Here is a 57,671-nt window from a genome sequence, read left to right as displayed (position 1 = left end):
GCGCACATGGGAGGTAAAATCCAGACCTGATCTGGTGTAAAGACCTGAATGCTGCCTTGAGAGGCATAAAGTAATTGTGCTCTCAAGTGAGCATGCGCATAAGTAATTTCTTTATAGCGATGTTCTGAAGATAGACCTATGATGAGTTCAGACTGTTTTGTTGAAATTGGCATGATAAAGTGTCACTTTCACAATGATTATTGGAAGATAACTGCATAATAGACATTTTACAATGATGTTTCATTAGAAATATTGGAGTTTGAGGATGACGTCTTCAATACAGTTGAAAGACAAAATCGGAGATGAGCGAAATTCATCTAGTCAACCGCAGAAAATGATTATCCAGATTGTAGGTGCAGTTGCGATTGCACATTTGCTTAATGATCTGATACAAGCCGTATTACCTGCGATTTATCCAATGCTCAAAGCAAATTTTGCTTTAAGCTTTGCCCAGGTTGGACTCATTTCCTTTGTCTATCAAATTACAGGTTCATTGCTACAACCGTGGATCGGACTGTATACAGATAAATATCCTAAACCTTACCTGCTTCCTATTGGGGCAGCCGTCACGCTATGCGGTGTTCTGTTATTGGCATTTTCACCAAGCTTTATGGTTCTGCTGCTTGCCTCTGCATTAATTGGCGTGGGTTCTGCAACATTTCATCCTGAAGCTTCACGAGTTGCCCGTCTCGCTTCAGGTGGACGTTTTGGTACAGCTCAATCGACATTTCAGGTCGGTGGAAATACTGGAACGGCTATTGGACCTTTACTGGCGGCTTTAATTATTGTGCCTTTTGGTCAGCACGCTGTGGCTTGGCTGGTGGCATTTAGCTTACTTGCGATCTGGATTTTATCTAAAGTAAGTCAATGGTCGATTGAGCATGCCAAAACTCAAATGGCCTCAAAAATCAGTGTTGGAATGCACAAGCTGCATGGCCGTGAATTGATCATGGCTATAGGCACAATATGTGTTTTGATGTTTGCCAAATTTACCTATATTGCCAGTATTAGTAATTACTTTACCTTTTATCTCATTCATAAATTTCATGTCAGTTTGGCCACTGCACAATTACATCTGTTTGCGTTTTTAGCCGCAGTTGCGGTAGGAACCTTTGCAGGTGGACCAATCGGTGACAAAATCGGACGAAAAGCTGTCATTTGGGTATCTTTTGTCGGGATGGCACCATTTGCCTTGCTGATGCCTTATGCTGACTTATTCTGGACCACAGTACTTTCGATCATTGCAGGCTTAGTTTTATCATCTGCATTTGCTGCTATGGTGGTGTATGCACAAGAGGCTGTGCCAGGACGTGTGGGAATGATTTCAGGTTTAATGTTTGGCTTAATGTTCGGTGTGAGTGGGATTGCTGCGGCAGGACTGGGTTATTTGGCAGATATTAATGGAATTGAATGGGTATTCAAGTTGTGTTCATTTTTGCCATTGTTAGGTGTGGCAGCAGTTTTTCTACCTAAAAACAGAGCTGTATCCAAGCTATAAGTCGAATAAATATAAATTGATGCCCATTTTGACTAAATCATATTTGGGCATCAATGAGACAGGACGTGAGCCTGCTTGGTTCAATTCAAACTTGACCATAATATCTTTAATAAACAGTTAAGATCTCTGAATACACAGGTCTAAAATCCCGAACAATGCTTGTAGATAGTCAAAATTTATTTCTCTTGTACTATTTGAGTTTTAATCCAATACTTTTGATAAGCATCTTTGCTTCTACATAAGCCTGCTTGGTCTTGCAATGTTCTCTGTACAGAATTTATAGAATCCCTAAAAGCAATGGCCCAGACAAGCCTGTTGATTGCTATTTTCCAGTATTGAATAAGATTAATGTATAATCCAGAAATTATGTAACAAACTAGGTAGTCACTATGAAATCTGAATTTTACCAAGGAAAAATCAAGCAATATGATGCCACAAAGGGATTTGGATTTATTGGGGGCTTAGAGCAAGATGTTTTTTTTCATATTTCAGACTTTCCCCTTGAAGAGGGTGAGCCAAAGCGCAATGAGCGCGTAAAATTTATGGTGGTTGAAAATAACGGTAAGTTTAAAGCAGTTAAAATCCAGCGTGTCGTTGATCAGTCTGCAAAAGCCAAAAAATCAAGAGCAGTAGAAAATAATACTTCGATTACGTCTGCCTTACTCTCAAATTTTAAAAAATAAATGACCTAAAAAATCCCTCTTGAAAGAGGGATTTTTTTGTTTAGCTTATCGAATCATCCAAATTCGGTGCTAACCAACGCTTCGCTTCATCCATTGTCCAGCCTTTACGTTTCGCATAATCCTCAAGCTGATCTTGAGAAATCTTACCCACATTAAAGTATTCGGATTGCGGCAAGCTGTAATAAAAGCCGCTGACACTGGATGGTGGCCACATAGCAAAACTGCTAGTAAGGAAAGTACCAATTTTGTCAGTTGAACCTAGCCAGTCAAACAGCACTGCTTTTTCAGAATGTTCTGGACAAGCTGGATAACCAGGTGCAGGGCGAATCCCGACATACTTCTCTTTGATCAAGGCTTCATTATCCAAGGCTTCATCAGGTTGATAACCCCAATAGTCCTTACGAATCAACTCATGCAAATGTTCGGCAAAGGCTTCGGCAAAACGGTCACCTAATGACTGAACCAGAATTGCAGAATAATCATCGCCTTTGGCTTTATATTCATTTGCCAGTTCTTCTGCACCAAAGATCGATACAGTAAAACCACCAAGATAATCGGTATGCTCTTGAGAGGTGCTAATAAAGTCCGCTAAAGATAAATTTGGCTTGCCTGTGACTTTGTCAGATTGCTGACGCAAATGTTCAAAAGTATGCGTGATATTGCCTTGCATGTCGTAGACAGAAACCGTGTCATCTCCAGTGCGTTTGGCAGGGTATAACGCAAATACAGCACGAGCATCAAAGCGTTTATTTTCAATAATGTCTTTCAGCATCGCCTGAGCTTGATTATATAAATCTGTTGCTGCTTCACCCACGATTTCATCGGTCAGAATTTTTGGAAATTTACCTGTCAAACTCCACGAGATAAAAAATGGTGTCCAGTCAAAATATGGAACCAGTTTCTCAAGTGGGTAGTTGGTAATGACTTGCTCACCCAGCAGATTTGGCTTTGGTGGAACGTAAGCATTCCAGTCGATATTAAAGCCATTTTTAACGGCTTCTTGATAGCTCAGTTTGGCTGCTTTAGGTTGCTTATTGGCTAAACGCTCACGAATTTTGGCATATTCAGCACGATGCTCGGCAATAAAATTACCGCGCATTTCTTTCGACAATAGCGTGGTTGCAACCCCTACAGCACGCGAAGCATCGGCCACATAAATGACTGCATCATTTTGGTACTGAGGATCAATTTTTACAGCAGTATGTGCTTTCGATGTGGTAGCACCACCAATCAATAGCGGAATATTAAAGCCTTTACGCTGCATTTCTTTGGCAACAAACACCATCTCATCTAGGCTAGGCGTAATTAGACCAGACAGGCCAATGATGTCACATTTCTCATCAATTGCGGTTTGCAAGATTTTTTCCGCAGGCACCATCACGCCAAGGTCAACGATGTCATAACCATTACAACCCAAGACCACACCCACGATATTTTTACCAATATCGTGTACGTCACCTTTTACAGTTGCCATCAATACTTTACCTTTAGACTGGCTTCCTGTTTTTTCAGCTTCGATGTACGGGTTCAGCCATGCCACGGCTTGCTTCATCACACGTGCAGATTTCACCACTTGCGGCAGGAACATTTTACCTGAACCGAACAGGTCGCCCACCACGTTCATGCCATCCATTAATGCACCTTCAATCACATCAAGTGGACGTTTAGCTTTTAAACGGGCTTCTTCGGTATCTTCATCGATATAAGTAGTGATGCCTTTGACCAACGCATATTCAAGACGTTTTTCAACTGATTCATTACGCCATTCAAGGTTTTCAGCTTCGCGTTGTGCGCCACTATGACCACGGAACTTTTCTGCAACTTCAAGCAATTTCTCTGTGGCGTTTTGACCTGATTCACCTTGGTTTTGGTTTAGAACAACATCTTCAACCGCATCTTTGAGTTCTTTTGGAATATCGTCATAAATTGCCATTTGTCCAGCATTCACGATCCCCATGGTCATACCTTGTTTGATGGCATGATAAAGGAATACCGAGTGAATCGCTTCACGCACAGGCTCATTACCACGGAATGAGAACGAAACGTTCGATACACCACCTGAAATCATCGCATGCGGTAAGTTCTGTTTGATCCAGCCCGTCGCCTCAATAAAATCAACACCATAGTTATTATGTTCTTCGATCCCTGTTGCCACGGCAAACACGTTCGGGTCAAAAATAATATCTTCAGCAGGGAAGCCGACTTCATTCACCAAAACATCATAAGAGCGCTTACAGATTTCACGCTTACGTGCAGCGGTATCGGCCTGACCAGTTTCATCAAATGCCATGACGATAATCGCAGCACCGTATTGGCGACACAAACGTGCTTTTTCAACAAACTCGTCATAGCCTTCTTTTAAGGAAATTGAGTTAACAACAGGCTTACCTTGTACACATTTCAAGCCCGCTTCAATAATTTCCCATTTCGATGAGTCAATCATGATGGGTACACGAGAAATATCAGGTTCAGAAGCAACCAGATTCAAGAAATGCACCATCGCATTTTGCGAATCGAGCATGCCTTCATCCATATTGATGTCGATGATTTGCGCACCAGCTTCCACTTGTTGCTGTGCAACTTCCAGGGCTTCGGCAAATTTTTCTTCACGGATTAAACGCAAGAATTTTTTTGAACCCGTCACGTTGGTACGTTCACCAACATTCACGAATAATGAATCATCGTAAATATTAAACGGTTCTAAACCACTCAGACGGCAAGCGGGTTTTGTTTCAGGAATCTGACGTGGCTGAATGTCTTTGACTGCATTATAGATGGCGCGAATATGATCTGGTGTGGTACCACAGCAACCACCTGTGATATTGATCAAACCACTCATCGCAAATTCTTTTAAAAATGCGGCGGTCTGTTCTGGGGTTTCATCATATTCGCCAAAGGCATTGGGTAAACCTGCGTTTGGATGGGCTGAAACAAAAGTATCTGCCACATCGCTAATGGTTTTGACGTGCGGACGCATGGCATCTGCACCCAAAGCACAGTTAAAACCAATCGAGAGCAAATCGCCATGACGCACAGAGTTCCAGAATGCTTCTGCTGTTTGCCCTGTTAAAGTACGACCTGATGCATCAGTAATCGTTCCTGAGATCATCAATGGTAGTTCATGACCAAGCTGCTTAAAGACTTCTTTAACTGCAAAAATCGCCGCTTTGCAGTTTAGGGTATCAAATACAGTTTCGATTAATAGAATATCTGCCCCACCTTCAATCAGGGCATGGGTGGCTTCGATATAGTTTTCTTTTAATTCGTCAAAGGTAATGTTTCGGAACGCTGGGTCATTTACATTCGGTGAAATCGAACAAGTACGTGAAGTTGGCCCAAGTACACCTGCAACAAAACGTGGTTTATCTGGTGTAGAGTATTTGTCACATGCCGCACGAGCCAAACGCGCAGCTTCACGGTTAATCTCGGGTACCAGATCTTCCATGTGATAGTCCGACATTGAAACGCGGGTGCCGTTAAAGCTGTTAGTTTCGATAATATCGGCGCCAGCGTCTAAATAGGCTTCATGAATGCCTTGGATAATCTGTGGCTGTGTTAACACCAACAGATCATTATTGCCTTTTAAGTCTGATGCCCAATCTGCAAAACGCTCACCACGATAATCGTCTTCTTCTAATTTGTGGCGTTGAATCATGGTGCCCATCGCACCGTCAATGATTAAAATGCGTTCGGCGAGAAGCGCTTTAAGGGTGGTGAGCGTGGACATAGATAATCCTGGCGAATTTGAAAAATGCGCGTTATTGTAACAGAAACTCGCTATTTTGCTGCTCATTTAAACATGAACGAGGTATACATGTTTAATTGTACAGGATTAAAGATGATTTAAAAAAGATGATTGAAATTTCATCAAAATGACATATTCAGCTTTCAAAATGAAAATGTAAATGTCGCAAATGAAACAATTGTCATTTTTTTCAACAATTATGACAGTTTCAAAAATACTTTTAATAAAAAGGGTGGTTTTGATTTAAGATTATGTTTTTATTGTATAAAAAATATTAATTTGAGTGTGAGGCAAGCATGGTAAATAGAAAAATGAAGTCAAATGGATAAAAATTGACTTCATAAAAGGGCTGTTTGTCATATAATTGTCATAATTTAATTTAAGAATAAGGGGATTTTATTAATCCTCTTGAACCGTCTGCATGAATTCAAATCTACCCCCTGTTTCGGATTCAAAGCTTGTGGAACCTTCCCTTGCAAAATCGACGAATGTACATGTACCTACACCGAAATTTTTTATGCCGGTGTTTTTTACAATTATTATTGCAACCCTGATTTACATTGGATTTCAGGTGAATGCTGATTTGGCGCACGTACCGCCTTTAAATTTATACTCTGTTATTTTACTTTCTACTGCATTATTGATTGCATTAGGTTTTGAGTTTGTTAATGGCTTTCATGACACAGCAAATGCCGTTGCAACGGTGATTTATACCAATGCATTGCCTGCACCTGTAGCCGTGATGTGGGCAGGTTTCTGTAATTTTCTGGGTGTTATGGTGGCTAGCGGCGCCGTAGCATACGGAATCATTGCATTATTGCCCGTCGAACTGATTATGAATGTCAGTAGTGGCGCTGGCTTTGCCATGGTTTTTGCACTTTTAATTGCCGCGATTATCTGGAACTTAGGAACATGGTTTCTTGGTATTCCAGCTTCAAGTTCTCACACCCTGATTGGTTCAATTTTGGGTGTAGGTATCATGAACCATATTTTGAATGCATCTTCTGGAAGCAGTGGCATCGATATGGATCAAGTCATTAAAGTGGGTAAAGCATTATTATTTTCTCCTTTAATTGGTTTTGCTTTTGCAGCAGTCTTATTCCTTTTGGTCAAGAAAGTTTTTAGACGTCAACTTGAACTTTTTCAGCCACCTGAAGGCAATAAACCGCCGCCACCCATCATTCGTGCGATTCTGATTTTTACCTGTACTGGTGTAAGTTTTGCTCACGGTTCTAATGACGGCCAAAAGGGTATGGGTCTGATCATGCTCATTTTGATTGGATTGGTACCACTCGCGTATTCATTGAATAAAAATCTTGATGCACAATATTTAAAGTCTTTTGAGCAACTTTCGAGCGAAACTGCAATCGTTTTGCATGCAAATCAGGCTGAGATGAAAGATGAAAAAGCGCGTGAAATTCTGACCAAATATATTCAGACCAAACAGCAAACGCCAGAAGTTGTTCCTGCTTTGGCAAGTATTACAGATCATCTTGGTCAGCGCGTTGCAACGTATGGTGATTTAAAAGATATTCCAGAAGTTGCAGTGAGTGAAATCCGCAATGATATGTATTTAAGTACAACCACTTTTAAACGTCTGGATAAAGCTGAAGCGCTTCCAGCAATGACACCTCAACAAGAAGGTGTTGTAAAAGAATACCGTAGTAATCTGGATGGTTTCTTACAATACATTCCAAACTGGGTGAAGGTTGCTGTAGCATTAGCTTTAGGTCTTGGCACCATGGTGGGCTGGAAGCGTATTGTGGTGACTGTAGGTGAGCGTATTGGTAAAAACCATATGACTTACGGTCAGGGAATGTCTGCTGAATTAGTTGCAATGAGTACCATTGCTGCTGCCGATGGTTTGGGCATGCCAGTATCAACGACGCATGTATTAAATAGTGCAGTTGCTGGTACCATGGTTGCCAATAAATCAGGTCTAAACTTTAATACAGTTAAAACCATTATTTCGGCATGGATTTTTACCTTGCCAGCCACGATCTGTTTGTCAGGTGGCTTATATTGGTTATTTTTACAGTTTGTAAATTAAATTTGAAAATGCAGAAGAGGCCACTAAAGAGTGGCCTTTTTTTTATCTCTGGTTTATTTTAACGGTTTATTATTTATTTTGTATTTGGGCTGTGCATGATTTTTGCCCTGTATTAAAGGTTTTTATCTATTTATGACTACATTAAATATTCAAGCCATACAACAAGATTCATTAATCAAGTCGCTAAAAAATTACGAAGAAATTTTTTGGTTTCAGCCAGAACCCACGCCGATTGAGCAGGGATTAAAACGTACCAGTCTTACTCTTGCCGATATTCAGGATGCCGAAGCACGTTTAACACGATTTGCACCTTATCTGGAAAAAGTATTTCCTGAACTGAGAAGTACACAGGGCAAAATTGAGTCTGAGATTGTATCTATCCCAACAATGCAACATGACTGTAGCAAACGCTTTGCAATCGAACCAAATGGAACATGGTGGCTGAAAAAAGATAGTCATTTACCTATTTCTGGTTCAATTAAGGCGCGTGGTGGAATCTATGAGGTACTGGCTCATGCTGAAAAGTTGGCACTTAAAGCGGGTTTAGTTACATTGCAAGATAACTATTCACAACTCGATAGTGATCAGGCACGTCAATTTTTCTCAAATTATCAAATTGCAGTAGGATCAACTGGAAATTTGGGGTTATCGATTGGAATTATGAGTGCCAAACTAGGCTTTCGAGTGAGTGTGCATATGTCAGCAGATGCACGTCAGTGGAAAAAAGACAAGCTACGTTCACTGGGTGTCAATGTGGTTGAATATGCCAGTGATTATGGTGTTGCAGTAGAGCAGGGACGCAAAGCTGCAGAGTCAGATCCAAACTGCTTTTTCATTGATGATGAGAACTCGACCACTTTATTTTTAGGCTATGCTGTTGCTGGCTTACGTTTAAAACAGCAATTAATCGATCAGAATATTCAAGTTGATGCTGAGCATCCTTTATTTGTTTATTTACCTTGTGGAGTAGGCGGTGGCCCTGGTGGTGTGAGTTTTGGACTTAAACATGCCCTTGGTGAGCATGTACACTGTATTTTTGCCGAACCGACTCACTCACCTTGCATGCTGCTCGGGGTTTATACGGGTTTACATGATCAGATTTGTGTAGCAGATATTGGATTGGATAATGCTACCGCTGCCGATGGGCTTGCGGTGGGACGTGCTTCAGGTTTTGTTGGACGGGCTATGCAAGATCTGATTGATGGTTACTACACTATTTCAGATCAACACTTATTTGAGTTTATTCGCTTAATGGATCAAACCCAATCCATCCAACTTGAACCTTCTGCTGTGGCAGGGGTGTTGGGCATTTATCATGTCAATACAAATAAATCCTATCAACAGGCTTATCATTTAAATGCGATACAACTAAAAAATGCAACACATTTAATTTGGGCAACGGGTGGCGGTATGGTTCCGCCCAATGAAATGCAAAAATATTTAAAGCAGTGTGAATAATAAAAAGCCTGTGTAGCATACAGGCTTCTTAAAACTTATTTCTTAAACAGCGATGATAACTTCTCAAGAGGTAACTTGTCTGTTGCAAATCCATAGAGTGCTGCAAAAGGTAATGCTGTTCTGGCTACATAGGCCACACGCCATAATCCACCATGATTAGCACCTTCCATCATCAACTCTAATGGATGATCGAGTGGTGTTTCAGGGTTGGCAGCAGAAGCATCATTGCGAAGATCATGAATCCATAGAGCAGCCATAATTGCATTGGTGGTTTCTGGACGAAATGCTTCAACATCAAATAATTCGGCACCATTGAAGGCTGCTTTCAATAAGGGATTTTTGGTGACAGAATGTGTGGTGGTTGAGGGGGCAATATTGATACTCACACGTTGGCCCTGATGATGTGCCAGAGTTGCACGCCATTGTTGAATTCGTTTTGCCAAAGCATAGTTTGGACCTTGCTCGATCACTAAACAATCTGCGATACCATAGTCTTTGCCATTATTAGACCGAATGAGTTGTTGTCCATTGGTTTGAAAGAAATGCTGTAGAGAAAGCGTTTTAACACCTTGAGTCAGCCATTTTTGTACGTTAGAGCGATGTATGAACTTTTCATGACTGGCTTCCACGACTTCTTTCGGAATAGCGTAAACATCTGTTGGTGTGCACATAAACATTAAACTGCTATCAGGTTTCTTTTCGCTGACAATGCTCATAATGGTATCCATCGCCATGGATACACGAACATGCTTTTCACCATCCAGATATGCAATGGCTGCCAAGTCAAGCGATTGGCTAAACTGAGTCAGCCACTGTGCTACTTCTGGAAGTTGAGTCAGTAAATTAACACCCAATTTGTTTTTAAGTTCTGATGTATGTATAGATTCACTTACAATCTCTAGGCTTGGTGCAATTAAGGTTGCATTACCTTTTTGAATCGTATTGAGAATTTTCTCCCAAACCTTAGGATTGGGTAGATCTACCGCCACAATGTTCGCTTTCCATTTTGCCAACCATGTGAGAGGTCCAGCTTCCGAAGCGGCTCCAAATAGAACCGTGGTACGGTCAGAAAGATCAAACCATTCTGGGTGTTGGTTGACCAGTCTTAATGCTTGGGCATGACTTGGTTCAATGATGCCACGCGTTTCCCACGCTTCAATCTGATCCAGTAAGGCTTGTCCTTGAAGATTTTTGCCATGATAAGGCACATACCAAGTTGGAGCTTCGTTACTTTCTCCATGCAATTTGACAGTATGTAGTGGAGTAATGTTTGCAATGTTCATCACGTCTTTAAGCAGATATTTCACACCATCGCGATAAAATACAAAACTGTGGTGGGCTTTATGCAAACCTTGCTTGGCTATGGTAATCGCATGATTTGGACTACGTATACCATGTTCAACCAAAGCTTTAAAATATGCTGGATAACGTTTGCGCCAGTTCTTTTCGTTTAAGGATTGTTGAGAGACTTTATGATCTACAATTGACAATGCTTCAGAAATAATCGCTTTACCCGTGTGCGATGTACTGGGTTTTTGTGTTGTTTCATTCAGTGGAAATTGTAAACCGTCGAGTGAATTAGGCATGCAAAAAGTCTCACAATCCAATGTAATCATTTAGAGATATTGTCATTATCTATTCAAAATATCGACTTTGGGTGGCAAGAACTACCAAATTTGAAAGCAATCGTTAAATTTAATTTTAATAATGTGAAACAATTTATATTTTATGGTAACTCTGTAAACTTTGCACAAACAGAAAGAGCCTTACAGGCTCTTTAGTTGTCTAGTGACTTAAAAAGGTAATTGAGTCAGTTTATTTAAGAAATGTTGAATCAAACGAGGTTCCAATATAATAGTCATCACCACACCATAAGCCGCACCCCACAAATGGGCGCTGTGGTTAACGTTACTGTTACCGCGCTTACCAGACCAGATGCTATAAGCAACATAAAGCACCGCAAAAATGATTGCAGGAACTGGGATAAAAAAGACAAAAATTAATTTCCATGGTTCAAATAAAATATAGGCAAATAAAACTGCCGAAACTGCACCTGATGCACCTAGGCTTGCCCAGTGTGTGTCATTCTTATGTTGGAAATAGCTCGGTAAAATGGCAAAAATGAGGCCACCTAAATAAAATAGAACAAACCCGAGATCATAGAAAAACTGACGATAAAAGCTCTCGATAATACTGCCAAAAAAGAACAGGGTAATCATATTAAAGAGGAGGTGAGTCCCATCGGCATGAATAAAACCATGTGTAATAAAACGGTCATATTGCCCACGCTGCATAGCAGGCGGCCAAAAAATTAGACGATTCATAATATTCTGGTTGGAAAAGGCCAGTAATGACACGACGACCGTGATAATGATTAAAGTAATAGTATGGTTAATAGGTAAATGCAGCATAAGCACAATAATAAAAAGGATTCTTTGACTGTCATGATGCCATTAAATCGGCATAAAAAAATAGAATTTAAAACAAATCCGACAATTTTAGTTGATTTTTTTTAATTCCACCGCATCTTCAGTTAAGATAAGCACTTCAGCTTGAGGATTATTGTTATGTCGACTGAGAACACCAGCACTGCGGTAGCAGAAGAAATTCCAAATCTTTTAATTACACCATCTGCACAAGAGTATTTGGGTGATTTATTGGAAAAACAAAATACTCCAGGAATTGGCGTTCGTATCTTCGTTGAAAACCCAGGAACGCCACGTGCTGAGTGCTGTATGGCTTATAGTGCACCAGATGAAGTAAATCCAGCCGATTACAAACAGGAATATTCTGATTTTCCTGCCTACATCGATGCACCTTCAATTCCTTATTTGCTTGATGCAGTGATTGATTACAACAAAGACCGTTTTGGTGGTCAGCTTACTTTTCGTGCACCAAACTCGAAAGTACCACGTGTAGGGCCTGATGCTTCAATTGAAGAACGAATCACTTATATACTTCAGTCTGAAATCAATCCAGGCCTGGCAGGGCATGGCGGTAACTGTGCTTTAGTTGAAGTTCAAGATGATCCAGAAAATGGTTTAACGGCTGTGCTTAAGTTTGGTGGCGGCTGTCAGGGCTGTTCAGCGATTGATGTAACTTTAAAGCAAGGCGTTGAAACCACATTACGTCAACAGATTCCTGAACTTCAGCGTGTAGTAGATCAGACTGACCATACACAGGCTGAAGGTGCTTACTTTAAGTAAGTCAATTTAGTTTTAAAAAAAGCCTCTTTATTAAGAGGCTTTTTTTATTAGAAGATATTGATAATAATTCTCAATATTATTTGTAATTTAATTTATTTTTGTTAGAATTGCCACGAAATTTAAGATTCATTTAATATTTGTAACAAAGGGGAAATGAATGTATAAGCCGCTATTTCGTACAGTTTTATCAATAGCAATATTAAGTAGTATGTTTTCAGTCGCTTATGCAGAAGAAACTGAGCAAAAAGATACCCAAAAATTAGAAAAAATTATACTCACGGCGGAAGAACAGATTAAGCAATCCTTGGGAGTATCTGTGATCACTGCTGAAGATTTAGAACGTATTCCAGTGGTCAATGATATTTCAGAATATTTGCGAAAAATGCCTGGCGTAAATTTAACTGGAAATAGTTCAACGGGACAACGTGGGAATAATCGTCAGATTGATATTCGAGGTATGGGACCAGAAAATACTTTAATTTTAATTGATGGTAAACCTGTCACTTCACGTAACTCTGTACGTTATGGTTGGAGAGGAGAGCGAGATACTCGAGGCGATTCAAATTGGGTACCAGCCGATGCAATCGAATCTATTGAGGTAATTCGGGGGCCAGCCGCTGCACGTTATGGTAATGGTGCAATGGGTGGAGTTGTAAATATAAAAACCAAGAAAGTTACCAATGAAGCTCATGGCACATTAGAGTTGTATACGAATCAGCCTGAAAATAGTAAAGAAGGCGATACAAACCGTGTCAGTCTGAACTTAAGCGGTCCACTGATTAAAGATATCCTCTCTTACCGAATCTATGGCAATTTTAATAAAACAAAAAACGATGCCGTAGATATTAATCCTCTTATTCCAAGTTCAGGGTATCGGGCCGCAGGACGTGAAGGCTTTGAAAATAAAGATCTAAATGCACGTTTTGCATGGCAGTCAACAGATAACCAAACGATCTTGTTTGATTTAGGATCGAGTCGCCAAGGCAACTTATATGCGGGTGATTCTCAAAATAGTAATCTGGACCCTACTGCAAATGCGATTTTATCGGAATTAATTGACAAGGAAACCAATACAATCTGGAAAGATAGTTACGCGATTACGCATGAAGGAAAATGGCAATGGGGAGACAGCCGCGTTATTGCACAATTTGATCGAACTAAAAATAAACGTTTTGCCGAAGGTACAGCAGGTGCAGCAGAAGGGCGAATCAATAATTTGGATAATCGTACAACTTCAACGCTTGATACTATTCGTTTAAATGGTGAAGTTAATATTCCATTAGATATCTATGTGCCCCAGAATTTGACGCTAGGTACAGAATGGGTGGAGGATCACTTTAAAGATCCAGGTAATACAACTCAAGGTACAGGTTCATATGCAGATTCATTGACCAGTGGAGATCGTAGCAAAATGAACTCTCGCATCGCTTCTGCCTATATTGAAGATAACTTGAAAATCACAGATTCTACAGATTTTGTAATGGGTCTAAGATTCGATGATCATAGTAAATCAGGATCAAATTGGAGTCCCAGTTTAAATATTACGCAACGTTTAGGTGACTATTTCACTTTAAAAGGTGGAATTGCTAGAGCTTATAAGGCACCGAACCTTTATCAAAATGCTTCAGGCTATCTACTTGCAACCAATGGTAATGGTTGTCCAATTGGTTTAACTCAATGCGTATTACAGGGCAATGACAATTTAAAACCAGAGACATCAGTAAATAAAGAAATAGGGATTCAGTTTCAAAAAGACATCGTCAATGCAAGCTTAGCCTGGTTCCGTAATGATTATAAAGATAAAATCAGTTCTGGTAATGAAGTTACTCAGCAAGTAACAATTGGGGGCATCACATATAACGTTTTACAGTGGACCAATATTCCAAAGGCGCTCGTTCAAGGGGTAGAAGGAAATATTAGTCTGGATTGGGGTAATATTAGCTGGACGAATAATCTGACATATATGGTAGATTCTGTTGATAAACAGACTGGTAACCCGCTGTCTGTTATTCCAAAATATACGATTAACTCGATTCTGAATTATCAAATTACGGATAAAACAGATGTGAACTTTGTCTATACAATGTATGGCCGTCAAAAACCACGTCAATATGTAGAAACAAATCTAGAGAATAGCCGGGGTATTGCTACTCAAAGCATCAGGAGTTATAGCATTGCGGGAATTAACCTAGGTTATAAATTTACTGATCATATGAGTGGTCGAGTAGGTATTAGCAATATTTTTGATGAAGATAAATTACGTGATCTTTCGGTCAGCCAAACTTATAATGAACCTGGTCGTGCGTATTATGCCAGCTTAAAATATCAGTTTTAAGTACTTTTAAAAAGCCGTTTAACTTCATTAGATATTCCAAATATCGTGAGGTCAAATTACAAAGGCGGCTTTTTGTATTCAAATATATTTATCATATTGCGCTACAAAATTTATTTTAAGTAAAAATAACTTAATAGTATTTTTTATAATCTTAATAATGAGAATTATTTTTAATACTATTTTAATTTTTATTTTTTTGATAAAATTGTAAAAATAAGTTAAACCTAATTTATCGTCGAAAACGAGAGTAAATAATGTCCAAACGGATTACACGTACAGCATTGTCTTTAGCTATTTTAACCAGCATATTTCATGCAACTTATGCTGCAGAAGAAAGTAAAACCCCCAATAATAATGTTGAAAATACCACCAAGTTGCAGACAATAGTGGTTACTGCTGCTGGTTATGAACAAAATGTAAAAGATGCAGCAGCATCGATTAGTGTGATTAGCCGCGATGATATTGAAAAGAAAAATGCAACCAACGTTGCAGATTTACTCACAGATATTCCAGGTGTTGATGTTAGAAATGGAACAGGTAAAACAGGCAATCTTGAAGTAGAAATGCGAGGGATGGGTGCGCAATATACGCTTATTTTGATTGATGGTAAGCGTCAAAATACCAATACTGATATTGCACCAAATGGGTTTGGATCTGGATTACGTTCATTTTTACCACCTTTAGCGAGTATTGAACGTATCGAAGTTATTCGAGGTCCAATGTCTACGATGTATGGATCAGATGCAATGGGTGGAGTGATTAATATCATTACCAAAAAGGTATCGAATGAGTGGCATGGTAATTTGACAGTTTCAGGTAATGTCACTGAAAGTAATAAGGAAGCCAATTCATTAACTACCAGTTTTGCGCTAAATGGTCCTCTGGTCAATGATAAGTTAGGTATACAACTACGTGGCAGTTACATGGATCGGGGAACAGCCGATCGTGTGGATGAAAGTAGTAATTTACGAGATCCTAGACCAAATAAAGCACATAACTATGATGTAGGCGCAAAACTGACTTATAAATTAGATAATAAAAATTCGTTTTGGATCGATGGCTTTACAGCCGATCAAATCTACAAAAATATCAATAATGTTCTTGGGACTAAAGATACTGATACAACAGTTAACTCTTATAGCCAATCTGGTGAGATGGAGTATCTTCGTAATCAAGTGTCGATTGGTCATGATGGTGATTATGATTTTGGTAAATGGTCTACTTATGTATTACAAAATAATACTCAAGTTAAAGGGAGAACATTACCAAGTACTTATATTCCAGTTGAATTACGTGGTGCTGAAAGAAGATTAAAAAATGACGATTTTCTGGCACATACTGATATTACAAGCCAATTAGGGATGCATAAAGTTACTGGTGGCATCGAATACCAAAAATCTGAAACAACAGATACATTACGTAATCAAAATCCAAAATTAGAAACCGAATCTACAGCAATTTTTATAGAAGATGAATGGCGGTTGTTTAATCCTTTAGCCTTTACCTTTGGTGGGCGTTATGAAGATCATTCTGGTTTTGGTGGACATTTTAGTCCACGAGGATATTTGGTTTGGACACCCTCAGATACATTAACGATTAAAGGTGGTGTAAGTACAGGATATAAGGTGCCAACTGCTGCACAATTATATGATGGCGTAACAGGTGTAAGTGTTATTTCTTATAATGGTGTAAGTCTAGGTCAAGGTTCTGGCTTAACGATTGGAACACCTGGATTAAAACCTGAGGAATCGAAAAACTATGAATTAGGTGTTAATTTTGATAATGGTGAGAATTTTGAAGTTAGTGTTACAGGATATTTAAACAAGATTAAAAACCTAATTTCTTCTGATGGATATGTATATAGTTGCACTTTCATTGATTCACCAAATCGCTCAGGTTGTATTACAGTTGCTGGTGCTTCAATTTATCAAGATACTTTTTCTCAATCAATGAATGCGAATTCTGCAGAAACGAAAGGTGTAGAGGTTGCATTAAAGTATAAGATTATTCCAGAGTGGGATATTAAAACTGCATATACATGGGCGGATACCGAAGTAACGTCGGGAACAAATGACGGTTTTGCTTATACTATGTTGCCCAAACATGCTATAAATACTACTTCAACTTGGCATATTAATGATGCCATAGATGTTTACCTGCAGCATGAATATAAATCCAGTCGTAAACGTTTTGCTTCTGTACCAACAGGAACGAATGCGACAGCAAGAAATAATCTTGAAATCTATAATATGACAGATAACAAGTTTAAGGCTTATAACTTATTTAATTTAGGTACAAGCTACCGTTACAGTGATCATATGCGTATAAATTTCGCGGTAAATAATTTGCTTGATAAAGATTTTACCAAAATTATTGGAAAAACAGCGACCTCACAAACAACAGTCTATGAATATATTGCCATGGGCTCAACCAATGATGGAACGTATATTTCTGGACGTAATTATTGGTTGTCATTGTCTTATGACTTTTAAAATCTTTAGGTTCTGTTAAAAAAAAAGATCCGCAATTCAGATATTGCGGATCTTTTTTTTAATATTTACTTTAATATTTGCTGAATTTGCTCTGAATAATAAAATTTTTCCAAATAAAGTCGAGCACGTTCACGTAAATATTTAGATTGAATCATTTCCTGAATAATTGGATTAAGCAGTTGGGTCAACTCATTTTGAATCAAATTTTCATCAATATTCAGGTCGTGTAATAATAAATCAAAAGAACGCTCCTGATTTCGAGCATACCAGGCATAGACGCCATCATGAACTTGTTGTTTCAAATAATCTGTCTGACGAATGTGTTCCCAGATTTCATGACCAAGCTCAACAGTTTTAGGCAAATCATTGACTTCAACATAACGACGCAACACATTTAAAGGTTGAAGCTTAATTTTATGCCAAAGATTAGCTTGAAAATGATAAAGCTTTTCTTCGCTAAAATGCTGATTGAGTACAGTTTCACTCAGCTGACTGAGCTTGATGATATTTTTCTGCAAATAGTTGTTTACCGTATCATCAAGGTTAGAGTCTGTCACAGACTCAAGCACAGACTTGCCCATCTTCATAAAGCGCCCCACACCTGGCACCTTCTTTGCCATAAGTGAATTATCCATATAATCCTGTATGGCATGCTGAATCAGTTGTGTCACCATGGCAGAAAAAGCGGGATTAGTCGTCACTTGCTTAATAAGTGCCTGACGATGTTCGGCTTTACTCGCAACGTATTGTGCAATTTGGTCAATGGTCAATACAGGAATGACATCCTCAATCTTGGTCTGATCATTAATAGGATGAATTAGGGCAAAACGGATATGCTCAGCAATTTGTTCGATTAGGAAAGCGCTGGCAGGAGTGTCTAGAATTTGTTTTTGAATGAGCTGATAAATTTGCTCAAAGGTCCAGATATTTTTTAGTTGCTGTTGTTTGAGCCAATGATAAAACGCATTAAATTCATCATGAATTGTATCAGGCATTGAAAATTCTTGCGCTAAAAATTCAAGGTGTGCTTCGATGAGCTGCTCGATAACAGGATGTTTTTGCATAGTGGTCTGGTCACGCTTGAGTTAGCTTAATACTAAAAGATACAGCAGATATTTGAAATGACTATGAACGTGGAGAATCGCAAATGATTTAACATTGATTGAAGAATACAGAATAAACAAAAAATAATAAAATTTAAAATAAATCATTAAGCTAAACAAAACTGGTGAAAATATTGTCGGCCAACATATTCAAGAGAAGAGTTGAGTTTTTGTCAGTGACTTTCCGATGTGAGCTGATTAAACTAAATCAAACTTTTTGTTGGATGGTAGAATAAATGTTAACGGCACAAGAAGCGTTGGATCGTCTAAAAGCTGGCAACCAAAGATTTGTAAAAGGGGATACTACCCATCCACGGCTTTTGTCGCATCAGGAGCGTGCTGAAATGGCAGAAGCTCAAAATCCTTTTGCGATTATTTTAGGCTGTTCAGACTCGCGTGTACCTGCTGAGCAGGTATTTGACCAAGGACTGGGTGATTTATTTGTCATTCGTGTTGCAGGTAATATCGTTGCGCCATCTCAGGTAGGTAGTGTTGAGTTCGCAGCAGAACGTTATGATTGCGCAGTTGTTGTGGTGCTCGGTCACAGTCATTGTGGTGCAATACAAGCAACTGTAGATACTTTGCTTGACCCAGAAAATCCACCTTCAGATAATTTGATGTCGATTGTGAATCGTGTACGACCATCGGTTGAAATCCTGTTGCAAACCGATCTCAAACATGACCACAAAAAATTATGCATGCATGCGGTACGTTCTAATGTTTTTGCTTCGGTTAATCAATTAAGACATGGATCTGCTGTACTGGAAAGCCTGATTGCAAAAGGCAAAATGATTGTGGTGGGTGCTGAGTACTCACTCGAAACAGGAGAAGTCAATTTTTTTGATTTCTAAGTCCTGATATGCTGTCATGCAATTGGACTAAAGGCGCTTTATAAAGCGCCTTTAATATATGGGTATGCGTTATTTAGCAAGATTGACTGGGCTTTGGCATTTGGATGGATCTGGTCATTTTGCATTAGACTTTTGTGTCCAGCCACACCATCAAGAAAAAATGGCAACAACTTAACCTGATATGTTTGACTCACTACCTTATAATTATTTTCAAATGCCTGACTATAGGCAGTGCCATAATTTGGTGGTATTTTCATTCCAAACACCACGACTTTAGATTTTGCCTTTTGGCTGTGCTGGATTAATTTTTCCAGATTACTTTGAATCATTTGAGGCGGTTGTCCTCTTAATGCATCATTACCACCAAGCTCAATGACCACCACATTAGGTCGATAAGTAGTAAGTAGTTTGGGTAAACGAGCTAAAGCACCACTGGTGGTTTCCCCACTTACACTGGCATTAATGACTTTATGCTGCTTGGGAAATTGTTGATCCAGACGTTTTTGTAATAAAGCGACCCAGCCCTGTTCGGGGTTAATGCCATAACCCGCACTCAGACTGTCGCCTAAGATAAGAATGGTTTTTGCCGAAACTGTAAAAGGTATTACGCTAAATGAACCAATCAAGAACCATTTTGCCCATTTCCCGTCTAAAAACATGTTATACAGTTGCATAGTAGATTGTCGAAGTTTTCACCAAAGGGGATATTTACCATCATGCCACAACCAATGATCGCTGCCCATCAAGTCACACAATCGGTGCAATTTAATAACAAAGTTTTAACGATTTTACATGATATTGATCTCGAGATTTTTGCAGGCGAGCAGGTGGCAATCACAGGACGTTCTGGTTCTGGTAAATCGACTTTGCTGGGGGTTTTGGCGACATTGGATCGTCCAACCTCTGGCGAGTTATGGGTGTGTGGGCAAGCAGTACATACATTAACTGAAGAACAACGTGCTCAGATCAGGCTTGCCAATATCGGATTTGTCTTTCAATCTTTTCAACTCTTACCTCATCTAAGCGCATTGGAAAACGTAATGTTACCAATGCGATTGCAGCCAAATTTTAATTATAAAGTTGCCGAGAAAAAAGCACGTTCATGGCTGTCTCGTGTTGGTTTGGAGCGACAAATTGAACAAACGCCAAAAGTTCTTTCAGGGGGAGAACAGCAACGAGTTGCAATTGCACGTGCCCTGATTGCAGAACCAAAACTCATATTCGCAGATGAACCAACGGGAAATCTGGATGGACAAACCGCCCAAGAAATTGAAAATTTATTATTTGATTTAAATCGTGAGCTGGGCACCACTTTAATATTGGTTACGCACGATCTTAAACTTGCGCAACAATGCCAGCGTCATTTCCATCTGGAAGATGGTCAGTTGAGTCAAGATATCAATCAACTGGAGCAAGTATGAGTTCAATCCTGAAACCATTATTATTGCAAAGTTTTCGTACGGGTGGCTTATATCTACTCATTATTGCGCTATCACTGGCGATCAGTGCGACAACAGCATTGAAGTTTAGTAATGATCAGGTCAAGCAGGCAGTCAGCTTACAGGCAGCAGAAATGTTGGCAGCCGATTTGGTTTTATCTGATCAAGAGCCAATTGCTCAGCAATGGACAGCACAGGCACAGCAAGACGGATTACAGCAGTCCAAAGTCACTTTATTCAGCTCTATGGCGCGCACCGATCAAAATTTTGTGATGGTTAATGTCAAAGCAATAGATCATAAATTTCCGTTAAGAGGGGATTTGAAAATTGATCCTGTACAGCAAACGCTGCGTCGTGGAGAGGTTTGGCTAAGCCCTCGTGCCAGAGATCTACTGAAAGTGAAATTAAATGACTTGGTGTTTATTGCAGATGGTCAATTTAAATTTACAGGGTTGATTCAGCATGATTCCAATCAGGAACTTGGATTTTCGGGTTTTTCACCCACGGTCATGATCAATCAGCAGGATGTGGCAAAAACCAATGCGATTCAGACTGGCAGCCGTATCGAATATCGTCTGTTAATGGCTGGGAATCCAGAACAAACAAAAACGTTTTCGCAGCAATTTAAGCATCTTCAGCAGCCGAATAGTGACAATGAAAGTTCTGAAAATCAGGCGACATTGCGGTTAAGAGACGCGACTCAAAACAACGCTCGTTTGATGAAGCCGATTGAGAATCTGGATACTTTTCTTCAACTCGCCAATATTTTAACCATCTTGCTATGTGGAATTGCAATTGCGCTGACCAGTCAACGCTATGTGCAGCAAAACCAAGATCATATCGCTTTAATCCGTTGTCTTGGCGCGAGCAAATGGCAAATCTTGCGTGCCTATATCGGACTACTGAGTATCGTAAGCCTGATTTCGATTGGTACGGGAACGCTCATTGGAATTGGGCTGGGGTATGGATTATTACAGCTCATGCTCCAGTTAATGCCTCAATTAAATATTGGTTTTTCGGCTATGCATCTGATTGCTGGGCCTTTACCAATCGCTATTTTTACCAGTGTCGTGGTGTTATTTGGTTTTATTTTACCAAGTGTGTGGGAGTTACTAAATACACCGCCAATCCGTGTGATCAGGCAAGAAATACGCTCCAAGCGTTCATTGAGTTTAACGTTTTTGGCAGGTATATCCAGTCTGATTATTTTTAGCTTGATCCTGAGTGAAAATATCCCATTGAGTGGCATGATGCTGGCTGCAATTTTACTGTTGAGTCTGTTGCTCTATGGCATCGTGTGGAGTTTACTTAAATTTCTAAAAACACTCCGAAATCGTTTATCAGCTTATGTACGTTTACCACACCAAACTGCGCTTCAGATTACCGCACTGGCATTGGGAATTAGCTTAATTACAGTATTGAGTGTACTTCGGGTAGATTTACTGGAGCGTTGGCAGCAACAGTTACCTGAAGGAACACCGAACCAGTTTGTTTACGGTTTACCGCCTTTTGAAATGCCACAGCTCAAGCAACAACTTAAGCAAAATGAGTGGAAAAGTACGCCACTCTATCCCAATATTCGTGGTCGCCTGATTGCCAAAAATGATCAGCCTTTTACAGCTGATCAGATTAAACAGAATAATGCCTTGCGCCGTGAGTTAAATCTCACGCAAGCACAAAGTTTTCCTGAAGATAACCAGATCATTACTGGTATTACACGATTTAATCAGGTCAATCAAGTTTCGGTGGAGTCTAAGCTGGCTCAAGAGCTTGGCATCAAGATTGGAGATCAATTGACATTTCAGCTTCCAGAAGGTCCTTTGTCTGCCAGAGTAGTTAATTTAAGAACAGTGGAATGGGAAAGCTTTAGTCCCAATTTTTTCTTTATTTTCTCACCCTCTACCATGGATGAAAATGCAGGAAGTTATCTGGGAAGCTTCTATGTCCCACTTCAAGATAAAACAAAACTAATCGCGGTGATTCAACAATTTTCCAATACAGTATTTATCGATGTCAGCTTAATTTTGGATGAAGTGAAACGTTTGGTTGGAGTATTGGTTCAGATTATTACGATACTGGCAGTCTTGGTGGGGGTGTCAGGAGTATTGGTACTCATTGCTTGTCTGAATTTGCTGATGGATGAGCGTCGACGTGAAGTCGCTTTATTACGCTCATTTGGGATCTCGAAACGCAAACTGAAAAATATGCTCATGTTTGAAGTTGGCTTGATCGGATTACTGTCAGGTGTTGTGGCTTGTTTGTTTGCCGAGGTGATCAGTGCAATTGCAAGTTATAAGATGAATATTGCTATTCAATGGCATATCGAGATCTGGCTGATTCTTCCAGTATTAATGATGTTAATTTGTGCAATGATTGGTCGCTACCGATTAAGTTATTTGTGTGACATTCCACCTTTGCAAAGTTTAAGGGAACTTAACCAGTCATCATAATAAGTATCAGCTTGGATGGCGTTAGCGTCCAAGCTGCTGACTCATTTGTGACAAAATCATTTGCCAAAATGGGGTAATCGGTGGAAGTAAGCTAATGCAATATTGATAAAAAACAACACAAACAAGACTACCGCTCACTAGCCCTATTAAGTTTCCTAGCATTTGCGCCTTCATTTTTTGAAATAAATACCAGATAAATACCAGAAATGCGCCCATGATCATGCCACCGATATGTGCAGAATTATTAATGCCAATGGTCATAAATCCGAATGCCAGATTGATCCCCATCACAATCAACAATGCTTTCTTATCTAAAATAAAGCGCTGTAAAGGTAATGGCGGAAAAAAAGCAAGAATGGTAAGTGCGCCGCCAAGCCCCATCACTGCCCCTGAAGCTCCTGCTGCAATATGTGGGATGAGCGACGACTGACTTCCCGCAATGGAATTGAAATGGTTCAGCAGTTCATAGCTGTCCTGAATACTCATATAACCACTGAGTAAGCTTCCCATTAAACCTGCTAAAAAATATAAGCCTATGAAGTAAAAACGTCCCAATATTTGCTCAGCAAGACTTCCAAAAATATATAAAGCCCACATGTTGAGTGCCAAATGTACAAACCCAAAATGGAAAAACATGCTGGTGATGAGGCGTTGCGGCTGTTCCAGATAGGTAAGGGGTGCAAAATCAGCTCCCCAGCGAATTGCATCCGCAGGTGCCGGATTACTGGCATCTACCCCATGCAAAATTTGCCAGACAAATAAACCTACATTAATAGCAATCAGCATGGCGGTCATCCACCATGCGTGAAGATCAAGTTTACGATTTATCTGCGGAGGTGTAAGTTCAGACATGCTATGCTTTTGTTATACATGGATAAGATTTCGATTAGCTTAGCATGAATTATCAATATTTCTGGAGAAACAAACTGGCATGAAAAGATTTATTGTTCGCGCAGTGTTAATTCTTGTCAGTTTTGTGCTGTTAATACAATTATGGATTTTTTGTAGTCTGGCGTGGTGGAGAACACACCCTGTAGAAACGACCATGTTTATGCGTTTAGATTACTGGTCTGACTCTTCTAAACCCATTCAACAGCAATGGCGAGATTATGACGAAATTAGTGATAATTTTAAAAAGGCTGTGGTGGCAGCCGAAGATGGCAAATTTGTTCATCATCATGGTTTTGACTGGGAAGGAATTCAATACGCTTTAGAAAAGAATGAAAAGTCAGGTGAAGTCGTAAATGGTGGATCTACAATTTCCCAGCAGCTTGCCAAAAACTTGTTTTTATATAATCAACGATCATTGATTCGAAAGGGACAAGAAGCGATAGCCACTTGGATGATGGAGCGCATGTGGTCTAAGCAGCGTATTTTGGAAGTTTATATGAACTCTGTTCAATTTGGTGATCATCTCTATGGGGTAGAAGCAGCTTCACATTACTATTTTCATCGGAGCGCGCAAAACTTAACACGTGATCAGGCTGCATTTCTGGCTGCACTTTTACCCAATCCAAAATATTATCAAGAAAACCGTAATGATCCACGCTTTAAATTTAAGAAGCGCTTTACTCTAAAATATATGCGTTATAGTGAGATTCCGTAAAAAGATAAACTTTGGATAAAAAACATAAAAAAACACGTTTAAGGGGTGTTTTTTTATGTAATTGAAATAATTTTGAAGCATACTAATTACAGAATTTTGCATCATAGGATAGGGTTAGCGCATGAATACTGCGATGACAACACCACCAGTAGAATACACTTATAATGATCGATACATTAATCGTGAACTTTCTATTTTAGATTTCCATTTACGTGTTTTGGAACAAGCGGTTGATCCTTTGCATCCATTATTGGAGCGCATGAATTTTCTATTAATCTTTTCTCGTAATCTGGATGAATTCTTTGAAATTCGTGTGGCAGGCGTTTTGGAGCAATTGGATTTAGGTAATGAGAGCCGCAGTCCAGATGGTTTGACACCGAAACAGGTGCTTGAGCAAATTTCCAAGACGGCACATGCAGCGATTGAGCGTCAATATCGTATTTTAAATGAAGAGATATTGCCAAAATTGCGTGAAGAAGATATTTGCTTTTTACGTCGTGGTGAATTAACACCAGCACAGTCATCTTGGGTGAAAAAATACTTTCAAGAGCAGGTTGCACCTGTATTAACCCCGATTAGTCTGGATCCTGCGCATCCGTTCCCTCGCTTAGTCAATAAAAGTCTCAATTTTGTGATTACGCTTGAAGGTAAAGATGCATTTGGTCGACAGATTGATCTGGCTGTTGTACCTGCACCTCGTTCGTTACCACGTGTGGTTCGTTTACCTGATGAGCTTACGGGTGGAAAAGAGCATCATGTGATGCTGTCTGCAATCATTCATGAACATGTTTCAGATCTGTTTCCGGGCATGACCGCAACGGGGTGCTATCAATTTCGTGTAACACGTAATGCAGATCTTGCATTAAATGAAGATGTAGAAGATTTGGCAAAAGCCTTGAAAGGCGAGTTGAGCTCACGCCGTTTTGGACGTGCTGTACGTCTGGAAGTGACTGAAAACTGTCCAAAACATATTTATGAATATCTGCTTGATGAATTTGATCTTGATGAAGAACAGCTTTATAAGGTTGAAGGGCCTGTCAATCTGGCTCGCTTATTGTCAAACTTCAAGCGTCCGCATTTACGTTACGACTCACATACGCCTGTTATTCCAAAAATCCTGAAAAAATCAGAAAATATTTTTGCGGCAATGCAAAAGCAGGACATCTTGCTGCATCATCCATTTGAATCATTTGCACCTGTCATTAATCTCTTGCGTGAAGCTGCACGTGATCCGCAAGTGCTGGCAATCAAACAAACGCTGTATCGCAGTGGTCCAGATTCCGAGATTGTTCAGATTCTTGCTGAAGCCGCGCGTAATGGTAAAGAAGTGACCGCAGTGATTGAGCTACGTGCCCGTTTTGATGAAGAATCCAATATTGCAGTTGCCAATGTGCTTCAGGAAGCGGGGGCTGTGGTGGTATATGGGATTGTAGGCTATAAAACCCATGCCAAAATGATTATGGTTGTGCGCCGAGAAAACAATAAACTGGTGCGTTATGTACATTTGGGTACGGGTAATTACCATGCAGGAAATGCCAGAATCTATACCGATTATGGTCTGTTAACGACCGACAAAGAACTATGTGAAGATGTGCACCGTATCTTTCAAGAACTGACAGGTATGGGCAAAATGGCAAAACTTAAAAAGTTATTGCATGCGCCATTTACCTTACATGCGCAGTTGCTCAATTTCATTGATGATGAAATTGCCAATGTCAAAGCAGGAAAGCCTGCGCATATTATTGTAAAAGTCAACGCACTCACCGAATTGCAATTGATCAATAAACTATATGAAGCCTCTCAGGCTGGCGTACAAATTGATCTGATTATTCGTTCAATTTGTTGTTTACGTCCAGGTTTGCCAGGGCTTTCAGAAAATATCCGTGTTCGTTCGATTGTGGGGCGCTTTCTTGAGCATACGCGTGTTTATTATTTTAGTAATAATGGTGACGCACGAATTTATTGCTCAAGTGCAGACTGGATGGATCGTAATCTATTCAATCGTGTTGAAGCATGTTTTCCGATTGAAGATTCAGCTTTGAAAAAACGCATTTACCAACAAGGTTTGTTAAATTATTTACAAGATAATCAGCAAGCATGGTTATTGCAAAGTGATGGAACATGGGTAAGAGTGGAATCTACTGAAGGCGAAACCGCACACAATGCGCAGCAAACTTTGCTGTCTATCTTTGCCTAATACCAAAATAATATGACAAAAAAAGGAGTCTTTAAAGACTCCTTTTTTCATTCTGAACATAAAATTTAATCAATGTAGACTTAATGCAAAGTTGCTGTAATTCGTTTTAAGATATCTAAAATCACATCAAATTCACTTTGCAGCGGGGTACTCTTTCTGGTAATCAGGGCAAGTGTACGGCTTGGTGCATTCTCAATTTCTTTAACCAGTAAATCATCATTGAATTTGAGCATATGTGTATTGATTGCAATTTCTGGCAATAGCGTAAAACCGAGATTTGATGATACCATTTCGACCAGTGTGGGCAAAGAGCTGGCTTTTAAACGATTGTCATTTTTGCGTTCACCGATAGGACAAGCACTTAAAGCATGATCTCGTAAGCAGTGGCCTTCTTCGAGCAACATCAGACGAGACAAATCCAGATCATCTAAAGAGTGTGCATTTACCGAATGTTTGTCATGCTTATTGCAGACCAGATACAAATTCTCTTTGGCAATGTCGGCAACTTTCAAACCACGTGTATCGAAAGGCAAAGCCAATACGACCATATCCAAATTACCATGCTCTAGGCGCTCAACGATTTTTTCGCTTTGTGCTTCGTGCAAATGTAGCTGGATCTTGGGAAGTTGTTTGTGTACTTCATCAAGCAACTGGGTCAGGATGAAAGGTGCAATCGTTGGAATAATGCCTAAATGAAGATCACCTGTCAGTGGTTCACTCATTTCCCGACTGAGCCGCATTAAATCTTGCGCATCTGCCAGTAGGACACGGGCGCGAGCTACCACTTGTTCCCCAAGAGGCGTTAAGCGTACATTTTGACGATCGCGTTCGACCAGTACGCCGCCAAGCAAACGTTCCAATTCCATGATACCGCCAGACAATGTCGATTGAGTGACAAATGAACGGCGTGCTGCTTCTGTAAAGTGCAATGTTTCCGACAGCGTAACTAAATATGACAGCTGTCTTAAGGAGGGTAATGCAGCCATAATGTCCTAGTGCTTATGATCTAAAGTGATGAGCAAAGAGATAACTAAGTTGGGGAATAAAATGTGGTGGAATATCATGTCCCATTCCCTGAATTAATTCAAACTTAGCACCTTTAATTGCTTTCGCAACTGCCTTACCATGACTTGGAGGAAGTAAACGGTCTCTCGAACCATGGATCACCAATGTTGGTTGAGAAATCTGTTTGTCCAGTTGTAGTAAGGACCCCGTACATAATATTGCTAAAAACTGTTGAAGTACACCCGCAGGGTGATAACTTCGTTGATACAGTTTACGTGCAGTCTGTATTGCTTCGACCTGATTCACATAACCTGGTGAACCAATGATCTCAAATAATTTTAGACTGTGGTTAATGATACCATCTTCATCGCTTGATTTGGGTTTTCCAATCAAACTAAACAGTTGTTTAGGGAAAGGTGGCGGAAGGAGCGGCTGATTATTACTGGTAAACATCAATGCCAGTTTTTCAACTTTCTCTGGATATTTTGCTGCAATAATCTGCGCAATCATGCCACCCATTGAAGCACCAATCACATTGACTTTTTTAATCCGCATCGCTTCAAGTAAAAGCGAAACGTCTTCTGCCATATCATAAAGTGTGTAAGGTGCACCCTGATTGCCCAATCCCAGCGTAAAACGGCTCATCAGCTTTAAGGTATTTAAGCGTTTGCCTTTGTGGCGAATTTTGGATGACAATCCAATGTCACGATTGTCAAATCGGATCACATAAAAGCCCTGATCAATTAATGATTTACAGAAAAAATCAGGCCAGAATAACATTTGGGCACCCAAACCCATAATCAGAAGAATAGTGGGATGATCGGGATTTCCGCCCACTTCGACGTGTAGCTCTAATCCGTTGCTTAGCTTTACCTTAGTTTCATGCATAAATGAAGTATAAGGTGAAGAGCTAAATTGCAAAGCGCTATTCATTTTATGATCCGTTCCTAAAAAGGACACTCAGATGAATGTCCTTGCTATTTAAACCTTAAAGCTGTGCGGGAATCAAGTCTGGAACCAGTTTGGTGAGTGTCAGGCGCTGTTTACCCGCCGTAGCACCTAATAGTACAAAACCTCTGAGTGTATCGGTATTGTCGATAGCTTTGGCAAGCATACCATCTTCAAATTCTTCTGTTTCCCAGTTTACATCTACATCCACAGGTACAGGAAGTACGGTGAGCGGGGCTGCAGGCGTTTTTACAGCAACTGGCATGGCAGGATAGTGAACATGTGTTGTTTCACCACTCAAGGTTTTCGCGAGGGCGCGGGCCTGCTGCATGATCGGCATCACGTAGGGGAGCAAGGTTCCATTAACTTCAGCACAGTCGCCTATTGCATAGATGTCTTCAAGGTTGGTTTCTAGGAGGCTATTAGTCAAAATACCTCGACTGGTATGCACGCCTGCGTGTTTTGCCAGATCAATGTTTGGTTGTAATCCGATTGCAGATAAAACAATGTCGGCCACTAGCGTCTGACCATTTGCCAGTGTGACAGCATAATCTTGACCATCGTTAATTTTAGATACTTTTTCTACTGTGGTTGAAAGTACAAAGTGAATACCGCTTTCTTCCAGATTTTTCTGAAAAGCATCTGCAATATGCGCAGGTAATAGACGACCCAGTGGGCGAGGAGACAAGTCGATGACTGTCACCTGATGCCCAGTATGCTGTAAATCATTGGCAAATTCACAACCAATAAGACCTGCACCTAGAATGACAACACGCTTATCTTGACGTTTTGCAAGATTTTCACGAAAGGCGCGATAATCGATAAGAGAGTTCACCACATGAATATCATCACTACCATCACCGGCAATGGCTAAACGGGTTGGATTGGCGCCTACAGCCAGAACCAGTTTGGAATAGGGCTGAATCGTTTCCTGACCATTTTTTTCTAATTTTAATTCATGAGTTTCTGGATTAATGGCTTTTACCCAAGTTTCTGACAAAATTTGCAGCTTGAGCTGGGTACTCATTTTTTCTGCATCACCTAATGGAATCTGTTCTGGTGCTTTGTTGCCAGAAAGCGCATTAGATAAGGTTGGTTTTGCATAATTCACTGCATCGTCAGCACAAATCATGACAAGTTCATGTTCAGGATTAAGCTTGCGAAATTCACGAGCAAGGGTATAACCTGCCATTCCTGATCCGATAATGACGATTGGGTGCATTATTATTCTCCGTAGTAAGGTAATAAAAACTAAGATTAAATTAAAAAGACCATGTTTCATGGACATGGTCTTTTGAAATACCGATTAAACTTCGATCATTTCAAAATCAACTTTTGAAACGCCGCAGTCAGGGCAAGTCCAGTCATCAGGAATATCTTCCCATTTTGTCCCTGGTGCAATGCCGTCTTGTGGCCAGCCTTCGGCTTCATCATAAATCCAACCACAAACGATACATTGATACTTTTTCATTTGATTCTCCAACCTGATAAGTTCGCTTCAGCTGCCTTTCAGTAAAACAATTCCATATAATGTAATAACGACTCTGAATATAAACATCATCAGTGCTCATATTTGGCTTCGATTTTTGCGCAGTTCGACATCTAAGTAAAGCGAATAAAAGAGTTTAATCTGTCACATAAAAAGTGAAATGGCTGTTTTAACCAAAAGCAAGGTTAATTGTGTCACTCTATATTTTCTATAAAATTGTTTTGATCTATAAGAATTAAGGCAGTCGTGATTTTGATATTATTTTATAGTATTCAAGCTGGTGATGTTTTTGTGTAATTTTTGATCAAATAAACCTGTTTGAAAAATAACATTAATTTTTAATTTAAATTCTAAACATGCATTTATCGTATCGTATGGCTAAAATATTCACTTTGAATATGATCAATTAAAATATTGAGCTTGGATGGATTTTCAAGACGGTGATGTCCACCTTCGATGCTATCGACAATCATATAGTCTTCAAGCACATTTTGAATATCATACATATTGAGTGATTCATCTCCCAATTCAATGTAGGCAATCTTGGGACTATCTGTATCTAGCTCTTTAGATGTGAGTGATGGATAATCATCTCGAAATAAAGGAGCAAGACTCGGATTGGCCACTATAGCAGCCAGATGATACTGCGACGATAGTTTGAGTGCCCAATAGCCTCCTAGATTATGACCAATCAGTAAATCTGGTTGAATCGTTTCAATCGTATTTTGATAAAAATCTGCAACAGTGTTGTAGCTTAAATTTCGATAATCGATCGTAATACAAAACTTGTTTGTACTTTCAATCGCATGAAACTTTGTGGATTCCCGAGATGAATCCAGACCATGCATAAAAAGTATTTTTAAAGGATGTTTAATCATTATATTGATGCAAACTCACAATAATTTAAATGTTATTTAACGAAATAAGTATCATGAATGACATGATGAATTAAGATTATTCTAATGAGGCAAAAGTAAAAATTAACTTAGCATTTGGTCTAAGTGTTAGGCGATATTTCATTTAAATTGTAAGGGAAAATAACTTTTTTAATGATGAACTGGCAAGAAGACATACGCAATTGTAGTGAGTTCTGTTAAGCTATACGACTTCATTTTTTAATTGACCGAGGCAGAGATGGCGCAACCAAACGTTCAATCGACTTCCGAACCTATTCTTTCCGAAAACGATTTAATTGCACAGCGTCATGCCAAATTAAAACAAATTCAAGACAAAGCCAAAGAAACTGGCAAAAGCGTTTGGCCGAATACCTTTAAACGTGAGCATTATGCTGCTGACCTGCAAGAGCAGTTTAAAGATATTGATAAGGCACAGATTGAAGGTTCAGACAAAACCTATGTAAAAGTTGCTGGTCGTGTCATGCTCAATCGTGGATCATTTATGGTGATCCAGGATATGACGGGTCGTATCCAGCTCTACGTTGACCGTAAAGGCCTACCAGCAGATACTTTAGAAACCATTAAGAGTCTTGACCTTGGCGATATTATTGCTGCGGAAGGTTATATTGGGCGTTCGGGTAAAGGTGATCTATATGTTCACCTTGAAGGTTTTGAGTTATTAACCAAGTCTTTGCGTCCACTACCAGATAAGTTTCATGGTCTGACTGATACAGAGGCGAAATATCGCAAGCGTTATCTTGATTTGATCGTGAACGAAGAAACACGTAAAACGTTTGAGATTCGTGCTCAAGTTGTTGCTGGTATTCGTGCATTTTTGACCAATCAACGTTTTATGGAAGTTGAAACGCCAATGATGCATGTGATTCCAGGTGGTGCATCTGCACAACCATTTGTGACACATCATAATGCTTTGGATATGGAGCTGTATTTACGTATTGCACCAGAACTTTATCTTAAGCGTTTGGTTGTGGGTGGTTTTGAGCGTGTCTTTGAAATCAACCGTAACTTCCGTAATGAAGGGGTTTCAACACGTCATAATCCTGAATTTACCATGATTGAGTTTTATCAGGCATATGCAGATTATAAAGATTTAATGCAACTGACTGAAAATATGCTTGAAAAACTTGCATTAGATATTTTGGGAACAACCGATGTTCCTTATGGCGATGAAGTGTATAGCTTTAAAGGGCCATTCAAAAAAATCTCGATGTTTGATGCGATTTTGGAACATAACCCAGATTTCACCCCTGAAAATGTCAATGATCGTGAGTTTTTAGCCAAATTCACTCAAGACGTGCTTAAAGAGCAAGTTAAACCTGGTTTTGGTTTAGGCAAGTTACAAACGATTGTGTTTGAAGAAACCGTTGAAACTAAATTGCGTCAGCCTACATTTATTACCGAATATCCAGCAGAAACCTCACCGCTGGCACGTCGTAATGATGATAATCCTCACATCACAGACCGTTTCGAATTCTTTATTGGTGGTCGTGAACTTGCAAATGGTTTCTCGGAGCTGAATGATCCGATTGATCAGGCAGAACGTTTTCAGGCTCAAGTTGCCGAAAAAGATGCAGGTGATGATGAAGCCATGCATTATGATGCAGACTTTATTGAAGCACTTGAATACGGTTTACCGCCAACAGCGGGTCAGGGTATCGGGATTGATCGTCTGGTTATGATTTTTGCCAATGCACCAAGTATTCGTGATGTACTGTTATTTCCGCATATGCGTCGTAAAGATGTATAAATAAAAAAGATATAAAAAGAGCTTCTAATTCAGAAGCTCTTTTTTTTGCTGAAAATTATTTTTTAATGGCTTCGTTGTAACGCTCATTAACTTTATTCCAGTTTACTACGCTCCAAAATGCTTTGATGTAATCGGCGCGACGGTTTTGATATTTCAGGTAATAGGCATGTTCCCAAACATCAAGCCCCAGTAAAGGTGTGCCTTTGGTTTCACTCAGATCCATTAAAGGATTGTCTTGATTTGGAGTAGATGTTACAGCCAGTTTGCCATTTGGAGTAACAATCAACCATGCCCAGCCCGATCCAAAACGTCCAGATGCGGCTTCATTAAATTTTTGTTTGAATGCATCGAGAGAACCAAAATCTTGAGTAATTTGTTTTACGAGGGCAGGACTAGGCTGACCTGTTTTGTTGGTTGCCGCCAAGCTTTCCCAGAAGAAAGTATGGTTAAAGTGGCCCCCACCATTATTACGTACTGCTGTGTTGTATTTAGAGATTTGCTTTTGAAGTTGAATTAAATCGGTTTTATCAAGTTCTGGATAAGTTTTAATTTGTGCATTTAGGTTATCTACATAAGCCTTATGATGTTTGCCATAGTGGATTTCCATGGTTTGTTGATCGATTGCAGGTTGTAATGCATTCGTCGCATACGGTAAAGGTGCTTGTTTAAACTCCGCCAGTGCTGACATGCTGATCACTGAGCTAGCAAGTAAAATCAGTGTTGTTTTAAGTGAACGTGTCATTAACTATTATCCCTGAGTATTAAGAATTTTTACTTCTTTATCATATTAGCTGGTTTGTGAGAGAGAATGATTATTGGTTACATTTATATAATAAAGCATTAATGTCTGGTTAAGCTTTAAGGCTTTCATCGAGATTCTTTGGATTTAAACCAATGATGACAATATTGCTTTCCAAGCATTATTGATCCTGAATTGCCTCAAGAATCAGCTTTACATTCAGCCGCTTTCGACATGCTTCAATAAAATTATTGATCTGCTCAGTTTTGTATAACTGAAAATCAAAGCCCTGATACTGTGCACAAATCGCACGTAAATATTGTGTTCTAAACGCATTATGATCAAAGACTTGATGAATAAAAGTGCCTTGAATATTGTCTTTTTGGAAATACAGTGGATACTTCTGGCTTATACCGTGATGCATTTCAAAGCCAGCAATGTTGAGGCCAAAAATTGGGTATTCTGCTTTGTTTAAGATTTTATTCTTTGCAAAGTAAATCTCATCATCGATCAAACCAAGGCCTGTCGCTGTGGTCGGCTCTAAATTTTCGATTCTTTCTGGATCATGAAGTTGTTCAAATAACATTTCATAGCCCCCGCAAATTGCAAAAATGGGCTTGCGACGTTGTTGAAGCTGTTCAAACAATCCATTTGTTTTTAACCAGTGTAAATCTTCAATCACCAGCTTTGAACCGGGCAGAATCACCCCATCAAAATGCTCCAGTGAAATAGGAGAGTTAATAAATTCCAGTAAGACTTCATCATCTGCAATGAGAGGTTCAAAGTCGTTATAGTTACTCATATACGGATAGGCAATCACGCCAATCTTGAGTTTTTTCTGACGGGGCTGTTGTACAAAGTTTTGTAGACTGGCATTGTCCTCAAAGCCCAGATTGAACGGCATATAAGGTAAAACGCCGAGTACAGGAATTTTAAACGCTTGTTCTATAATTCTGATGCCTTCATCAAATAAAGATAGATCACCACGAAATTTATTGATGATGACACCAATCACATTGCTACGTAAATCTGCGGGCAGTAAATTGTAAGTTCCCCACACCGAGGCAAACACGCCGCCTTTTTCAATATCAGCAACTAAAATAATTTTGGTTTGATAATGTTTGGCAATAAAAATATTGGATAGGTCTTTATCCATCAAGTTGAGTTCAACTGGACTACCTGCACCTTCTGCCACAATGCAATCATACATTTTTGCCAGAGTTTCAAAGCAACGTTGTACTGCGGGTTTAAGTGTGTCCAGATCACGATAATATTCCAATACATCTTGTTGAGAAATAACCTGACCTTCTACGATGACAGAGGCTTGGCCGTTTATGCCAGATTTAAGCAATATAGGATTGAGGTGATAAGACGTTGGAATTGCTAAGACTTCAGCCTGAAAGGATTGGGCGATTGCAATTTCACTGCCATCGTCACAGACACGTGCATTATTGGAGACATTTTGTGCTTTAAACGGCGCAACTCGAATACCAGCGCGCTGTAAAATTTTTGCAATCACAAAAGTGAGAGTCGATTTTCCAGCATCGCTGGAGGTTCCAAAAATCGAAATATGTCTCATACTGATATGCTTATCAATAAAATCGGGTAGGCAGTGTAAGTTGGCTACGGCATAATATGCTATTTAAAAAATCAGCGTAGTGATTTGATAGAGTATATCTTGCATGTTTTTATATGATTAATTTAGATATCAATATGAAAAAACATGCAAAGTAAAGGCTGTTTACATCACTATAATGAATATCTAATCCCAGATCTAGCATAAGGCCAATCTGGTACGCTATGTCGATATTTCTAATTTGGAGTTGTTATGGCACTCGTTCCTCCATATGGTGGCGCAATTAGTGGTGAAAAACTACTAAGCGGCTTAATGATTAAAACGGACTGGAAAGGAGATGCTCATGACTGAAGATAGATTAACCCATCTCAAGCAGCTTGAAGCTGAGAGTATTCATATTATTCGTGAAGTTGCTGCCGAATTTGAAAACCCAGTGATGCTTTACTCGATTGGTAAAGACTCTGCGGTAATGCTGCATCTTGCACTCAAAGCTTTTTATCCTGCCAAACTTCCATTTCCACTGTTGCATGTTGATACAGGCTGGAAATTTAAAGACATGATTGCCTTTCGTGACAACATGGCAAAAACCCATGGTTTTGACTTGATTGTGCATCAAAACAAAGAAGGCCGTGAAGCAGGCATTAACCCATTTGATCATGGTAGTTCAAAATATACCGACATCATGAAAACTCAAGGCTTAAAGCAAGCGTTGGATAAATATCAGTTTGATGCTGCGTTTGGTGGGGCACGTCGTGATGAAGAAAAATCACGGGCCAAAGAGCGTGTTTACTCTTTCCGTGATACCAAACACCGCTGGGATCCTAAAAATCAACGTCCAGAACTGTGGAGTCTTTATAACGGTAAAGTGAACAAAGGCGAAAGCATTCGTGTATTCCCATTGTCGAACTGGACTGAGCTGGATATCTGGCAATATATTTACCTTGAAAATATTCAAATCGTACCGTTGTATTTCTCTGCGGTACGTCCTGTGGTTGAGCGTAGTGGTACGCTGATCATGGTCGATGATGAACGCATGCGCTTAAAAGAAGGCGAAGTTCCGCAAATGAAATCGGTACGTTTCCGTACGCTTGGCTGTTATCCATTAACAGGTGCTGTGGAATCTGAGGCAGATACTTTGCCTGAGATTATTCAGGAAATGCTTTTGGCCACAAGTTCAGAACGTCAAGGTCGTATGATTGACCATGATGAAGCGGGCTCAATGGAAAAGAAAAAGCAGGAAGGTTATTTCTAAGCAGTTTTTATAAACGCTTGGGAAACGATTTCAGAATTTGTGGAGTTTGAGCATGTCTCACCAGTCAGATCTTATTAGCCAAGACATCTTGGCATATTTAAAACAGCATGAAGAAAAAGACCTATTACGTTTTTTGACTTGCGGTAACGTTGATGATGGTAAAAGTACGCTGATTGGACGTTTGTTATATGATTCAAAATTGATCTATGAAGATCAATTACAAGCCGTAACGCGTGATAGTAAAAAAGTTGGGACGACAGGTGATGCACCTGATTTGGCATTGTTGGTCGATGGCTTGCAAGCTGAACGTGAACAGGGTATTACCATTGATGTGGCGTATCGTTACTTTTCTACCGAAAAGCGTAAATTCATCATTGCTGATACACCAGGGCATGAGCAGTATACCCGCAATATGGCAACAGGTGCATCAACGGCCGATCTTGCGATTATCCTGATTGATGCACGTTATGGCGTACAAACCCAAACGCGTCGTCATACCTTTATTGCGAGCTTATTGGGTATTCGTAATATCGTGGTCGCGATTAACAAAATGGACTTGATCGAGTTTTCAGAACCACGTTTCAATGAAATTCAGGTTGAATATGATGCGTTTGTCAACCAGTTAGGTGATCGTCGTCCAGAGAATATCTTATTCGTTCCAATTTCGGCATTGAATGGTGACAATGTCGTTAATCCATCGGAAAGTACGCCGTGGTACAAGGGTCAAACCTTGATGAGCATTTTGGAATCTGTGGAAATTAAACGTGAATCGAATAAACACGAGTTCCGTTTCCCTGTTCAGTATGTAAACCGTCCAAATCTGGATTTCCGTGGTTTTGCTGGAACAATTGCGCTTGGTGAGATTCATGTTGGTGATGAGATTATTGCATTACCATCAGGTAAAAAATCCAGTGTTAAAGAGATTGTGACTTTTGATGGCAATCTTGAGCAAGCATTTGCGGGGCAAGCTGTCACATTAACACTCAATGATGAGATTGATGTTTCGCGTGGTAATGTTTTAGTTCGTGCAGGTGAGCAGCCACTCATTTCACGAAGTGTTCGTGCTTCTGTGGTATGGATGAACGAACATCCTTTAGTAAAAGGCAAGCTATATAACGTCAAAATCGGCACACAAACAGTTCCTGCTAAAGTGACTGAGATTAACTATCGTGTCAATGTCAACACGCTTGAGCATACACAAGTTGAAGAGCTTGAACTGAATGCCATTGCAGATGTAACAGTTGAGTTTGATGCGCCAGTGGTGTTTGATCGTTATCAGGACTCACGTTATACAGGTTCATTTATCTTTATTGACCGCTTAAGCAACGTCACCGTGGGTGCTGGTATGGTTGAGGCGGCAGTTGAATGGACTGCTCACAGCAATCCTGTAACCGCCGAAGATCGTGCTGCGCGTTTAGGTCAAAAACCTGCCGTGATTGGTGTGTCTGCAAATATTCTTGAGCAGTCACAAGTGCTTGAGAGCTTGTTGATTCAACAAGGTGTTGTAGCAATTGCCAAAGCTGGTTTGACACTTGAGCAGATTGGTTTATTACGTGAAACGGGTGTTGTTGTGATAACGACACAAGTAGAAGCTACAGATACCAATGTAAATGCAACAACTGTTGAAGATGTGGTTGATCAAGTGGTTGAATTGGTTCGCCTATAATTATCTTTATCATAAAAAACCTCCTAAATTTAGGAGGTTTTTTTGTAGCTTCAAGCTTAGTTTAAATCATGCTTACCAATGGGAATACACCAAATACCAATGCACTACCCATCAAGATGCAAGAGGTAATGAATGCCCATTTCAAGGTAAATTTCTGGTGATCTGCAAATTCAACTGCTGCCAAACCGCAAAGTAAGTAGGTTGATGGCACCAAAGGAGAAAGCAGGTGAATGGGTTGACCAACAATGGAAGCACGTGCAATTTCGACAGGTTCAATGCCATATTGTGCTGCGGCTTCTGCCAAAATTGGAAGTACACCAAAATAGAAGGCATCGTTAGACATAAAGAAGGTCAGCGGCATACTGAGTACACCTGTGATTGGAGCCATGTATGGACCCATACTGGCAGGAATAATTGCAACGAAACCTTTTGACATGGCTTCAACCATTCCTGTACCCGTCAGGATACCAGTAAATACACCTGCGGCAAAAATAACACCGACAACTGCCAGTACGCTATCGGCATGCATGGCAATTCGCTTTTTCTGCATTTGAAGGTCTGGATAATTGACGATCAGTGCAATACAAAAGCCCAGCATAAATAAAATCGCCATTGGTAAAATTCCTTTAACCAATGCTGCCATAAGTACAATCGTTAAAATACCATTGAACCAGCGTAAATGAGGTCTTTGCGCTTCAGGGTCTTTAGAAATAGTCAGATTATCTGCATGACTGACGTCATTCATTTCTATCACGCCCAATCGCTTGCGTTCGTATTTACCATACATATACGCCAACACAAATAACCATGCAGCAGCAATCACCATAGATGGGATCATTGGAATAAAGACATGGCTCGCATCAACTTGTAAGGCACTTGCTGCACGTGCAGTCGGCCCGCCCCAAGGCGTAAGATTCATTACACCACTGGATAAAAGCATTAAACAGGTCATCACCAGTGGGTTCATACCTATTCGCTTATAAAGTGGCATCATGGCAGCAACACAGATCATGTAAGTGGTTGAGCCATCACCATCGAGAGATACAGTGAGAGTTAGAAATACGGTGCCTAATGTAATTTTGAGCGGATCACCTTTAACTTTCTTTAAAATCCATTTAATGGAAGGATCGAAAAGACCAGAATCAATCATCAATGCAAAATACATAATGGCAAAAAGTAACATCACACCTGTAGGTGCAAGCTTTTTGATGCCATCGAGCATGGTTTCACCAAGCTTGGTGACTTCGATATGACTTAAACTGTCAAAGTGAAAACCTAAACCCCAGCCAATCAAAGCAAAGAGAACAGGAATGAGAATAAGTGCAACCATTGCACTCAGACGTTTAGTCATGATCAAGTACATAAAACACATGATCATGCCGATACCTAAAATAGTAAGCATGTACGCAATCCTTAGCCCAAAAATTATTATTAATTAAAATGTTCATCTAACTCGAACAAAGCGTATATTCATTAATTTTGCTAAAAAATGCAATTGCATAATCTATCGTTAATACTAAAGTTGATAGAAAGATAACTCTTTATTTTTAAAAGTTATTTTTGCACTTTTATGGTGCGTTTTTGTTTTTATAAATCAGTATGCCTTAACATTGTACCTATCTATAAAAACTTATTGATTATTTCGAGTGACTTGATCTCATATGCTTGTTGCAACATGTATATTTTTGAAAATATGATGAACTCATTAAGGAATTAGTGGAAATAGTTAAATTAAAGAGCTTTGTAATGAGCTGAGTCTCAAGTGATCATCAGAAAATATCTTTAATGAGCTAAACAAGCTGCAAAAACAATCTCAAATATTGAGGTTAAATCATAAAAATTATCATTTGAAACCAGCTAAAACCATTAGAAAAAATGATACATAAACTTCATGTTTTTCGTTTAGTTTTCTTCTGCTTTAAATGGACTTTTATGCGACAATAGTCTTTTTAATTTTCTCAAGGACTCCCATGGTAGATCAATCTCATGAATCTTTAACTGATATCGAAATTTTAGATATTTTACAATCGATGAAGAAAGACGAGCTTGATATCGAGGCCAAAGAGATTATTCGAAACGGAGGCAAGGCTGGACGACAAGAAGCACATAAACAGGCACTTGTGGCTTTAAATAAAAACTTTGAGGAAAAGTTTGTTGAAGCTGTGACTTTGGCACTAGGATTGAATTCTACACAGGCTAAGAAAATTCGTTATAAAAAAGATCGTATTCGTATTTTAAAAGCGCGCGGGATTGATTATCTTGCGGTAGATGGTGCGCAAACAGCGCAGGTATTAGCACAAATTGCACAAGCCATTACTCGTGAAGATGCGATTGTCACTAAAGACTTGCATGATATTTTCCCTTTCTGGAAAGAAGGCTGGCCAATGGTTCAGTTTGATAATGCCTATAAAATCTTAGCTGAAGATATTCAATTGCATTATGAAGCATTGCTTGATCAACTTCTTGTGCAATAATTTGTAGCACTTAGCTGTAGAAATTACTGAAATTTATGCACCATATTTATGCCTCTTCACGAGGCATTTTTTATGCATTGATAAAAAATCGAGCAGTCAAAATATTTAGTTTTTTAATGAATCCAAATAAATAGTCCCGATGATATATCTAATATATTTGGATTAAGGCATTGTTTTAACTTATAAATTTATTATTAAATAGTATTACTAAATTGGCATGTGCTTTGCTTCGTATTGATTCATACATAAGGTGATCTAGGGTTCCGATGCTGTTTACTAACAGGATGGCTGGTCCGAGAGATTACGGTTCGTAAGAACTACACGGAGGGATAAAAGCCCAGGAGGTTTGTCGAATTAATCCGATCAGGAGTTGTTATGAACACAGTCAATTATCACGACTAAAAAATGATCTGGGATGAACGATTACCTGGAGGACATCATTGGTTAGGTCGTCTACCAAAAGGTGCGGTTCTACACATTACTTCACTGGGTGCACATGCTAACCTTTCATTATATTTAGTGAATGCAGCAGAAAAACTAGAACGCTTTAATATGCCAGACAGTTTGAAGGCACAACACACTGCTTTTCTATCACAAGGTTATGTGTTGTATTCCGATATGGGGCGAGTCATGGCTTCAATGGTTCATGATGATCATGGTTGGAATGATGTGCTCTGTGGCTCAAGTACCACCGAACAGATTGAACAATATTATGGTCTTCAGACCTTTTAGGATGCATGTAATGAGATGTATCAAAATGGTTTGGATAGTTTATTGGTTGAAATGACCAAATATGGACTGGCTCAACAGGATTTAACTGCAACACTAAATTTGTTTTCTAAAATTGTCCCCGATTTGGCGCGAGAAATGTCTTACGTTCAGCACGACAATACTCAGCAAAGTATTGAGTTACGCTTCGAGATGGATTGCTTGGTATTTCTTTCAAACAGTCCGCATGCGTTGGATACATGTCAGTCTTATCAGCCTGCTGATATAGAACTCAAACTATTTAAAGCATTCGCTCTGGCCGAACACGATGTTTGCCGTGATTCATGTCCGCAAAATCAGCGTGGTTTTCAAAATAATGCTCGCTATTACGCAGTTTTAGTTTAAAGAGGATATGACATGACCGCATTAGTAAAATTATCCAACACGGTTTTAAGTGAAGTGTGTCCAGCGGGTGAAGCGTGGATGGGAGAAGTAAAAAAGGCCAGCATTTTCGTATTGTAGATTTAGAGGGTAATCAGGCGGTTGTGTGGAACATCGGATGGAACTAGTTCATCAGGATATGGTTATAACAAAGCTGGTCAAATGATTGTTCAGACCAGAGTTATAAAAGGTACAAATTATCAAACTAACTGGGCATTTGATAACTATGGACGCTTAATTAGCGAAAACTTTGCAAATGATAGCTACAAAGTTTCTTATGGTTATGACACTTTGAGTAGAATTAATACTGTTAAAGTTCGTATACAAGGCGCTGATAAAGATGTAGTAAAAAGTATCACTTATGAACCTTATGGCGGTATTAAAAGTTGGACTTACGGGAATGATTTAACACGTACAACTAGTTTTGATAAAGATTATAGAATTACTGGAATTAATACAGAGGCCATTCAAAAGCTAAGTCATAGCTATAATATCAATAACTTGATTAGCAATGTTGATAATAGTCTGGAAGTAAATCGATCGGCTACTTATACTTATGATGCTATAGGACAACTTACTAAATCAACTTCTACACAATATATAGAAAGTTGGACTTTTGATAAAAATTCAAATCGAAGTACTCGGGTAGGAAATACAAACCTAACTACAAATTATCAAACTAATATTGGAAATAGGTTAGCTAGTACGACAATTACAGAAGCAAAAAGCTTTACCTATGATGTGCTTGGAAATCTAATTAAAAAAACTGGTCACGGCGGGACTGTAGACTACAGCTATGATGGCTTTAATCGCCTAAAAACTGTGAAGGCTGGAAGCAACAGTACTAATTATGACTATGATGTATTTAATTTACGAACTAGAAAAACTGGTGGAGCTGGTAACGTAAATTATATTTACTCTCCCGATGGCAGATTATTAGGTGAGTCAAATACTTCAGATACAAATATCAGTACAGCTTATGTTTGGTTGTATGGACAGGTAATTGGTGTGGTCCGCAACAATACATTAAATTTTGTACATAATGATCATTTGGGAAGACCTGAAGTTTTAACTAATCTCTCTAAGACAGTTGTATGGAAATCTCAAAATAACAGTTATGACAGCAATGTGATTCAAAGCAGTATTGGACAATTTAACATTGGTTTACCAGGTCAATATTATGATGTGGAATCTGGCCTTTGGTATAACTGGAATAGATATTTTGATGGTACTGTAGGTCGTTATACACAACCTGACCCGATTGGATTAGCTGGTGGAGTAAATACTTATACTTATGTAGGGAATAATCCTGTGAATTTTATTGACCCATATGGTTTATGGTCATTAAGTATTGAAGGTTATTATGGTGTAGGTGGTGGTGCTTCAATTAGTTATAATAATGGAACATTAGAAGTTACTGGTAAACTTGGTGTCGGACTTGGTGCAGGGGTTGGTCTTGACCCTAATGGCAAGCCTTCGAAACATGCACTGGATTGTGGTTCAGGTGCTATCGCAAGAACAAGTTCAAAACTTGAAATGGGAGCAGGAATTGGACCAATTGAAGCTACACTTTTCGGAGTTTCAGGATATACAGGGAATGGACTTGTACAATCAGAAAAAGGTGGTGATTTTCAATTTACCAAACCCGAATTAGTAATACCTGGTGTTACTGTCGATCCTTCAAAAAAGTTTTCATGGCGCATTGGTGGCAGTGTTGGCGGCAATGTTTCTGCAGAATTCGGTCATTATTCTAATTGGTAATTATAATGAAAAAATTTATAATTTTTGCTGTCGTAGGTTTATTGATTGCTCTATTAATTGAGCCAATACTTGATAAAGCAATGAAGAGTGATGAGGATACAAAATACATTCAAAAAATAATATCTGAAGATCCTGAGTTAAAGAAGGATTACGGAAAAGTTGAAAGCTATAGTGTTGTGTCTAAAGGTAGGTTTTCTGGTTCGCCTAGTGTACCTGCCCATAACCATTATAAAATCCGAATTCAGACAAAAAATAATAGCCAAGTTATATTTCTTAATATATTTAAGGATGAATCAGGTAAATTATTGAAGTATGAATATTCTGATTAATAATTCTATTTTGGAACTGTTGAGTTAGTGCTCAAAGACAAAATAATTTCATAGTCCTGTTCATTAGTTCAGGACTTTTTATATGCAACAAGCTCAAGATAATGTTTTAGTAGGGATTTAAACATCCGCTGAACCCTCCTTTTTTCAGCGTAAATCAATAAACAGAATGCTTAATTAAGACGCAGAAAATAAACAATTTAACCCGACACAGCATCTTTATTTTCTAAATGTGTTTAGTCTTCAATAATATTTTGATCTTCCAGTTTTTCTAGAATTCTTGTCACCAAAAGCTGGTCAATTTTATAGTGATCAACATCGACCACCTCAAATTTAAATCCTGAAAACTCAACCGTATCCGCAGGTCTTGGAATTTTACGCAGTTGATACATCATAAAACCAGCCAGAGTTTCATAATTTTCTTCATCTGGCATATCGTCAATTTCTAAGGCATGTTTCAGATCTTCGATTGGCGTACTGCCATCAATCAACCAAGAGTTATTATCACGTTTGATAATTTGTTGATCTTCTTCAATTGGAGTGACCCAGTCGCCCATGACTGTGATCATGATGTCACTTAGTGTGATGACGCCAACCACCAAAGCATATTCGTTGATGACAACTGCAAATTTTTCTTTGGTTGAGCGGAAGCGATCTAAAACCTCAGATAAAGTGAGAGCATCTGGAAGAGTGAGAACAGTACGAATAGTATTTTCTTTCAAATGGATGAGCGATTGACTATTTAAGATTCTGATCAGAATATCTTTGGCATCCACATAACCAATCACTTGATCGATGGTTTCATTACAAACCAAAAATTTCGAGTAGGGATACTCGGCAAGCTTTTGACGAATACTTTCATCTGATTCATCAAGCGTAAAATACACGATATTTTCACGTGTAGTCATGCTCGAGGGAACAGTACGTTCTTCAAGTTCAAACACATTTTCAATAAAATGATGTTCTTGTTTTTGCAGAACGCCGGCTTGTGCACCTGCTTCCATCACCGCAGAAATATCATCAAAGGTGATATTATCATCACGTATGGTATTCACCTTAAAAAGGCGAAATAGAAGATTGGCAATCGCATTTATAAACCAAGCAAGTGGTTTACAGATTTTGATAAAAATTTGAATAGGATCTATGACTGAAACAGCAATTTTTTCAGGTGCAATCATCGCCAAACGTTTTGGCATCAGATCTGCAAATAAAATGAATAAGGACGTCACAAAAGTAAAAGACAAAATAAAGCCAATATTTTGTGTCCATGGTCCATCGTAGAAACGATCAATCAATTCAACAAAAAAAGGTCGAAATGCAGCTTCACCCAAAATACCGCCTAAAATCGCCACAGCATTTAAACCGATTTGTGATGCAGCAAAGAAGTCGGCAGACTGCGCTTGTAAATCTAAAACTTTCTGGGCGCGTTCATCACCAGATTCGGCCAGAATCTTGAGTTTAACTTTTCTTGCGCCAGCGAGTGCAATTTCGGTAAGCGATAAGAAACCAGCCGCAACGATCAATAATATAATGATGATAGCATTTTGAAAAAGGCTCACAATTCACCTGTTATATTCGTTATTGTGCGAAAATTTAAATAGAAAGCGGGGAGGCAGATAGGACTACCTCCAGATAAAATTAGTATAAGCTTGAAAAAAGAAGAATTTAAGAAAAATTTGATTTAGTAGTGAGAAAATTGTGAATTATTGACCATAAATTCACGATTTTCTTCTTCAATCATCTGACGTGCTACAAACAGAATCAATTGACGTAACCAACGATGCGCTGGATGATGATGTAGAAGTGGGCACCATGCCATTTTTAGTTCAAATTCTGGAATATAAAATGGTGGGTCTTTGATGACCAGTTTTGGATTTTGCGCTTGTAAGCGCGCGATACGGGTTGGCAAGGTTGCAATTAAATCTACATTCTGAGCTAAGAGTGCAGGCATTTGATAGTGACGGGTAAATACAGAGATTTTGCGTTTTTGACCAATTCGCTCTAGCGCTTGATCAATCCAGCCTAAACCAGCCTGTTTATCTGGATTAACGCCAAAACCCACACCCATACCTGTTTTAGAGACCCAGATATGTTGTGCATCCAGATAACTTTTTAAATTAAGATGTTGTACTGCTGGATGTTTGTCATTCAGTAAGCAGCTAAAGCTATCGCGCCATACCAACACCTGATGGAAGCTTTGAGGGATATCATTAAAGCGATTGATTGCCAAATCGACTTTACCTTGTTCCATATCTCGGTAAGAGACATCACTTGGTGTTAAAAAATCTAAAACTACATTGGGTGCTTCAGAACGTAAAGCTTTAATCAGACGAGGAATGAGAGTTGCCTCGGCATAGTCTGATGTCATGATTCTAAATACACGACTGCTGGTATAAGGTCTAAATTCTGTTCTTGGTTCAAGAATCATGGAAAGGTCTGACAAGGCATCTCGAATACGTGGTTGTAATTCCAGTGCACGTTCAGTTGGCGTCATACCTTCAGAAGAACGGATTAATAATGGATCATTAAACAAATTACGCAAACGGCGTAAGATATTACTCATGGCGGGTTGTGTCACACCTAGCTGTTCAGCTGCACGAGTAACGTTCTTTTCGCGAAGTAGTACATCAAGATAAATTAATAGATTGAGGTCGACTCGCTCCAGATTCATAAAAAAAATACCGAGAATAAAATTGAGAAATTGTTTAGGATTATGCCACAGTTAAATTGCTTTGTGTGAAAGTAAACTCAAAAAAGAAACAACTTTATTGGGAATTAAAGGTTTAACAGATCAATTCAATTATTTTTTTCTATCATTCATTTTTAAGTCTCTAATTTGTAAAGTAGAACTTAAATTTCGAATTCCATTTATATTAGTTTATTAGAAACACTAATATTCTTTGGTGATTATAAATCAAAAAATTGATGTTTAAATTGGCAATTTTTGCCTATTTTCTGGAGGTTTTCTTATAAAAATGCAATCCATCGACTTAAGTCTAATACATGGTAAAAATTATTTTTATGGGTTTGAACAACAAATAATTAAAATGGTTTAAAATTAAATTTATTTAAAATCAATATCTTAATTTGGTGTATAAGAGTTATAATACGACTTTGATCTACCCATTTTTTAAATAAATACCGAAAATTACCTTAGAATATTGGATTAATTTTTTTGCTAATACTAAGCTGTATTCATATTGATGAAGTGGCTAAATAATAGTCTAGTCAAATAAACATGAGATTTAGCACGACATCTCTTCGATGAAATCCTAAAAGGGAATATATCATGACATATCAATCAGCTCTTGAGCACGTACGTGCCGTAAAAAATAAATTAGGTGGCACTTGGGATGCAATTCGTCCTGAAGACGCTGCTCGTATGATTGTTCAAAACCGTTTCCATACTGGTTTGGATATTGCTAAATATACAGCTGCGATCATGCGTAAAGACATGGCTGAATATGATGCTGACAACAGCAGCTATACTCAATCTTTGGGTTGCTGGCATGGTTTCATCGCGCAACAAAAAATGATTGCCAACAAAAAATATTTTGGTACAACCAACAAACGTTATATCTATCTTTCTGGTTGGATGGTTGCTGCACTTCGTTCTGAATTTGGTCCACTTCCTGACCAATCTATGCACGAAAAAACAGCCGTTCCTAAGTTGATTGCAGAAATCTATACATTCTTACGTCAAGCGGATGCAAAAGAATTAAACGATTTGTTCCGTGCTCTACAAAAAGCTGAAGCGGCTGGTGATTCTGCAAAAGTTAAAGATATCGAATCTCAAATTGATAACTTTGAAACTCACGTTGTGCCAATCATTGCCGACATCGATGCTGGTTTTGGTAACGAAGAAGCAACTTATTTGTTGACTAAACAAATGATCGAGGCGGGTGCTTGTGCAATCCAAATCGAAAACCAAGTTTCTGATGCGAAACAATGTGGTCACCAAGCGGGTAAAGTCACTGTTCCACACGAAGACTTCCTTGCAAAAATCAATGCTGTACGTTATGCATTCCTTGAGCTTGGTGTTGATGAAGGTGTAATCGTTGCACGTACTGACTCTGAAGGTGCGGACTTGACTCAAAAGATCCCTGTATCTAAAGAGAAAGGTGACTTGGCTTCTCAATATATTAGCTACTTAGACACTCAAGAAATTGATATTGCGGATGCTCAAGAAGATGAAATCCTGATCAAACGCGATGGTAAATTACATCGTCCAACCCGTTTAGCTTCTGGTTTGTATCAGTTCCGTGAAGGTACTCAACATGACCGCGTTGTACTTGACTGTGTAACAAGCTTACAAAACGGTGCAGACATGATCTGGATCGAGACACCAACTCCAGACGTTGCTGGTATTGCTGGTTTCGTAAATGACATCAAAAAACAAGTTCCAAATGCAAAACTTGTTTATAACAACTCGCCATCATTCAACTGGACTTTAAACTTCCGTCAACAAGCGTACGATCGCTGGGCTGCTGAAGGTAAAGATGTTTCAGCGTATGACCGCGCTAAATTGATGAGTGCTGAGTACGATAACACTGAATTAGCTGCTGATGCTGATGAAAAAATCCGTACTTTCCAGGCTGATGCTGCACGTGAAGCAGGTGTGTTTCATCACTTGATCACTCTTCCGACTTACCACACCGCTGCTCTTTCTACGCATGAGCTTGCTAAAGGTTACTTCGGTGAAGAAGGTATGTTGGCTTATGTTGCTGGCGTACAACGTAAAGAAATCCGCGGTGGTATCGCATGTGTTAAACACCAAGCAATGGCTGGTTCTGACATCGGTGATGACCATAAAGAAATCTTTGCTGGTGAACAAGCGCTTAAAGCGGGTGATGCAAGCAAAAACACTATGAACCAGTTCGCTCACTAAGGCGTATGGTTTAAAAAACCCTGCATAAGCAGGGTTTTTTATTTTAGAGTTAAAAACATGATTTTATTTTTTCAAGATATAAAGATCGGCCATGGCACCTTCGATTTTATTGCCTTCCATATCAAGTGCGGTCAGCGTATTTTCAGCAACGAAAAACTTGCGGTTTTCGGACTTTTGATCTAACACAATCATTGAAGGATTTTTCTGATCAAAAGTGAACGTACCTTGTGTTTCAAAAGGTTTTCCATCACTTTTGCCACCCATATAGGTTTCTTTGAGTTCATAGGTTTTATCATTTTTGAGCTCAAGTGCAGTTTGAATACCTTCGCAGTCTGCACAAGGTAATTTACCAGTATATTTTCCTGCCCAATCTAAGGAATACTCTGCAGTGTGCATATCATGTTGAGTTTCTGAATGTGTAGCTGAGGAAGCGACTATGGTATGTTCTGCGGTAGGTGTTTGTTCGGTTTTATTTTCAGATTTAGAACAGGCGACCACAGCAACGCTTGTCAGAGCAACGACTAATAATGATTTTTTCATTATGTAATCCAATCTTTTTTATTTGAGAAGCTGACAAGACTAATAAATATAACTTCAAACTAAAGTAAGAAAAATGTAAGAAAGCCCATTTTTTTAACAAATAGTCAAAAAAACATTCTAAAAAACTATATTTCCAATTAGATTTTAGGGTTGATGCCGCCTAGAGCCTGACACGCCGCTTGATACAGTTGAAATTGTTGTTGCACTGCTTCATCAAGAGGCATATTAAAAGATGCATCTCCAGATTTATACTGTTCAATATAGGTTGTTGCTTTAGCTTTACTACTGGCCAATGATTGCTGATGAAAACTATTAATACTGCTATGCGAGATTTCCGTGCTTTCAATATTTTTACACTGAAAATTTTGCAATAATTTTTCGGCACGTTTCATTTCACTTGACTTTCCAATAATGCAACCAGAAAGAATTAAACAGCTCGACAGTAAAATGAGAGTTTTCATGGGATGTATAAGGATTAAGAAAAAATGGCTGCATAGTTTATAAGGGTTTATATCAAAAAAAGATGTCTAGATTTGTGAAAATTGATGAATTTTTGGCTAATTAGATGATGTGATGAGTTGATCTAATCACCTAAACTCAAAAACTATATTTCTAAAGAGCTATTGAATAAAAAATAGCGAACGCATGAGTTAAAGTTTTTACATTCCACAACGGATAATTTTTATCTAAGAAAATGAATCAAGCAATCTAAAATTCTGCTATAAAAAGAAAAGAGTGAAGTTTACAAACTGCTTTTTATAAGGTGGATGTAAATTAGACATTCAAATGTTTAATTAGATTATCTGCTAGTTATTGGTGCAAAAATTGCATTACTGATCAGACCAGTATTATATGTGACATAAAGGAACAGAATGAATCAACCACAAGACTTTCCACCCCAAAAGTCTAAAGCTTTGTGGTACGCCCAGCTTGAATTAGGATTTAGGTTTGATGGTCAACGCACCATTATGAATCATCGTAAGCATCATGGTCCTGTTCGGGTGCAAAAAATGCTATGGCCTGAAAAAACTGGGGTTTGTCATGCCATCATTGTGCATCCACCAGCAGGAATTGCAGGTGGTGATCATTTAACCTTTCAAGTGTCTACTGAGCGTAAAGCACATGCGGTGGTTACTACACCAGGTGCTGGAAAATGGTACAAGACCAACGGCAAGCAGGCTTTTCAACATATTTATTTAAATATTGCAAATGATTCAACTCTGGAATGGCTACCGCAAGAAACCATGTTGTTTGATGCTGCATATGCTCAATCTGAAACCATCATTCATTTAGATCAAACTGCCAGTTTTATGGGTTGGGATATGTTGGTTTTAGGTAGACAGGCACGTTTAGAAACCTTCGAACAAGGTTGTTACGCCAATCGATTTAAACTTTATCGAAATCACAAGTTATTAGTGGCAGACACATTACGCTTTAAAGGGAAAGATCGCTGGTTATCATCGTGTTTAGGTATGAACGGTCATGCAGTCATGGGAAGTTTTTGGGCAGTTGCGCCTGAAAAATATCGCGCGACATTATATTTGGAACAACATATTGAGCTGATTCGTGAACTGATGATGCGGATGGATGTTCCTGTTACATTGACCTTATTGGATGACGTGGTTTGTGCACGTTTTCTGGGAGATGACGTTCGTGCATGTCACGATGCATTTGCGGCTATTCGAGCCAGACTCCGTCGTTACTGGTTTGATCTGGATGAAGAGTTTCCACGTATCTGGAGAACTTAATATATGTTCTTTCCAATAATGCTGTTGAGTCACATGACATATTCAGGTCAACACCACGATATGTGCACATATTTTGCTTAAATGAATCATCAAGATTAGGAATTTTTTATGGAACTTAATCCGACCGAAAAAGACAAGATGCTGATTTTTACTGCTGGATTGGTGGCAGAGCGTCGAAAAGCTCGCGGTTTAAAGTTGAATTACCCCGAAGCAGTCGCATTCATTTCAGCCGCATTACTTGAAGGTGCACGTGATGGAATGAGTGTGGCGGAACTCATGCATTATGGTACGACCCTGTTAAGCAAAAGTGATGTCATGGATGGTGTGGCAGAGATGATTGCAGAAGTACAAGTTGAAGCAACTTTCCCAGATGGTTCCAAACTGGTTACCGTTCATCAACCGATCGTATAACAACAATAAGAAGGAGAACAAGATGATTCCTGGTGAAGTGATTACGCCTGAGGGCGATATTGAGTTAAATGTAGACCGACCAACGTTAAAGGTGAGTGTCGCCAATACAGGCGACCGCCCGATACAGGTGGGTTCACATTTCCATTTTGCTGAAGCCAACGATGCTTTGCAGTTTGATCGTGGTTTGACCAAAGGCTATCGTCTTAATATTGCGGCGGGTACAGCAGTACGTTTTGAGCCAGGCCAAAGCCGTGATGTAGAGTTGGTTGCTTTGTCAGGTAAACGTCAAGTTTACGGTTTCGCTGGGCGTGTCATGGGCGCATTGGATTAAAAATTAATACAGATTAGAAGGTCTTTTATTATGAAAATGTCGCGTCGTGCATATGCTGAAATGTTTGGGCCTACGGTGGGGGATCGTGTTCGTTTAGCCGATACAGAACTATTTATTGAAGTTGAACAAGACCTCACGACCTATGGAGAAGAAGTCAAGTTTGGCGGTGGGAAGGTGATTCGTGATGGTATGGGCCAATCGCAATTACTTGCAGATGAAGTTGCCGATACCGTGATTACCAATGCATTGATTGTTGATTGGTGGGGAATCGTCAAAGCCGATGTCGGCCTTAAAAATGGTCGCATCTGGAAAATTGGCAAAGCAGGGAATCCTGATATTCAGCCAGATATTACCATTCCATTGGGTGCAGCGACGGAAGTCATTGCAGGTGAGGGGCAGATACTCACTGCTGGCGGGATTGATACGCATATTCACTGGATTTGTCCACAGCAAGTTGAAACTGCACTGATGTCGGGCGTAACGACGATGGTCGGTGGTGGTACTGGCCCTGCAGCAGGGACTTCTGCAACGACAGTCACACCAGGTCCCTGGCACATTGGCACCATGTTACAAGCAATTGATGATTTGCCGATGAACATTGGATTATTAGGTAAAGGTAACTTAAGTTTGCCTGATCCAATTCGTGAGCAGATCAAAGCAGGTGTAGTGGGGCTCAAATTGCATGAAGACTGGGGTTCAACCCCAGCAGCAATTGATAACTGCTTAAGTGTTGCAGATGAGTTTGATGTACAGGTGGCAATTCATACCGATACTCTCAACGAAAGTGGTTTTTTAGAAGAAACCTTGGCGGCATTTAAAAATCGTACCATTCATACGTATCACACCGAAGGTGCGGGCGGTGGACATGCACCTGATATTTTAAAGGCCATTGGTCAAGCCAATGTCTTACCATCTTCAACGAATCCGACACGTCCTTATACCATTAACACCATTGATGAACATCTGGATATGTTGATGGTGTGTCATCATCTTGATCCAGCGATTGCAGAAGATGTGGCTTTTGCAGAAAGTCGAATTCGCCGTGAAACCATTGCTGCGGAAGATATTTTGCAAGATTTAGGCGCAATTGCGATGATGTCCTCAGATTCACAAGCAATGGGGCGTGTGGGTGAGGTGATTATTCGTACATGGCAAACTGCACATAAAATGAAAGTCCAGCGCGGTGCATTGCAGGGCGATGAGACAAGCCATGATAACAGCCGAGTCAAACGTTATATTGCCAAGTACACCATCAATCCTGCAATTACGCATGGTTTAAGTCATGAAATTGGTTCGGTGGAAGAAGGAAAACTCGCAGATTTGGTATTGTGGAAACCTGCTTTCTTTGGGGTTAAACCTTCTATGATTATCAAAGGCGGTATGATTGCGGCTGCGCCAATGGGGGATATCAATGCCTCAATTCCAACGCCACAACCTGTACATTATCGTCCAATGTTTGGTGCTTACCCACGTGGTGTGCATAACACCTGCATTACCTTTTTGTCACAAGCCGCAATTGATGATGGTGTAGCAGAAAAGCTAAAACTGAAAAAGCTGATCAGTCCTTGTAAAAATACTCGCCAGATCACTAAGGCTGATATGAAACATAATACCTATTGCCCAGTGATGGATGTTCATCCAGAAACTTATGAAGTACGTGCAGATGGTGAGTTGTTGACTTGTGAACCTGCGGATGTATTACCAATGGCGCAACGTTATTTCTTGTTTTAAGGCTAAGATAAGACGTGATTTATTTAATCCGGCATGCGCAAAGTATGGCTAATGTAAATGCAAGATGTACTTCGCATGCCAGTATTGCATTGACTGAACATGGAATTTTGCAGGCTGAGCAGCTTACACAACAGCTACCTCTGGCAGACCGGGTTTTTATTTCACCTTTTCTTCGCACGTTCCAAACTGCAAGGCCTCTTTTGTTGAGAGATCATTTACAACCTGAAGTTGTTGAAATTCAGGAATTCTCGTATTTATCTGATGCCAAGTGTCACAATACAACTATAGAAGAGCGTAAACCCTTTGTAGATCGTTATTGGGCACAAGCGAATCCTGATTATAAAGATGCCGAAGATGCTGAGTCTTTTAGAGAGTTTTATCATCGGGTTGTGGACTTTGCCCAGATCCTGAATGGTCTTAAAGATCATTATCTCACTCAAAATTTAATGGTATTTAGTCATGGGCAATTTCTTACATTATTTAAGTTGATTGCATTTGAACATCAAGCATTATCAATAGATTTAATGCATAAATTTCGTGATCGCATGCTTCACGATCCAGTTAAAAATACAGAATTTTTTATTTATTCATAGGGTTATCGCATGAAAATCTACACCCAACGTCTTGATGAGATTGCATCGGATCAGACCTTTGAAACACTTGAACTGACCTTTGATACACGTCAAAAATCGCGTTTTCGTGCCACTTTAACCAACGGCACAGATATCGGTGCCGATTTGCCGCGTACAGGGATTTTACGCAGTGGTTCTTTTATTGCCACCAATGAGGGTGACATATTACGTATTGATGCCAAGCCAGAACAATTGATGCAAGTCACTGCCAAGACTGATTTTGAATTACTTAAAGCGGCTTATCATTTGGGTAACCGCCATGTTCCGCTTATGCTCACGCCTTATGCGTTGTATTTTGAACCTGATCATGTTCTGGCGGAAATGGTCGAAGGTTTGGGCTTGCAAGTGAAACAGGTTGAACATGCTTTTGAACCTGAAAGTGGTGCCTATGCACAGCATAACCATGATCATCGTTTAAGTCCAATTAAGTCCTTGCATCATGTCCATTAATGCCGCGCAACTGCTTAAGCTATTGACTTTATCCTCAACGGCGTTACCTGTCGGTGCATATTGCTATTCGCAAGGTGTAGAAAGCGCGATTGAAACAGGATTGATTCAGGATGAAGCCAGTAGTGTGGCCTATTTTGAAGAAGTGCTTGAAATGTTGCTTGTTCGATTTGAACTGCCTATCCTGAAACGACTAATGCAATCGTATGCAGATGAAGAACAGTTTCTACTGTGGGCTGATTTATACAAGGCCAGCCGTGAAAGTAAAGAATTATTGGCTGAATCACAGCAATTGGCATTTTCCTTAAACGCATGGATCAAGGATGTGTTGAAAATGCCTGTCGAGGTTAAAAAGCAGTTTGGTTTTGTCCCTGTATATGCACAACTTTCTGGAAGGCTGGGATTGAGTGCTGCAGATGTGCTTACGGCATATAGTTTTAGCGTGCTCGAAAATCAGGTATTGGCTGCGGTCAAAACTGTGCCACTTGGGCAAATGAGTGGCCAACGAATTTTGTGGCATTTACATGAAAAAGTACCGCAAGCTGTTGAACAGGCTTTAGCTTTAGAAGATGACGAGATGAGTAGTGCATTGCCACATTACGCCATGTTGAGTATGCAGCACGAAACCCAGTATTCACGATTATTTCGATCTTAAATCAGGTTATATGAATCTCCTCGTTGAGAACAATCATCAATTAAGGATATATAGGAAACAATTATGACAGAACGTAGTCCATTACGCGTAGGTATTGGTGGTCCAGTTGGATCAGGTAAAACAGCGCTGACTTTAAATCTTTGTCGTGCACTGCGTAATAAATATAACATGGCCGTCGTCACCAATGATATTTATACCAAAGAAGATTCCAATTTTTTGACACGCAATGAAGCGATGACACCAGACCGTATCGTGGGGGTGGAAACAGGAGGATGTCCACATACCGCCATTCGTGAAGATGCATCGATTAATCTGGCAGCGATTGATGATCTTTGTGAAAAGTTTGATGGCCTTGAGCTGATTATTATTGAAAGTGGTGGAGATAATCTAGCAGCGACGTTTAGTCCTGAACTTTCCGATTTAACGCTTTATGTGATTGATGTAGCGGGAGGAGAGAAGATTCCACGTAAAGGTGGGCCTGGTATTACCAAGTCTGATTTACTCATCATTAACAAAACTGATCTTGCGCCAATGGTAGGTGCCAACTTGGATGTGATGGAACAGGATGCTAAACGCATGCGCGGCGAAAAACCGTTTTTGTTTTCGAATATGAAAACAGAAGATGGTTTAACTCAAATCATCGAATTCATTGAAAAACAAGGTCTATTTAAGGCTTAAGGAGGCGCTATGCGCTCAATTAACAAATATTTGTTTCTAGCGACATTGAGTTTTATTCCAGCAATTGCGATGGCACATCCTGGACATGATCAGACACATATTGGTTTTTGGGAAGGCTTGATCCATCCATTTACAGGACTAGATCATTTGACCATGGCAATTGGTTTTGGTGTATTGCTCTGGACTGTAGCAAAACAATGGAAAATTTTAGGAATTATTGGCTTAAGTCTAAGCTTGATATTCGGTTTTGTTGTGGGCGCAAATGGTGTTATTCCAGCAACAGTGGCCGAATATGGCATTGTGGCTTCACTGATTGTTTTAGCTGTCGCCCTATGGAGCAAATCTTATCGTGTACTGCCTTTTGCTGCGTCATTAATGGCAAGTTTTCATGGTATGGCCCATGGCGTTGAGCTGGCACCACAAGGACATGTTATTGGTCTGGTGGCAGGTATGGTTTGTGGTATGAGTGTGCTGTATAGCAGTGGTTTAGGTTTGGGTTATCTGATACAGCATTATGTCCCTTATGGTCGCAAAGTTTTATCTGGTATTGCAGCCATCGTTGCTGTGATTGGTTTAAGCTAACCGCTTTATTAGATGGGAAAGGTAGCATATGCTACCTTTTTTATATTTGATTTTTTATAAAAATGATGTCTTTAACTCGTATTTTTAATTTTAGTTGGGTGTTTATTTTAATATGCAATGAATCATGTGCTGATTCCTATGATTTTTTTGCCGAACCTCATCAAGATGATACAATTAATTTGGATATTAACCTTGAAAATACAGATCTGAATCAAGAGCAAAAACGTCTTGCAGAGCAGCACGACCAAGAAGAAAATAATTATAAAGTACTCAAAAATCTTTTTTATTCAAATGAACGCATTAGTGTTTATAACTATACCGCTTACAATATGAGTGATTTAAAAAACAAAGTGATCGATGGTTCAACAGATCACTTGGGTGTAAGTGATTTATCTATTTCATTTGGTTATGGTCTGAGTTATCAGCTCAGACAGGATACCAGGTTAGGTTATGAATATATTTCCAGCTTTCCTTATAATCGTGGGCAGTTAATACGTTTTTTCTGGATTCGATCTTTTTAAGATTGCAGTTAAATTTTTTAACTTATGCAACGTAAAGCCTATCAATTCATCATAAAGCTGTCCTACTTTCTTCAACATCATTGAATGGCTTTACGGCAGACTAAGCTCACTGATAAACAGTGATGTAATGAATCATGATGAAAAAGTTTCGCGTCTTTACCTTTATTTTTCTGACAATGGCTGGTTTTTTGTTGAGCCTCTCTATTCAGGCACAGACTGTTTTAATGTTCAAAAATCAATTGGTGGGTCATCAACAACCACATTGGTCATTGCAAGTGCAACAACAAGCAGATGATGACGACGTTCGTGAACGTCGTGAAGAGGAGATCATTCGCAATGTTCGAC

At 39.4% G+C, this 57,671-nt stretch carries 49 protein-coding genes, 2 pseudogenes and 1 riboswitch (2 of these 52 cut by a window edge); of the genes and pseudogenes, 32 read left to right on the top strand and 19 right to left on the bottom strand.

Annotated features, from left to right (window positions below; translation table 11 throughout):
- A protein-coding gene (locus F952_RS02515) for an AraC family transcriptional regulator (RefSeq protein ID WP_004921709.1) crosses the window boundary here: on the bottom strand, positions 1 to 173 show its 5' portion. Its footprint begins 601 nt before the window's first position; 173 of the gene's 774 nt are visible here — the first part of the coding sequence; it begins with the start codon at positions 171 to 173; its stop codon lies beyond the left edge, outside the window.
- A 92-nt stretch (positions 174 to 265) separates the two neighbouring features.
- On the opposite strand from F952_RS02515, the gene F952_RS02510 reads away from it, so the two are divergent.
- The gene (locus F952_RS02510) at positions 266 to 1,498 is read left to right on the top strand and encodes an MFS transporter (RefSeq protein WP_004921706.1); all 1,233 of its coding nucleotides are present in this window, start codon (positions 266 to 268) and stop codon (positions 1,496 to 1,498) included.
- Positions 1,499 to 1,887: 389 nt separating this feature from the next.
- On the top strand, positions 1,888 to 2,181 hold the full coding sequence (locus F952_RS02505; RefSeq protein WP_004921702.1) for a cold shock domain-containing protein: 294 nt from the start codon (positions 1,888 to 1,890) through the stop codon (positions 2,179 to 2,181).
- 40 nt (positions 2,182 to 2,221) lie between these two features.
- Here F952_RS02505 and metH read toward each other — a convergent pair whose 3' ends face one another.
- The gene (metH, locus tag F952_RS02500) at positions 2,222 to 5,908 is read right to left on the bottom strand and encodes a methionine synthase (RefSeq protein WP_004921699.1); all 3,687 of its coding nucleotides are present in this window, start codon (positions 5,906 to 5,908) and stop codon (positions 2,222 to 2,224) included.
- 439 nt (positions 5,909 to 6,347) lie between these two features.
- Here metH and F952_RS02495 point away from each other — a divergent pair, with 439 nt between their 5' ends.
- Entirely contained in the window at positions 6,348 to 7,976 is a 1,629-nt protein-coding gene (locus tag F952_RS02495; protein WP_004921698.1) for an inorganic phosphate transporter, read from the top strand.
- 132 nt (positions 7,977 to 8,108) lie between these two features.
- Complete coding sequence (locus F952_RS02490; protein WP_004921695.1) at positions 8,109 to 9,434, top strand: D-serine ammonia-lyase; 1,326 nt, start codon at positions 8,109 to 8,111, stop codon at positions 9,432 to 9,434.
- A 35-nt stretch (positions 9,435 to 9,469) separates the two neighbouring features.
- On the opposite strand, the gene F952_RS02485 is transcribed toward F952_RS02490, so the two are convergent.
- Together F952_RS02485 and F952_RS02480 are read right to left on the bottom strand one after the other, a co-directional pair.
- On the bottom strand, positions 9,470 to 11,020 hold the full coding sequence (locus tag F952_RS02485) for a hypothetical protein (RefSeq protein ID WP_004921694.1): 1,551 nt from the start codon (positions 11,018 to 11,020) through the stop codon (positions 9,470 to 9,472).
- Positions 11,021 to 11,227: 207 nt separating this feature from the next.
- Positions 11,228 to 11,845 (bottom strand): rhomboid family intramembrane serine protease, encoded by a 618-nt coding sequence (locus F952_RS02480; RefSeq protein WP_004921691.1) that lies wholly within the window; start codon positions 11,843 to 11,845, stop codon positions 11,228 to 11,230.
- Between the two features lie 156 nt (positions 11,846 to 12,001).
- Here F952_RS02480 and nfuA point away from each other — a divergent pair, with 156 nt between their 5' ends.
- From nfuA to F952_RS02465, 3 genes are all read left to right on the top strand, one after another.
- The gene (nfuA, locus tag F952_RS02475; protein ID WP_004921688.1) at positions 12,002 to 12,640 is read left to right on the top strand and encodes a Fe-S biogenesis protein NfuA; all 639 of its coding nucleotides are present in this window, start codon (positions 12,002 to 12,004) and stop codon (positions 12,638 to 12,640) included.
- Positions 12,641 to 12,797: 157 nt separating this feature from the next.
- Complete coding sequence (locus F952_RS02470; protein ID WP_004921682.1) at positions 12,798 to 14,975, top strand: TonB-dependent siderophore receptor; 2,178 nt, start codon at positions 12,798 to 12,800, stop codon at positions 14,973 to 14,975.
- 254 nt (positions 14,976 to 15,229) lie between these two features.
- Entirely contained in the window at positions 15,230 to 17,467 is a 2,238-nt protein-coding gene (locus F952_RS02465) for a TonB-dependent receptor domain-containing protein (protein WP_004921679.1), read from the top strand.
- A gap of 65 nt (positions 17,468 to 17,532) precedes the next feature.
- On the opposite strand, the gene F952_RS02460 is transcribed toward F952_RS02465, so the two are convergent.
- On the bottom strand, positions 17,533 to 18,531 hold the full coding sequence (locus tag F952_RS02460; protein ID WP_004921675.1) for a hypothetical protein: 999 nt from the start codon (positions 18,529 to 18,531) through the stop codon (positions 17,533 to 17,535).
- A gap of 275 nt (positions 18,532 to 18,806) precedes the next feature.
- Between F952_RS02460 and F952_RS02455 the strand changes: the two genes are divergently transcribed.
- Positions 18,807 to 19,421: a carbonic anhydrase gene (locus tag F952_RS02455; RefSeq protein ID WP_004921672.1), complete on the top strand. Its 615-nt coding sequence runs from the start codon at positions 18,807 to 18,809 to the stop codon at positions 19,419 to 19,421.
- A 38-nt stretch (positions 19,422 to 19,459) separates the two neighbouring features.
- Here the strand turns inward: F952_RS02455 and F952_RS02450 are convergent, their stop codons facing one another.
- A complete protein-coding gene (locus tag F952_RS02450; protein WP_004921669.1) occupies positions 19,460 to 20,095 on the bottom strand; it encodes an arylesterase in 636 nt (211 codons plus the stop codon).
- Between the two features lie 42 nt (positions 20,096 to 20,137).
- On the opposite strand from F952_RS02450, the gene F952_RS02445 reads away from it, so the two are divergent.
- The gene (locus F952_RS02445) at positions 20,138 to 20,842 is read left to right on the top strand and encodes an ABC transporter ATP-binding protein (RefSeq protein WP_004921665.1); all 705 of its coding nucleotides are present in this window, start codon (positions 20,138 to 20,140) and stop codon (positions 20,840 to 20,842) included.
- Positions 20,839 to 23,310, top strand: a complete 2,472-nt coding sequence (locus F952_RS02440; RefSeq protein WP_004921662.1) for an ABC transporter permease — start codon at positions 20,839 to 20,841, stop codon at positions 23,308 to 23,310. Before F952_RS02445 ends, F952_RS02440 begins: the two co-directional genes overlap by 4 nt.
- 21 nt (positions 23,311 to 23,331) lie before the next feature.
- Here F952_RS02440 and F952_RS02435 read toward each other — a convergent pair whose 3' ends face one another.
- Positions 23,332 to 24,162 (bottom strand): rhomboid family intramembrane serine protease, encoded by an 831-nt coding sequence (locus tag F952_RS02435; protein WP_011182211.1) that lies wholly within the window; start codon positions 24,160 to 24,162, stop codon positions 23,332 to 23,334.
- Between the two features lie 79 nt (positions 24,163 to 24,241).
- On the opposite strand from F952_RS02435, the gene mtgA reads away from it, so the two are divergent.
- Entirely contained in the window at positions 24,242 to 24,916 is a 675-nt protein-coding gene (mtgA, locus tag F952_RS02430; protein WP_004921655.1) for a monofunctional biosynthetic peptidoglycan transglycosylase, read from the top strand.
- A gap of 121 nt (positions 24,917 to 25,037) precedes the next feature.
- Positions 25,038 to 27,113 carry a polyphosphate kinase 1 gene (gene ppk1 / locus F952_RS02425; protein ID WP_004921650.1) on the top strand — a complete coding sequence of 692 codons (2,076 nt, stop codon included), beginning with the start codon at positions 25,038 to 25,040 and terminating at the stop codon, positions 27,111 to 27,113.
- Between the two features lie 80 nt (positions 27,114 to 27,193).
- On the opposite strand, the gene oxyR is transcribed toward ppk1, so the two are convergent.
- The 5 genes from oxyR to F952_RS02400 form a co-directional block, all read right to left on the bottom strand.
- On the bottom strand, positions 27,194 to 28,099 hold the full coding sequence (gene oxyR / locus F952_RS02420) for a LysR family transcriptional regulator OxyR (RefSeq protein ID WP_004921647.1): 906 nt from the start codon (positions 28,097 to 28,099) through the stop codon (positions 27,194 to 27,196).
- A 13-nt stretch (positions 28,100 to 28,112) separates the two neighbouring features.
- Positions 28,113 to 29,051, bottom strand: a complete 939-nt coding sequence (estB, locus tag F952_RS02415; protein ID WP_004921646.1) for an esterase EstB — start codon at positions 29,049 to 29,051, stop codon at positions 28,113 to 28,115.
- 55 nt (positions 29,052 to 29,106) lie between these two features.
- Positions 29,107 to 30,288, bottom strand: coding sequence for a rubredoxin reductase RubB (rubB, locus tag F952_RS02410; protein ID WP_004921642.1), 1,182 nt, complete (start codon positions 30,286 to 30,288; stop codon positions 29,107 to 29,109).
- An 84-nt stretch (positions 30,289 to 30,372) separates the two neighbouring features.
- Positions 30,373 to 30,537, bottom strand: a complete 165-nt coding sequence (gene rubA, locus F952_RS02405) for a rubredoxin RubA (RefSeq protein WP_004921639.1) — start codon at positions 30,535 to 30,537, stop codon at positions 30,373 to 30,375.
- A gap of 380 nt (positions 30,538 to 30,917) precedes the next feature.
- Positions 30,918 to 31,433, bottom strand: coding sequence for a YqiA/YcfP family alpha/beta fold hydrolase (locus F952_RS02400; protein WP_004921635.1), 516 nt, complete (start codon positions 31,431 to 31,433; stop codon positions 30,918 to 30,920).
- 256 nt (positions 31,434 to 31,689) lie between these two features.
- On the opposite strand from F952_RS02400, the gene lysS reads away from it, so the two are divergent.
- Positions 31,690 to 33,219 (top strand): lysine--tRNA ligase, encoded by a 1,530-nt coding sequence (gene lysS / locus F952_RS02395; protein WP_004921630.1) that lies wholly within the window; start codon positions 31,690 to 31,692, stop codon positions 33,217 to 33,219.
- 55 nt (positions 33,220 to 33,274) lie between these two features.
- On the opposite strand, the gene F952_RS02390 is transcribed toward lysS, so the two are convergent.
- On the bottom strand, positions 33,275 to 33,961 hold the full coding sequence (locus F952_RS02390) for a superoxide dismutase (protein WP_004921627.1): 687 nt from the start codon (positions 33,959 to 33,961) through the stop codon (positions 33,275 to 33,277).
- Positions 33,962 to 34,139: 178 nt separating this feature from the next.
- Positions 34,140 to 35,537, bottom strand: coding sequence for a cobyric acid synthase (locus tag F952_RS02385; protein WP_004921625.1), 1,398 nt, complete (start codon positions 35,535 to 35,537; stop codon positions 34,140 to 34,142).
- Between the two features lie 340 nt (positions 35,538 to 35,877).
- Here F952_RS02385 and cysD point away from each other — a divergent pair, with 340 nt between their 5' ends.
- Both cysD and cysN read left to right on the top strand, forming a co-directional pair.
- Positions 35,878 to 36,786, top strand: a complete 909-nt coding sequence (cysD, locus tag F952_RS02380) for a sulfate adenylyltransferase subunit CysD (RefSeq protein WP_004921618.1) — start codon at positions 35,878 to 35,880, stop codon at positions 36,784 to 36,786.
- 52 nt (positions 36,787 to 36,838) lie between these two features.
- Positions 36,839 to 38,452, top strand: a complete 1,614-nt coding sequence (cysN, locus tag F952_RS02375) for a sulfate adenylyltransferase subunit CysN (protein WP_004921614.1) — start codon at positions 36,839 to 36,841, stop codon at positions 38,450 to 38,452.
- A 61-nt stretch (positions 38,453 to 38,513) separates the two neighbouring features.
- On the opposite strand, the gene F952_RS02370 is transcribed toward cysN, so the two are convergent.
- Positions 38,514 to 39,854: a CitMHS family transporter gene (locus tag F952_RS02370; protein ID WP_004921610.1), complete on the bottom strand. Its 1,341-nt coding sequence runs from the start codon at positions 39,852 to 39,854 to the stop codon at positions 38,514 to 38,516.
- A gap of 568 nt (positions 39,855 to 40,422) precedes the next feature.
- On the opposite strand from F952_RS02370, the gene F952_RS02365 reads away from it, so the two are divergent.
- From F952_RS02365 to F952_RS02350, 5 genes and pseudogenes are all read left to right on the top strand, one after another.
- A complete protein-coding gene (locus F952_RS02365; RefSeq protein ID WP_004921607.1) occupies positions 40,423 to 40,926 on the top strand; it encodes a hypothetical protein in 504 nt (167 codons plus the stop codon).
- A 244-nt stretch (positions 40,927 to 41,170) separates the two neighbouring features.
- A riboswitch (guanidine-I (ykkC/yxkD leader) is annotated at positions 41,171 to 41,272 on the top strand.
- Positions 41,273 to 41,331: 59 nt separating this feature from the next.
- A pseudogene (locus F952_RS16845) lies at positions 41,332 to 42,039 on the top strand (urea amidolyase associated protein UAAP1).
- A 12-nt stretch (positions 42,040 to 42,051) separates the two neighbouring features.
- Positions 42,052 to 42,179: pseudogene (locus F952_RS16630) on the top strand (urea carboxylase); the annotation flags it as partial.
- 58 nt (positions 42,180 to 42,237) lie between these two features.
- A complete protein-coding gene (locus F952_RS02355) occupies positions 42,238 to 43,836 on the top strand; it encodes an RHS repeat-associated core domain-containing protein (RefSeq protein WP_017385206.1) in 1,599 nt (532 codons plus the stop codon).
- Between the two features lie 5 nt (positions 43,837 to 43,841).
- Positions 43,842 to 44,165: a hypothetical protein gene (locus F952_RS02350; RefSeq protein ID WP_004921594.1), complete on the top strand. Its 324-nt coding sequence runs from the start codon at positions 43,842 to 43,844 to the stop codon at positions 44,163 to 44,165.
- A 233-nt stretch (positions 44,166 to 44,398) separates the two neighbouring features.
- Here the strand turns inward: F952_RS02350 and paeA are convergent, their stop codons facing one another.
- The gene (gene paeA, locus F952_RS02345) at positions 44,399 to 45,721 is read right to left on the bottom strand and encodes a polyamine export protein PaeA (RefSeq protein ID WP_004921589.1); all 1,323 of its coding nucleotides are present in this window, start codon (positions 45,719 to 45,721) and stop codon (positions 44,399 to 44,401) included.
- 122 nt (positions 45,722 to 45,843) lie between these two features.
- Positions 45,844 to 46,833, bottom strand: coding sequence for a LysR family transcriptional regulator (locus F952_RS02340; RefSeq protein ID WP_004921585.1), 990 nt, complete (start codon positions 46,831 to 46,833; stop codon positions 45,844 to 45,846).
- A gap of 618 nt (positions 46,834 to 47,451) precedes the next feature.
- Here F952_RS02340 and F952_RS02335 point away from each other — a divergent pair.
- A complete protein-coding gene (locus F952_RS02335) occupies positions 47,452 to 49,050 on the top strand; it encodes an isocitrate lyase (RefSeq protein WP_004921582.1) in 1,599 nt (532 codons plus the stop codon).
- Positions 49,051 to 49,113: 63 nt separating this feature from the next.
- Here the strand turns inward: F952_RS02335 and F952_RS02330 are convergent, their stop codons facing one another.
- Positions 49,114 to 49,590 (bottom strand): copper resistance protein NlpE, encoded by a 477-nt coding sequence (locus F952_RS02330; protein WP_004921580.1) that lies wholly within the window; start codon positions 49,588 to 49,590, stop codon positions 49,114 to 49,116.
- A 137-nt stretch (positions 49,591 to 49,727) separates the two neighbouring features.
- Entirely contained in the window at positions 49,728 to 50,051 is a 324-nt protein-coding gene (locus tag F952_RS02325) for a hypothetical protein (RefSeq protein WP_026056942.1), read from the bottom strand.
- A gap of 411 nt (positions 50,052 to 50,462) precedes the next feature.
- Here F952_RS02325 and F952_RS02320 point away from each other — a divergent pair, with 411 nt between their 5' ends.
- The 11 genes from F952_RS02320 to F952_RS02270 all read left to right on the top strand — a co-directional run.
- Complete coding sequence (locus F952_RS02320; protein WP_004921573.1) at positions 50,463 to 51,338, top strand: urease accessory protein UreD; 876 nt, start codon at positions 50,463 to 50,465, stop codon at positions 51,336 to 51,338.
- Positions 51,339 to 51,446: 108 nt separating this feature from the next.
- Positions 51,447 to 51,749 (top strand): urease subunit gamma, encoded by a 303-nt coding sequence (gene ureA, locus F952_RS02315; protein WP_004921570.1) that lies wholly within the window; start codon positions 51,447 to 51,449, stop codon positions 51,747 to 51,749.
- Between the two features lie 22 nt (positions 51,750 to 51,771).
- On the top strand, positions 51,772 to 52,080 hold the full coding sequence (locus F952_RS17010; protein ID WP_004921566.1) for an urease subunit beta: 309 nt from the start codon (positions 51,772 to 51,774) through the stop codon (positions 52,078 to 52,080).
- A gap of 30 nt (positions 52,081 to 52,110) precedes the next feature.
- Positions 52,111 to 53,811 carry an urease subunit alpha gene (gene ureC, locus F952_RS02305; protein WP_004921563.1) on the top strand — a complete coding sequence of 567 codons (1,701 nt, stop codon included), beginning with the start codon at positions 52,111 to 52,113 and terminating at the stop codon, positions 53,809 to 53,811.
- A 14-nt stretch (positions 53,812 to 53,825) separates the two neighbouring features.
- The gene (locus F952_RS02300) at positions 53,826 to 54,404 is read left to right on the top strand and encodes a histidine phosphatase family protein (RefSeq protein ID WP_004921559.1); all 579 of its coding nucleotides are present in this window, start codon (positions 53,826 to 53,828) and stop codon (positions 54,402 to 54,404) included.
- 9 nt (positions 54,405 to 54,413) lie between these two features.
- A complete protein-coding gene (ureE, locus tag F952_RS02295) occupies positions 54,414 to 54,893 on the top strand; it encodes an urease accessory protein UreE (RefSeq protein WP_004921556.1) in 480 nt (159 codons plus the stop codon).
- Positions 54,883 to 55,545 (top strand): urease accessory protein UreF, encoded by a 663-nt coding sequence (locus F952_RS02290; RefSeq protein ID WP_004921553.1) that lies wholly within the window; start codon positions 54,883 to 54,885, stop codon positions 55,543 to 55,545. Before ureE ends, F952_RS02290 begins: the two co-directional genes overlap by 11 nt.
- A gap of 63 nt (positions 55,546 to 55,608) precedes the next feature.
- The gene (gene ureG, locus F952_RS02285; RefSeq protein ID WP_004921551.1) at positions 55,609 to 56,223 is read left to right on the top strand and encodes an urease accessory protein UreG; all 615 of its coding nucleotides are present in this window, start codon (positions 55,609 to 55,611) and stop codon (positions 56,221 to 56,223) included.
- A 9-nt stretch (positions 56,224 to 56,232) separates the two neighbouring features.
- Positions 56,233 to 56,805, top strand: coding sequence for a HupE/UreJ family protein (locus tag F952_RS02280; protein WP_004921548.1), 573 nt, complete (start codon positions 56,233 to 56,235; stop codon positions 56,803 to 56,805).
- Between the two features lie 62 nt (positions 56,806 to 56,867).
- On the top strand, positions 56,868 to 57,326 hold the full coding sequence (locus tag F952_RS02275) for a hypothetical protein (RefSeq protein ID WP_004921544.1): 459 nt from the start codon (positions 56,868 to 56,870) through the stop codon (positions 57,324 to 57,326).
- Between the two features lie 134 nt (positions 57,327 to 57,460).
- Positions 57,461 to 57,671, top strand: the 5' portion of a protein-coding gene (locus F952_RS02270; RefSeq protein ID WP_004921541.1) for a hypothetical protein. Its footprint extends 26 nt past the window's final position; 211 of the gene's 237 nt are visible here — the first part of the coding sequence; its start codon is at positions 57,461 to 57,463; its stop codon lies off the right edge, out of view.

The organism is Acinetobacter baylyi DSM 14961 = CIP 107474, assembly GCF_000368685.1.
Lineage (GTDB): Bacteria > Pseudomonadota > Gammaproteobacteria > Pseudomonadales > Moraxellaceae > Acinetobacter > Acinetobacter baylyi.
The sequence above is the reverse complement of the archived record's forward strand: the minus strand, read 5'-3'. Positions and strand labels throughout refer to the sequence as shown.

Bases quoted from the DNA above. Each gene is read 5' to 3' on its own strand.
- F952_RS02510 (WP_004921706.1), top strand. From the start codon at position 266: ATGACGTCTTCAATACAGTTGAAAGACAAAATCGGAGATGAGCGAAAT.
- F952_RS02505 (WP_004921702.1), top strand. From the start codon at position 1,888: ATGAAATCTGAATTTTACCAAGGAAAAATCAAGCAATATGATGCCACA.
- metH (WP_004921699.1), bottom strand. From the start codon at position 5,908: ATGTCCACGCTCACCACCCTTAAAGCGCTTCTCGCCGAACGCATTTTA.
- F952_RS02495 (WP_004921698.1), top strand. From the start codon at position 6,348: ATGAATTCAAATCTACCCCCTGTTTCGGATTCAAAGCTTGTGGAACCT.
- F952_RS02490 (WP_004921695.1), top strand. From the start codon at position 8,109: ATGACTACATTAAATATTCAAGCCATACAACAAGATTCATTAATCAAG.
- F952_RS02485 (WP_004921694.1), bottom strand. From the start codon at position 11,020: ATGCCTAATTCACTCGACGGTTTACAATTTCCACTGAATGAAACAACA.
- F952_RS02480 (WP_004921691.1), bottom strand. From the start codon at position 11,845: ATGCTGCATTTACCTATTAACCATACTATTACTTTAATCATTATCACG.
- nfuA (WP_004921688.1), top strand. From the start codon at position 12,002: ATGTCGACTGAGAACACCAGCACTGCGGTAGCAGAAGAAATTCCAAAT.
- F952_RS02470 (WP_004921682.1), top strand. From the start codon at position 12,798: ATGTATAAGCCGCTATTTCGTACAGTTTTATCAATAGCAATATTAAGT.
- F952_RS02465 (WP_004921679.1), top strand. From the start codon at position 15,230: ATGTCCAAACGGATTACACGTACAGCATTGTCTTTAGCTATTTTAACC.
- F952_RS02460 (WP_004921675.1), bottom strand. From the start codon at position 18,531: ATGCAAAAACATCCTGTTATCGAGCAGCTCATCGAAGCACACCTTGAA.
- F952_RS02455 (WP_004921672.1), top strand. From the start codon at position 18,807: ATGTTAACGGCACAAGAAGCGTTGGATCGTCTAAAAGCTGGCAACCAA.
- F952_RS02450 (WP_004921669.1), bottom strand. From the start codon at position 20,095: ATGCAACTGTATAACATGTTTTTAGACGGGAAATGGGCAAAATGGTTC.
- F952_RS02445 (WP_004921665.1), top strand. From the start codon at position 20,138: ATGCCACAACCAATGATCGCTGCCCATCAAGTCACACAATCGGTGCAA.
- F952_RS02440 (WP_004921662.1), top strand. From the start codon at position 20,839: ATGAGTTCAATCCTGAAACCATTATTATTGCAAAGTTTTCGTACGGGT.
- F952_RS02435 (WP_011182211.1), bottom strand. From the start codon at position 24,162: ATGTCTGAACTTACACCTCCGCAGATAAATCGTAAACTTGATCTTCAC.
- mtgA (WP_004921655.1), top strand. From the start codon at position 24,242: ATGAAAAGATTTATTGTTCGCGCAGTGTTAATTCTTGTCAGTTTTGTG.
- ppk1 (WP_004921650.1), top strand. From the start codon at position 25,038: ATGAATACTGCGATGACAACACCACCAGTAGAATACACTTATAATGAT.
- oxyR (WP_004921647.1), bottom strand. From the start codon at position 28,099: ATGGCTGCATTACCCTCCTTAAGACAGCTGTCATATTTAGTTACGCTG.
- estB (WP_004921646.1), bottom strand. From the start codon at position 29,051: ATGAATAGCGCTTTGCAATTTAGCTCTTCACCTTATACTTCATTTATG.
- rubB (WP_004921642.1), bottom strand. From the start codon at position 30,288: ATGCACCCAATCGTCATTATCGGATCAGGAATGGCAGGTTATACCCTT.
- rubA (WP_004921639.1), bottom strand. From the start codon at position 30,537: ATGAAAAAGTATCAATGTATCGTTTGTGGTTGGATTTATGATGAAGCC.
- F952_RS02400 (WP_004921635.1), bottom strand. From the start codon at position 31,433: ATGATTAAACATCCTTTAAAAATACTTTTTATGCATGGTCTGGATTCA.
- lysS (WP_004921630.1), top strand. From the start codon at position 31,690: ATGGCGCAACCAAACGTTCAATCGACTTCCGAACCTATTCTTTCCGAA.
- F952_RS02390 (WP_004921627.1), bottom strand. From the start codon at position 33,961: ATGACACGTTCACTTAAAACAACACTGATTTTACTTGCTAGCTCAGTG.
- F952_RS02385 (WP_004921625.1), bottom strand. From the start codon at position 35,537: ATGAGACATATTTCGATTTTTGGAACCTCCAGCGATGCTGGAAAATCG.
- cysD (WP_004921618.1), top strand. From the start codon at position 35,878: ATGACTGAAGATAGATTAACCCATCTCAAGCAGCTTGAAGCTGAGAGT.
- cysN (WP_004921614.1), top strand. From the start codon at position 36,839: ATGTCTCACCAGTCAGATCTTATTAGCCAAGACATCTTGGCATATTTA.
- F952_RS02370 (WP_004921610.1), bottom strand. From the start codon at position 39,854: ATGCTTACTATTTTAGGTATCGGCATGATCATGTGTTTTATGTACTTG.
- F952_RS02365 (WP_004921607.1), top strand. From the start codon at position 40,423: ATGGTAGATCAATCTCATGAATCTTTAACTGATATCGAAATTTTAGAT.
- F952_RS02355 (WP_017385206.1), top strand. From the start codon at position 42,238: ATGATTGTTCAGACCAGAGTTATAAAAGGTACAAATTATCAAACTAAC.
- F952_RS02350 (WP_004921594.1), top strand. From the start codon at position 43,842: ATGAAAAAATTTATAATTTTTGCTGTCGTAGGTTTATTGATTGCTCTA.
- F952_RS02340 (WP_004921585.1), bottom strand. From the start codon at position 46,833: ATGAATCTGGAGCGAGTCGACCTCAATCTATTAATTTATCTTGATGTA.
- F952_RS02335 (WP_004921582.1), top strand. From the start codon at position 47,452: ATGACATATCAATCAGCTCTTGAGCACGTACGTGCCGTAAAAAATAAA.
- F952_RS02330 (WP_004921580.1), bottom strand. From the start codon at position 49,590: ATGAAAAAATCATTATTAGTCGTTGCTCTGACAAGCGTTGCTGTGGTC.
- F952_RS02325 (WP_026056942.1), bottom strand. From the start codon at position 50,051: ATGAAAACTCTCATTTTACTGTCGAGCTGTTTAATTCTTTCTGGTTGC.
- F952_RS02320 (WP_004921573.1), top strand. From the start codon at position 50,463: ATGAATCAACCACAAGACTTTCCACCCCAAAAGTCTAAAGCTTTGTGG.
- ureA (WP_004921570.1), top strand. From the start codon at position 51,447: ATGGAACTTAATCCGACCGAAAAAGACAAGATGCTGATTTTTACTGCT.
- F952_RS17010 (WP_004921566.1), top strand. From the start codon at position 51,772: ATGATTCCTGGTGAAGTGATTACGCCTGAGGGCGATATTGAGTTAAAT.
- ureC (WP_004921563.1), top strand. From the start codon at position 52,111: ATGAAAATGTCGCGTCGTGCATATGCTGAAATGTTTGGGCCTACGGTG.
- ureE (WP_004921556.1), top strand. From the start codon at position 54,414: ATGAAAATCTACACCCAACGTCTTGATGAGATTGCATCGGATCAGACC.
- F952_RS02290 (WP_004921553.1), top strand. From the start codon at position 54,883: ATGTCCATTAATGCCGCGCAACTGCTTAAGCTATTGACTTTATCCTCA.
- ureG (WP_004921551.1), top strand. From the start codon at position 55,609: ATGACAGAACGTAGTCCATTACGCGTAGGTATTGGTGGTCCAGTTGGA.
- F952_RS02280 (WP_004921548.1), top strand. From the start codon at position 56,233: ATGCGCTCAATTAACAAATATTTGTTTCTAGCGACATTGAGTTTTATT.
- F952_RS02275 (WP_004921544.1), top strand. From the start codon at position 56,868: ATGATGTCTTTAACTCGTATTTTTAATTTTAGTTGGGTGTTTATTTTA.